A 45,301-nucleotide genomic window follows, 5' to 3' on the forward strand; every position below is an offset into this window, starting at 1 on the left:
TTCGGGGCGCCGGAGAAGAAGCTGGGCATCAAGGGCTCGCCCACCCGCGAGGTCTACCTCGACAACGTCCGCATCCCCGCGGACCGGATGATCGGCGCGGAGGGCACCGGGTTCGCCACCGCGATGAAGACCCTGGACCACACCCGCATCACGATCGCCGCCCAGGCCCTCGGCATCGCCCAGGGCGCCCTGGACTACGCCAAGGGCTACGTCACCGAGCGCAAGCAGTTCGGCAAGCCGATCGCCGACTTCCAGGGCGTGCAGTTCATGCTCGCCGACATGGCCATGAAGCTCGAGGCCGCCCGCCAGCTCACCTACGCCGCCGCCGCCAAGAGCGAGCGCGTCGACGGCGACCTGACCTTCTTCGGCGCCGCCGCCAAGTGCTTCGCCTCCGACGTCGCCATGGAGGTCACCACCGACGCCGTCCAGCTCCTGGGCGGCTACGGCTACACCCGCGACTACCCCGTCGAGCGCATGATGCGCGACGCCAAGATCACCCAGATCTACGAAGGCACCAACCAGATCCAGCGCATCGTCATGGCCCGCAACCTCCCGTAACCACACGACCGTTGAGCTGTTGAAAGGAGACAGGCCGTGACCCTCAAGATCGCTGTCTGTGTGAAGTACGTCCCCGACGCGACCGGCGACCGCGGTTTCGCCGACGACCTGACGACCGACCGCGAGGCCGTCGACGGCCTGCTCTCGGAGCTGGACGAGTACGCCGTCGAGCAGGCCCTGCAGATCGCCGAGGAGGCCGACGGGGCCGAGGTCACCGTCGTCACCGTGGGCCCGGACGACGCCAAGGACGCGCTGCGCAAGGCGCTGTCGATGGGCGCCGACAAGGCCGTCCACGTCAACGACGAGGACATCCACGGCTCGGACGTGTTCGCCACCTCCGCGATCCTCGCCAAGGCCCTGGAGAAGACCGGCTTCGACCTGGTCGTCTGCGGCATGGCCTCGACCGACGGCGCCATGGGCGTGCTGCCCGCGCTGCTCGCCGAGCGCCTGGGCCTGCCGCAGGTCACCCTGCTCTCCGAGGTCTCCGTCGAGGACGGCACCGTGAAGGGACGCCGGGACGGCGACGCCGCCACCGAGCTCCTGGAGGCCCCGCTGCCGGCCGTCGTGTCGGTCACCGACCAGTCCGGCGAGGCCCGTTACCCCTCCTTCAAGGGGATCATGGCCGCCAAGAAGAAGCCGGTCCAGGAGCTGGACCTGGACGACCTGGACGTCGACGCCGACGAGGTCGGCCTCGGCGGGGCCTGGACCCTGGTCGACTCCGCGACCCCGCGTCCGGCCCGTACCCAGGGCACGATCGTCACGGACGAGGGCGACGGCGGCAAGCAGCTCGCCGCCTTCCTCGCCGCCCAGAAGTTCATCTGACCCGCCACCGGCCAGACACCCACACAGGAGCAACGAATCATGGCTGAGATCCTGGTTCTCGTGGACCACGCCGACGGTGCGGTCCGCAAGCCGGCCCTCGAACTGCTCACGATCGCCCGTCGCATCGGCGAGCCCTCGGCCGTCGTCCTCGGCGCCGGCGAGGCCGCCGCGTCGATCGCGGCGACCGCCGGCGAGTACGGCGCGGCCACCGTGTACGTCGCGGACGGCGCCGAGTTCGCCGAGCAGCTCGTCGTCCCGAAGGTCGACGCGCTCGCCCAGCTCGCGCAGGAGAAGGGGGCGGCCGCCGTCCTGGTGACCTCCTCCGGCGAGGGCAAGGAGATCGCGGCCCGCGTCGCGCTCCGCCTCGGCTCCGGTCTGATCACCGACGCCGTGGAGCTGGAGGCCGGCGAGAACGGCCCGGTCGCCACCCAGTCCGTCTTCGCCGCCTCGTACCAGGTGAGGTCGACGGTCTCGAAGGGCGTGCCGGTCGTCACCGTCAAGCCGAACTCCGCCGCCCCGGAGGCCGCCCCGGCCGCCGGCACGGTCGAGAACGTCTCCGTCGCCTTCACGGGCAACGCGGCGAAGGTCGTCTCGCGCACCCCGCGCGTCTCCACCGGCCGCCCCGAGCTGACCGAGTCCGCGATCGTGGTCTCCGGCGGCCGCGGCGTCGGCGCGGCCGAGGGCTTCGGGGTCGTCGAGAAGCTGGCCGACTCGCTCGGCGCGGCCGTCGGCGCCTCCCGCGCCGCCGTGGACGCCGGCTGGTACCCGCACGCCAACCAGGTCGGCCAGACCGGCAAGCAGGTCTCGCCGCAGCTCTACGTCGCGGCGGGCATCTCCGGCGCGATCCAGCACCGGGCCGGCATGCAGACGTCGAAGACGATCGTCGCGGTCAACAAGGACCCGGAGGCCCCGATCTTCGACCTCGTGGACTACGGCGTGGTCGGTGACCTCTTCGAGGTGCTGCCGCAGCTCACGGACGAGATCGGCCCCCGCTGACCTTCCGGCGGCGGAAAGGGGCGATGGGGTGGCACAGAGTGCCACCCCATCGCCCCTTTCCCATGCCGTGGGACCCTCATGACGGAGGACCGGGGCCCGCTCACATCCAGCCGTCGAGCGGGACCTCTTCGCAGAGCCGGACGACCGGCCGGCGGCCGGAGACGCCGACGCCCGAGGAGAGCTTGACCCGGGCTCCGGGACGCACCGCGTGCGGGGGCCCGTCGACCCGGCAGCGGACCACGAAGCCCTCCGTCATGTGCACCGGCCAGAGGTCGGCGTCGGCGGCGGCGACCCCGCGCCGTACGGAGATCACGCCCTCGCCCCCGCTGAGTTCGGGCGCGAGGTCGGTCGACCCGCAGGTCGGACAGAGCAGTCGCTGGAACGTGGTGGTATGGCACCAGCGGCAGCGCTGGAAGTAGAGCTCGGAGTCGGGGGCCGACTCCTCGGCCTGGACGGCGGTCCCGCTCCTCAGTCCCGTGTGGAACACGATGCCTTCTCCTCGCACTCGGCGGCTCGACCGTGCATGGAGCAAAGATATGGCACTGAGTGCCATCAAATAAAGACCTGAGTTCCCTCAATCGGAGATACCGAGATCCCCGGACGCCTCCGGGCCCCGCCCGGACGCCCCTCAGTCCCCGCCGAGGCTCGACTCCACCTCGCGCACCACGCGCCACATCGGGGTGGACCGCTTGGTGATGACCACCACGACGTCCTCCGTCTCCTCCGCCGGGGCGTCCGCGGCCGGGGCGGCGCCCCAGGTGGTGCGCACGAACTCCAGGGCCTCGTCCACCGCGGCCAGCGGGTCGCCCTCGCCGCCCGAGCGCAGCCAGTGGCGCAGGGCGTGGTTGTGGGCGGCGACCACGGCCGCCGCGACCACGTTGGCCCGCAGGGTGCCGTCCCTGCGGTCGGCCCAGCGGGTGCGCAGGTAGTCGCCGAGGGTCTTCTCGTACCGCCAGACCACCGACAGCTCGTACGTGCGGAGTCCGGCCACCTCGCGGGTGAGCCGGTAGCGCTGCACGGAGAAGGTGGGGTTCTCGGCGTACATCCGCATGACGAGCCGGGCGGCGCCGCAGACCCGGGCGACCGGGTCGTCGGAGTCCGCGCTCGCCGCGAGGAAGCGGGTCATGTCGTCGAGGCACTGGTCGTGGTCCGGGAAGACCACGTCCTCCTTCGACGGGAAGTACCGGAAGAAGGACCGCCGGCCGACGCCCGCGAGGGTCACGATGTCGTCGACGGTGGTCTGCTCGTAGCCCCGCTCCAGGAAGAGCTGGAAGGCCGCGGCGATGAGGGAGTCCCGCATCGCGGGCTTCGTGGAGTTCGTCGACGCTGTTCCCATGCGTCGAAACTAGCATTGGGAGTGCGGACGCACGGCACTCGGTACCGGACGGATCCGGCACCGAGTGCTTTATGGAGGGTACGGAGGCTCAGCGCGCGGTCATCCGGAGGGCGCCGTCCATGCGGATCGTCTCGCCGTTGAGGTAGTCGTGCTCGGCGATCATCGTGACGAGCCGGGCGTACTCCTCCGGGCGGGCGAGGCGCTGCGGGAAGGTGACGCTCGCGGCGAGACCGGCCCGGACGTCCTCGGTGAAGCCGGCCATCATCGGGGTGTCGACGATGCCGGGGGCGACGGTGACGACCCGGATGCCGAACTGCGCGAGGTCGCGGGCGGCGGTGACGGTCATGCCGGCGACGCCCGCCTTGGAGGCGGCGTACGCGATCTGGCCGACCTGGCCCTCGAAGGCGGCGATGGAGGCGGTGTTGACGACGAGGCCGCGCTGTCCGTGCGCGTCGGGCTCGTGCCGGGCGATGGCCTCGGCGGCGAGCCGCATCACGTTGAACGTGCCGATCAGGTTGACGTTCACGACGGCGCGGAACAGGTCGAGGTCGTGCGGCCCCTTGCGGCCCAGGATCCGGGCGGAGGGCGCGATGCCGGCGCAGTTCACGGCGAGCCGCAGCTCGGCGCCGTCGGCGTCGATCTCGGCGAGGGCCGCGCGGACCTGCTCCTCGTCGGTGACGTCGGCGGCGAGCAGCCGGACGCCCTCGGGGAGGGCCCCGGCGCCGGCCACGGCCTTGTCCAGGTCCAGGCCGTAGACGGTGGCGCCCCGGGCGGCGAGCGCGGCGGCGGTGGCGGCACCGAGGCCGGAGGCGGCGCCGGTGACGAGAGCGGCGGAGCCTGCGATGTCCATGGAACTCCTCGTTCGTGTCGTGCGGGGGCGACCCTGCCGCCGGGATGGCCGCCGGATCGGGCGCGTGCCCGCGGAGGACCGCGCGGTCCGCGCGATCTGCGCCGCTCACCATAGAACCGCGCGCCGGGCCGCCGGAAGCGGAGGCCGGGCCCCGCCTCGGCTCCGGTCAGTCCGAGGGCACGGCGTGCGGCCGGAGCACCATGAGCCCGTCCTCCACGGCCGCGACCATGGCGAAGGGGAACCGGTCGAGTTCGAGGCAGAGCGCGACGTCGTCGGGGTGGGCGCCTTCGCGCACGCCCTCCGTCAGTTCGGCGGCGGCGCGCGACCGCGCGGCCCGGCGGAGGAACCCGGCCGGGTCCGTCCGGGCCCCGGCGGCCCTCCCCGCGATGTACTGGGCGCACGCCAGGTCCTCCTCGGCGCGCCCGTCCTCGCCGGTGACCACGAACGTGACGCCGTCGCACCCGCGCGACCGCAGGAGCCGGGCCGTCGCCTCCGCCACGACGAAGGCGGCACAGAGCACCAGCGGCGCGTCCTCGACCGCGAGGGCGCCGACCGTCCCCGCCGTGGTCTTCTGCACGACGGTCCGTCCGCCGAGGTCGGCGGAGCGCAGCAGGCCGGGCGAGTTGACGGCGTCGAACCCGGGCGCCGGCGGACCGTCCTTGAGGGCCACCCAGTCCGGGTGACGGTCCTTCAGCGCCAGGGCCTCGTCCAGGGACCCGGCGAGGACGATCCGCTCCGCTCCCCCGCCGAAGGCCCAGGCGGCCACGGTGAAGGCACGCATGACGTCGACCACGACGGCGGCGGAGGGGATGTCGGTCAGCTCGGGGATGCCGAGGAAACGAGCGTCCATCCGACCATGATCGCCCACGCCCGCCCCCCGGGGTCACAGCCTGTCGGACAGGCCCCAACTCCTCGGGCAATGGCGCGCGTCACGCCGACGGACGTCGGGGCCGACCGCCTGACGGGGCCTCCCCAGAGGCCCGACCCGCTACTTCTCCGCGAGCGCCAACCCCCGGCTGATCACCAGCCGCTGGATCTGGTTCGTCCCTTCGAAGATCTGCATGATCTTGGCCTCGCGCATGTAGCGCTCCACCGGGAAGTCCCGGGTGTAGCCGTAGCCGCCGAGGACCTGGACCGCGTCCGTGGTGACCTTCATGGCCGTGTCGGTGGCGATGAGCTTGGCCGCGCTGGCCTGGCGGCCGAAGGGGCGGCCGAGGTCGCGGCGGCGGGCCGCGTCCAGGTAGGTGGCGCGGGCCGCGTCGACGGCGGCGGCCATGTCGGCGAGCAGGAAGCCGAGGCCCTGGTGGTCGACGATCCGGCGGCCGAAGGTGGTGCGCTCGTTGGCGTACGCGACGGCGGTGTCCAGGGCGGCCTGGGCGAGGCCCGTGGCGCAGGCGGCGATGCCGAGGCGGCCGTTGTCGAGGGCGCTGAAGGCGATCTGGAGGCCCTGGCCCTCCTCGCCGACGAGGCGGTCCTCCTCCAGGAGGGCGCCGTCCCAGTAGGCGGCGGCGGTGGGGACGGCCTGGAGGCCCATCTTTCGCTCGGGCGCGCCGAAGGTGAGGCCCTCGGTGGTGCCGGGGGCCAGGAAGCAGGAGACGCCGTGGCTGCCCGGGGCCGTACGGGCGAAGAGGGCGTAGAAGTCGGCCCGGCCGCCGTGGGTGATCCAGGCCTTGGTGCCGGTGATCCGGTACCCGCCGCCGTCCTCCTGCCGCTCCGCCTTGCAGCTCAGGGCGGCCGCGTCGGAGCCGGCCTGCGGCTCGGAGAGGCTGTAGCCGCCGACGGTCCGGCCCTCCAGCATCGCGGGCAGCCAGCGCTCCTTCTGCTCGGGCGTGCCGAAGGCGTGCAGCGGGTGGCAGGCCAGGGTGTGGACGCTGGTGGCGACGGCCACGGCCGCCCAGCGCGCGGCCAGTTCCTCCAGGACCTGGAGGTAGACCTCGTACGGCTGGCCCCCGCCGCCGTACTCCTCGGGGTACGCGAGACCCAGGAGCCCCGCCTCGCCGAGGGTCGCGAAGAGCCCCTCGGGATAGGTCTCGGCGGCCTCGTGCTCGTCCACCCGGGGGGAGAGCTCCTTGTCGGCGATCTCCCGGGTGAGGGCGATGAGGTCCGCGGCTTCGGGGGTGGGAAGCAGGCGGTCGACATCCATGGCGACTCCAGCGGCGCGCAAAGTGGTACTGGGGAGGGTACTCCAGTACCGGTCAGAGTAGCGCAGCAGCGGTCGGCCGCAACCCCTGGAGCCGTGCCGCACGCACCGGCGCCGCGCGCGTGGGGCCCCGGCCCCCTCCGGGCGCGGCCTGGAATACTGGCCGGGTGATCGAGACCTCCGCCGCCGACACCCCGCAACTGACGGGTCGCGGAGCGGCACGCCGCTCCGCCCTCTTCGAGGAGCTCGTCGCCCTCCTCGTCGGCGAGGGCTTCGCCGGTCTGACGCTCGACGACCTCGCCGCCCGGCTGCACTGCTCGAAGCGGACCCTGTACGGCCTGGCCGGCAGCAAGGAGCAGCTCGTCCGGGCGGCGGTCGTGCACTTCTTCCGGCGTGCCACGGCCCGGGTCGAGGCCGTCCTCGCCGCCGCCACCGGGCCCGCCGAGCGACTCGCCGCCTACCTGCGGGCGGTCTCGGCCGAACTGGCTCCGGTCTCGCCGCAGTTCTTCGACGACGTGGCGGCCTTCGAACCGGCGGCCGAGGTGTACGAGCGCAACACGCGCGCGGCCGCCGGGCGGGTCCAGCAGCTCATCGAGGAGGGCGTGCGGGCGGGGGTCTTCCGCGAGGTGCACGTGACCTTCGCCGCCGACGTCATCTCCTCGGTCATGGTCCGCATCCAGCGGCGCCAGGTCGCCGCCGCGACCGGCCTCGCCGACGCGGAGGCGTACGACCAGCTCGCCGAACTGCTCCTCAGCGGCCTCCGGAAGGCCTGAACCCGCACCCCGCGGAGCCTCCGGAAGCTCCGGCGCGATTGGCCGGTTTCCACCCCCGCTCCTCCCTCACCCCTCGCACCCGCTCGACTACTCTGTGCCGCGCCATCCACCACCCCACCCCCAGGGAGGCCTCCGCGTGGAGCACAGCCGTACCGCCCTCAGGATCCGTGCCGTCCTCGCCGCCATGGGCGTCACCGCCGCCCTCACCGCCGCCCCGGCGGCGCAGGCCGCGCCCGTCGAGAGCGCCGGGAAGCACCGGCCCGCGCCGCACGCGCCCTGCACCGGGGAGTTCCTGGGCGACGCCCGGCTCGGTCCCGAGCACCTGCCGAACAAGCGACAGGAGCCGGTCGGGCCGCTGCTCAAGGGCTACCACCGGACCGGGAAGCTCTCCCCCGCCGCCTTCCTCAAGAAGTACTGGGAGGGCCCGGCCGACACCGGTGGCTGGAAGTACCCGCCGAACGACGGCTTCGGCGAGGTGAACGGCCAGGTCGACAAGGCGCCCGAGCTCTTGCTGGAGGGCGAGCGCCTGGACCGCTTCGGCTCGGAGTTCGGCGGCTACCTGGCCCCGGCGGGCGACGCCTACGCCGAGCGGGCGCTGCCCCCGCAGAACCTCGACACCCGTGACGCCGCCTTTCCCTGCGACTACCACGCGTACGAGGTGACGCGGACGTTCGTGGTCTGGGAGGGCTCCATCGCGCCCTGGTTCGAGCAGCCGGGCGGCGGCCGCCAGATCAAGCTGGACCCGGCCTTCCTGGACCCGGGCGAGGGGCAGCGGCTCAACGTGAAGTGGCTGCTCGACAACGGCTACCTCGTGCGCGTCCCCGCATGACCGACCACCGCCGCACGCTGGAGCGGGCGCTCCAGGAGGCCGGGGTGCCCGCCGGCTACTACTGGATCGAGGGCGTCCACGAACCCTCCCCCGTCCCGACCGACTTCGCCTATCTGCGGGCGGCGCCGGGAGGGGGCGGCTGGGAGACCGGAGTGTACGAGCGGGGCGCGTACGAGCCGGTCGCCACGCACCCGGCCGAGGAAGAGGCCTGCGCGCACCTCCGGACGCTCCTGGGCGCCTAGCGCCCCACCGCCCCGCCCTCCGTGTTCGGGAAGTGAAGGGGGCCGGGTCCCGACCGACTTATCTCACGTCATGACTTAAAGCTAAAGATAAAGTCGCCCCCAGGGCCCCCGCGGCGGTATGTTGCGGTCAGGACTATTCCACCAGGGGGCCCAGTGACCATGCGGAACGGACGCACCGTCCGTGACCTGCGGCGCGAGAACCGCACCGCCGTCCTCCAGCGCCTGTACTTCGACGGGCCGATGAGCCGCTTCTCGCTGGGCCCGGCGACCGGGCTGAGCTCCGGCTCGGTCAGCAACGTGGTCGCCGAACTCGTCGCGGAGGGCCTGGTCGAGGAGGCGGGCAGCGTCGACTCGGCCGGCGGGCGCCCCCGCACCCTGCTCCGGGTCTCCCCCGGCAGCGGCTTCATGATCGGCGTCGACGTCGGCGAGACCCGGATCAGGATCGAGCTGTTCGACCTCTCCCTCACCGAACTCGCCCGCACCGAGCGCCCGTTGGCCGTGGACAGCCCGCACCCGCACGACCGGTACGAGGTCGGGGTCGTCGTCGGCCACCTCCGGGACGGCATCGCGGAGGTGCTGCGGACCGCCGGCGTACCCGCCGAACAGCTCCTCGGCGTCGGCGTCGGCGTGCCCGGCATCGTGGCCCGCACCGCCGAGGACGGCGCGGTCGTGCACGGCCAGACCATCGACTGGGACGCCGTGCCCCTGGAGCGGCTGCTGCGCGAGAGCGTGGAGCTCCCGGCCTCGGTGCCGTACTGGATCGACAACGGCGCCAAGACCCTCGGCCAGGCCGAGATGTGGTTCGGCGCCGGGCGCGGGGCTCGCAGCGCCGTCGTCGTGCTCTTCGGCTCCGGCGTCGGCGCCTGCGTCGTCACCGACCCGACGGGGCCGGGGCGGGCGGTCGAATGGGGCCATCTGAAGGTACGGGTACGGGGTCGCCGCTGCCGTTGCGGCGCCCTGGGCTGCCTGGAGGCGTACGCGGGCGCGGAGGCCCTGCTCGAACGCTGGCGCGAGGCGGGCGGGCGGCCGCCGGAGGGCGCGGACGAGGAGACGGCCCTCACCGCCATGCTCGCCGCCGCGTATCCGGCCGGAGCCGGCACTCCCCCGGACGCCACCGCGCTCGCCGTCCTGGAGGAGACCGCCGAGTTCCTCGGCGCCGGATTCGCCGACCTGATCAACCTCTTCCAGCCCGAACGCATCCTCGTCGGCGGCTGGGCCGGCCTCCAGCTCGGCACTCCCTTCCTGGAAGCGGTCGAGGGGTACGCCCGGGAGTACGCCCTGACGTACCCGGCGGCCCGCGTGGAGATCGGCCTGGGCACGCTGGGCCCGGACGCGGTCACGGTCGGCGCGGCGATCCTGCCGCTCGCGGACTTCTTCACCCGGGGCGGCCGGCGGGTCGAGACCGGGGCCGAGACCGCCGGGGAGCAGCCGGCGTGGGCGACGACCGTGCGGGAGCGGACGGCGCACTGAGACGGGCGGCCTCCCGGAAGGTCCCGCCCCGAGCCGATCGGCTCCGGCAGCCGGGAAGCCGGGGGTGCGCGCCGCGTCGGCCTGTTCGCCGCCCATCGCGGACAGCAGTCCGGAGGGCAGGGTCTCGGTGAGGCTCGTGACGCACACGGCGGCCGCCGGAGCGAGCAGCGCCGACAGGGGCGACTTGCTTGAAGGAGAAGGGCTTTCGGTCCGCCGGGGAGCGAGGGCGGGGCCGCGCGAGGGCCCCCTGGTCAGATCGGTGCGCGACATGACAGCATGCTCGAACCCTTCCACCGATGTGAAGGTCGAGCGGGATCCGGAAAGGCGCGGGAGCGTCACGGAGAGGAGGGGAGGACAGGGCCGTGCGGATCGGGGAACTGTCGGAACGCACCGGTGTTTCCCGCCGGATGCTGCGGTACTACGAGGCGCAGGAGCTGATCGCCTCCCGGCGGTGCGCCAACGGCTACCGCGACTACCCCGAGCCCTGTGTGGACCGCGTCCAGCAGGTGCGCCGGCTGCTCGACGCGGGCCTGTCGACGCAGACGATCCGCAGGATCCTGCCCTGTCTCGGGCCGCCCGGCCGCATCGACATCCCGAACCCGACGCCGGAGACGATCGCGCTCCTGGAGCTGGAGTGCGCGCGCATGTCGGAGCGGATCGGCCGACTGACCCGCAACCGGGACGCCGTGACCGCGTACCTCGCGGAGGTCCGGAGGGCGCCCCCGGCCGAAACCGCCGAACCGGCCGCCTGACGCCCCGCGCGTCTCCTTCGGTTTCGGTGAGGACCCGGCCCGCGGGCGGGGTGTCGCCCGGTCAGTACGGCGACCACACCGCTGACCGGCCCCCCGTCAGGCGGGGGCGAAGAGGTCCCCGGGGGCGTCGTCCAGGACGAAGCCGTTGTCGAAGCGGACGCGGACCGTCGTGCGGAGCTTCCGTTCCCGATGGGCGGTCCAGGCGGGTTCCAGGGCGGCGACCTGTTCTTCGAGCCGTCCCCTGCTGGCCGGGGGCATCTGGTGGCCGAAGTCGTCCAGGAGGGACGTGAGCCGTTCGTACTCGCGCACCTCCGGGCCCTGGGGACGGTCCTCGTCCACCACCCGCTCGACGGTGCCCTCGGCGCCCGCCGCCAGGGCCAGGAACCCGGCCCCGGTGCCCGTCTCCGCCGCGGGTCCGCCGGCCGGGACGACCTCGCCGGCCAGTCGGAGGTCCACCGCAAGCCGTACCCGCCGGCCCTCTTTCAGCATCGTCGGTCCTTCGTCCTCGGGATGGTCGGGCCGCATCTACGCGCGCGCGTGGCCCGGGCCGATTATCGCGGGCCGGGGCCCGGCACCGTTTCGGGGGCCGGTTCGCGGTTATGCGGCATGTCAGCAAGGCAATGGTTTTCCAGGTTCTCGGAGAGGAGCCACGATGTCCGGCAACGAGAAGATGAAGGCCAAGGGCGAGCAGGCCAAGGGCGCGATCAAGGAGACGACGGGCCGCGCGCTCGGCGACGAGCGGATGGCCGGCGAGGGTCGCGCCGAGCGGGCCAAGGGCGACGCCCGGGAGGCCAAGGAGAAGACGAAGGACGCCTTCAAGCGCTGACCCCCGGGTCGGCACCGCCGCGGCCCCCGGCCCCCTCTGGGGCCGGGGGCGCGGCGCGTGCGGAGCCGGGCGGGTCGTGACGAGGGGTCGGACACGAGGGAGGGAGGGGCCCGGATGGGATCCATCGGGGAGGACAGGGGGCCGGTCCGGCGCGGTCCCGTGGCGAGCGGGCGCGATCTGGTGCTCGCGATAGGGCTCGCGGGGACGTGCGTGGGCGGTCTGGCCCTCTTCTTCAAGACGGCCGAGGCGGCCGGGGACCGCGGTTCGGGGGTGCCGGCCGCCCTCCTGGTGGCGTTCGCCGCCCTCGGGGCGCTGGCCGTCGGCCTCGCGCTGGTCAGGAGGGGCGCGGCGCCCGCCAGGGGCCGCCGGGCCCTCCGTACGGCCGTCGCCGCGCCGGTCCCGGAGGTGCCCGACGTCGGGCCGGGGGCGCTGGACCACACGGCGGTGGACCCCGACGGCTTCGAGCACACGGTCGCCGCGCTGTGCGCGCGGGACGGCTGCTCGCCGGTGGAGGTGGTCGGCGGCGCGGGCGACCTGGGCGCCGACGTGATCGCGACGACCGTGGACGGGCGGCGCGTGGTGCTCCAGTGCAAGCAGTACGCGGAGGACCACCGGGTGGGGTCCCAGGACCTCCAGCGGTTCGGCGGCACCTGCTTCACCGTGCACGAGGCCGACGTGGCCGTGCTCGTGACCACCAGCTCGATCACCGCGCCGGCCGCCGAGTACGCCGCCACCTGCGGGATCGTGTGTGTGGACGGCGAGGGCCTGGCCGCCTGGACGGACCAGCTCGCGCCTCCCCCGTGGGAGGCGCTCCCGGTGGACCCGGCCTGAGCGGCGGGGTCGCCCCTTCGCTCCCGGCCCGTCCGGACAGGCCCTGGGCCGTGTCCGGGCGGGCCGCTCGTGCGATCGGCCCGGACACGGATCCGGCAGGGGCGGCCGAGCCGGTCCCTTGCAGGACACGGGGCGGACGACCCACCTCTTTCAGGACACGGGGCCGCCGAGCCGGTCCCTTGCAGGACGCGGGTCGGACGACCGTTCCTTTCGGGCGAGTTCGGCCCGCCGTCACGTCGGCCGCCGTCGCCCTCGTGGGCGCCGGGCGGCCGGACGGTCTCCGGTGATCAGACGGTGAAGCGGTCGGGATCGGCGGACTTCCAGTCGGCCGCCCAGAAGGCGGGCGGCTCGGCGAGCAGTTGTCCCGGGTGGAGCCACTCGTAGAGTTCTTCGTAGGAGCGTTCGGTGACGGGGTCGACGCGTCGGCGGAGCATGTGCGGGCGCAGTTCCGAGGGGTCGGTGACGCCCATGGAGGCCATGATCTGCAGGGCGCTGGCCACGGTCGCCTCCTGGAAGCGCTGGACGCGCAGCGTCTTGTCGGGGACGTCGATCGCGCGCGCCCGGCGGGGGTCCTGGGTCGTGACGCCGGTGGGGCAGGTGTTCGTGTGGCAGCGCTGGGCCTGGATGCAGCCGACGGCGAACATCATCGCCCGGGCGGCGTTGCCGTAGTCGGCGCCCTGCACCATGCGCTTGACCAGATCGGCGCCGGTGGCGATCTTCCCGCTCGCCCCGATCCTGACGCGGTCGCGCAGGCCCGCGCCGACGAGGGCGTTGTGCACGGTGAGCAGGCCCTCGGTGAGCGGAGTGCCGACGTGGTCGGCGAATTCGAGCGGCGCCGCGCCCGTTCCGCCCTCGGCTCCGTCCACCACGATGAAGTCGGGGGTGGTGTCCTCCTCCAGCATGGCCTTGCACACGGCGAGGAACTGCCGGCGCGAGCCGACGCAGAGCTTGAACCCGGCGGGCTTGCCTCCGGACAGCTCCCGCATCCGGGCGACGAAGCGGACGAGTTCCCGCGGGGTCGAGAAGACCCGGTGGTACGGAGGGGAGACGACCGTGCGCCCCTCGGGCACCCCCCGGACCCGGGCGATCTCCGCGTTGACCTTGGCTCCCGGCAGCACACCGCCGATGCCGGGCTTCGCTCCTTGCGAGAGCTTCAGGGACACGCACTTGACGTGGTCGTGGGCGGCCTTGTCCGCGAACTGGGACGGGTCGAAGTCGCCCTCGTCGGTCCGGCAGCCGAAGTACCCGGTCCCCACCTCCCAGACGAGGTCGCCGCCCGGGCGCAGGTGGTGGTCGGAGAGACCGCCCTCGCCGGTGTCCTGGGCGAAGCCGCCGGCCGCCGCACCCCCGTTGAGCGCGAGGACCGCGTTGGCCGACAGGGAGCCGAAGCTCATCGCCGAGACGTTGAGCAGCGCCATGTCGTAGGGGCGGTCGCAGCCGGGCCCCCCGATCCGTACGCGGGGAGGCGCCTCGGGGACCGCACGCGGTGCCATGGAGGGCACGAGGAACTCGTACCCGGCCTCATAGACGTCCCGTTCGGTGCCGTAGGGCTCCTCCGCCTCCGTGCCCTTGGCGCGCTCGTAGACGATGTTGCGCACGTCCCGGTCGAAGGGGCGGCCGTCGTAGTTCCGCTCGACGAAGTACTGCTGGAGCTCCGGACGTATCCGCTCCAGGAGGAAGCGGGCGTGTCCGAGGACGGGGTAGGCGCGCAGCACCGAGTGCCGGCGTTGCAGCAGGTCCCACGCTCCCAGCAGGCCCAGGAGGGCGAGCGGGACAGCGGCGAGCCACCACAGGGGCGAAGTCTCCGCGCCGGCCGCGGCGGCCGTGCCCGCGGCACAGAGGATCAGGACGACGATCATCACACGTATCACGCGGTCCGCCTTGCCCGGGGGCGGGCCGTCACGCCCTTCACCTGCTCAAAGGTCTCTCAAGTCTTCGCCCGGGATCCGTAATGGGGGGCCTAGGCCACGGACCCTATCCGTCCCAGCGGGCCCCGGGGCCCGTCGTGGTGGATCGGGGTGTGGGCGCCGGTGAGCGAGGCGCCCGTGCCGCCGCGCCGGTGGGCGACGATCTCGGCGCCGATCGAGAGGGCGGTCTCCTCCGGCGTGCGGGCGCCGAGGTCGAGGCCGATCGGGGAGCGCAGGCGGGCGAGTTCGATCTCGGTGACGCCGACCTCGCGCAGGCGCTCGTTGCGGTCCAGGTGGGTGCGGCGGGAGCCCATCGCGCCGACGTAGGCGACGGGGAGCCGGAGGGCGACCCGGAGCAGGGGCACGTCGAACTTGGCGTCGTGGGTGAGGACGCACAGGACGGTCCGGGCGTCCACGTCGGTGGACTCCAGGTAGCGGTGGGGCCATTCCACGACGATCTCGTCGGCCTCGGGGAAGCGGGCCGGGGTCGCGAAGACGGGCCGCGCGTCGCAGACGGTGACGTGGTAGCCGAGGAACTTGCCGACCCGCACGAGCGCGGCGGCGAAGTCGATGGCCCCGAAGACGATCATGCGGGGGGCGGGGACGGAGGACTCGACCAGGAGGGTCAGGGGCTGTCCGCAGCGGCTGCCGTCCTCGCCGATCTCCACGGTGCCGGTGCGGCCCGCGTCGAGCATCGCGCGGGCCTCGCCGGCGGCGGTGCGGTCCAGCTCGGGGTGGCCGCCGAGCTTCCCCTCGTACGAGCCGTCGGGGCGGACCAGGAGGGCCTCGCCGAGCAGGTCGTCGGGGCCGGCGACGATCCGGGCGAGGGCCGCCGCCTCGCCCTCGACGGCGGCGGCGAGCGCGGCGGGGAAGACCCCGCCGCGGACCGGGGTGACGAGGATGTCGATGATCCCGCCGCAGGTCAGGCCGACGGCGAAGGCGTCCTCGTCGCTGTAGCCGAAGCGCTCGACGACGGTCCGTCCGTCTTCGAGGGCCTGGACGCACAGGTCGTAGACCGCGCCCTCCACGCACCCCCCGGAGACCGATCCGATCGCCGTGCCCTCGCCGTCGACGGCGAGTGCGGCGCCCGGCTGCCGGGGCGCGCTGCCGCCGACCGCCACCACGGTGGCGACGGCGAAGTCGCGTCCCTGCTCGACCCACCGGTGCAGCTCTTCGGCGATGTCCAGCATCTCGGTTCTCCTTGGGGTGCGGGGAGGGCGGTGGGGGCGTCAGCCGACGCCGAGCCAGCTCTCGATCGGATGGATGGCGAAGTACACGACGAAGATCGCGGTCAGGCCCCACATGAAGGCCCCGACCTCCCGCGCCTTCCCCTGGGCGGTCTTGATCACCGCGTAGGAGATGACACCGGCGGCGACGCCCGTGGTGATGGTGTACGTGAACGGCATCAGGACCACGGTGAGGAAGACCGGGATCGCCACGGAGCGGTCGCTCCAGTCCACGTGCTTGGCGTTCTGCATCATCATCGAGCCGATGACGACCAGGGCCGCGGCGGCGACCTCCTGCGGCACGATCGCGGTGAGCGGGGTGAAGAACAGGCAGAGGGCGAAGAAGCCGCCGGTGACCACGGAGGCCAGGCCGGTGCGGGCGCCCTCGCCGACGCCGGTGGCGGACTCGACGAAGACCGTCTGGCCCGAGGCGCCGACGCCGCCGCCGACGATGCCGCCGGCCCCGTCGATGAAGAGGGCCTTGGAGAGGCCGGGCATGCGGCCCTTGTCGTCGGCGAGCTTGGCCTCGGTGCCGACGCCCAGGATGGTGGCCATGGCGTCGAAGAAGCCGGCCAGCACCAGGGTGAAGACGATCATGGTGATCGTGATGTAGCCGACGTCGCCCCAGCCGCTGAAGGACACCTCTCCGATGAGGGAGAAGTCAGGAGCGGAGACAGCGCTGCCGTCCAGCTCCGGCGGGCCGGAGAACCAGGCCTTGGCAGGTATGTCGGCGACCGCGTTGAGGACGACCGCGACGACCGTGCCGGCGACGATGCCGATGAGGATGGCGCCGGGGATGTTGCGGGCCTGGAGGGCGAAGATCAGGAGCAGGGTGAAGGCGAAGATCAGGACGGGCCAGCCCTGGAGCTCGCCGGCCGGGCCGAGGGAGACGGGGCCGCCGCCCGGGGCGGGGTTCTCGTGGACGAAGCCGGCCTTGACGAAGCCGATGATCGCGATGAAGAGGCCGATGCCGATGGTGATGGCGTGCTTCAGGGCGAGCGGGATGGCGTTCATGATCATCTCGCGGAGGCCGGTGACCACCAGGAGACAGATCACCGCGCCGTACGCCACGGACATGCCCATGGCCTGCGGCCAGGTCATGACGGGGACGACCTGCGAGGCCATGACGCCGGAGACGCTCAGACCGGCGGCGAGGGCGAGCGGGACCTTGCCCCAGAAGCCCATGAGGAGGGTCGTCGCGGCCGCGGCGAGGGCGGTGGCGGTGATGAGCGCCGGCTGGCTGAGCAGGTGCCCGTCGACGTCCTTGCCGCTGAGGATCAGGGGGTTGAGCAGGAGGATGTACGCCATCGCCATGAAGGTGGTGACGCCGCCGCGGACCTCCGTCGCGACGGTGGATCCTCTCTCCGAGATGTGAAAGTACCGGTCGAGCCAAGACCTGCCGGCGGGGGTGCGCGAGCCGGAGCCCGCGTCCTCGGCGGTGGTCTTGGGCTCCACTGACGACTGGGTCATGGGGCCTACTCCCAAGGTTCAAAGGGGCACCCGCGTCGGACTTCGAAGGGTTCTGGTCCGGCTGAAGCCGCGGGATTTGGGATGCTGCGTGGCTGCACGACCCGGGGGACGGCCCGAGACGAACGGGGTGGTGCGGGGGTGGTGCGCGAGGACTCCGGGCGGTACGGACGGGGAAGGGTGACGTTCCCGGGACGGGCCGTACCGCCCGGAGGGTCCTACAGGGTGCCGGTGAGCGCCTCGGGGCGGACCGGCGTCTTGTTGAGCTCCAGGCCCGTCGCGTTCCGGATCGCCGCGAGGACGGCCGGGGTGGACGACAGGGTCGGGGCCTCGCCGAGTCCCCGCAGGCCGTACGGCGCGCTGGGGTCGGCCAGTTCGAGCACGTCGACCGGGATGGTCGGCGTGTCGAGGATCGTCGGGATCAGGTAGTCCGTGAAGGAGGGGTTGCGCACCTTCGCGGTCTTCGGGTCCACGATGATCTCTTCCATCACCGCGACGCCCAGGCCCTGGGTGGTGCCACCCTGGATCTGGCCGACGACGGAGAGCATGTTGAGCGCCTTGCCCACGTCCTGGGCGGTGGCGAGCTCGACGACCTTGACGAGGCCGAGCTCGGTGTCCACCTCGACGACCGCGCGGTGCGCGGCGAAGGTGTACTGGACGTGGCCGTCGCCCTGGCCGGTGACCAGGTCGAAGGGGACGGTCGGGCGGTGCCGGAACTCCAGCTCCAGGTCGATCGGGTCCTCGCCCTCCAGGACGTCGGCGAGGGTCGCGAGGACCTCGCCGCCGTCGGTGACGACCTTGCCGCCCTCCAGGAGGAGCTCGGCGGTCGCCCAGGCGGGGTGGTAGGAGCCGTTCTTGCGGCGGCCGATCTCCAGGACCTTCTCGCGGACGGCCTCGCAGGTGTTCTTCACCGCGCCGCCGGTCATGTACGTCTGCCGGGAGGCGGAGGTGGAGCCGGCGGAGCCGACCTGGGTGTCGGCCGGGTGGATGGTGACCTGGGTGACGCCGAGCTCGGTGCGGGCGATCTGGGCGTGCACGGTGACGCCGCCCTGGCCGACCTCCGCCATGGCCGTGTGGACCATGGCGACGGGCTCGCCGTTGATGACCTGGAGGACCACGCGGGCGGTCGAGTAGTCGTCGAAGCCCTCGGAGAAGCCGACGTTCTTGATGCCGACGGCGTAGCCGACGCCGCGGACGACGCCCTCGCCGTGCGTGGTGTTGGAGAGGCCGCCGGGCAGCGCGCGGACGTCCGCGCCCTCGCCGGCCGACTCCCACTGGCGCTCGGGCGGCAGCGGGCGGGCCTTGACCCGGCGGAGCAGCTCGGCGACCGGGGCGGGCGAGTCGACGACCTGGCCGGTGGGCATGAGCGTGCCCTGTTCCATGGCGTTGATCTGCCGGAACTCGACCGGGTCCATGCCCAGCTTCGCCGCGAGCTTGTCCATCTGCGCCTCGTACGCGAAGCACGCCTGGACCGCGCCGAAGCCGCGCATCGCGCCGCAGGGCGGGTTGTTGGTGTAGAGGGCGACGGCCTCGATCTCGACGTCGTCGACCACGTACGGGCCGGCGCCGAGCGAGGAGGCGTTGCCGACGACGGCCGGGGAGGCCGAGGCGTAGGCGCCGCCGTCGAGGACGATCCGGGCCTTGAGGTGGGTGAGCTTGCCGTCCTTGGTGGCGCCGTGCTCGTAGTGGAGCTTCGCCGGGTGGCGGTGCACGTGGCCGAAGAAGGACTCGAAGCGGTTGTAGACGATCTTGACCGGCTTGCCGGTGCGGAGCGCCAGGAGGCAGGCGTGGATCTGCATCGACAGGTCCTCGCGGCCGCCGAAGGCGCCGCCGACGCCGGAGAGCGTCATGCGGACCTTCTCCTCGGGCAGGCCGAGGACGGGCGCGATCTGGCGCAGGTCGGAGTGGAGCCACTGGGTGGCGACGTACAGGTCGACGCCGCCGTCCTCGGCGGGTACGGCGAGGCCGGACTCGGGGCCGAGGAAGGCCTGGTCCTGCATGCCGAAGACGTACTCGCCCTCGACGATCACGTCGGCCCGCTTGCGGGCCTCCGCCACGTCGCCGCGGACGATCGGCTGGCGGTGCACGATGTTGGGGTGCGGGACGTGGCCGGCGTGGTGGTCGTCGCGGCCCTCGTGGATGAGGGGTGCGTCGGGGGCGAGCGCGGAGGCCTCGTCGGTGACGAGCGGCAGCTCCTTGTACTCGATCCTGATCTTGGCGGCGGCGCGGCGGGCCGTCTCCGGGTGGTCGGCGGCGACCAGGGCGACCGGCTCGCCGTGGTGGCGCACCCGGCCGTGGGCGAGGACGGGGGTGTCCTGGATCTCCAGGCCGTAGTTCTTCATCTCGGCGGGCAGGTCGTCGTAGGTGAGGACGGCGTACACGCCGGACGTCGCCAGGGCCTCGGAGACGTCGATGGAGACGATCTCGGCGTGGGCGACGGTGGAGCGGAGGGTCTGGCCCCACAGCATGTCCTCGTGCCACATGTCCGAGGAGTACGCGAACTCGCCGGTGACCTTGAGGGTGCCGTCGGGGCGGAGCGTGGACTCGCCGATGCCGCCCTTGGTGTGGTTCTGGGTGACGTTGGTGGGCGTACCGGCGGGTGCGGTACGGGTGTTCTGCGCCATGGTCAGACCGCCTCTCCCTGACGGGCGGCCGCGAGGCGGACCGCGTCGAGGATCTTCTCGTAGCCCGTGCAGCGGCACAGGTTGCCGGAGAGGGCCTCACGGATGTCCTGGTCGGACGGGTCGCTGTGCCGCTCCAGGAGCTCGTCGGCGGCGATCAGCAGACCGGGGGTGCAGAAGCCGCACTGGACGGCGCCGGCGTCGATGAACGCCTGCTGGATCGGGGAGAGTTCGACGCCCTCGCCGGTCTGGGAGTCCTGACCGGGCCTGGCCTGCCACTTCTTGGCGGCGTCGAGCGAGGTGCCGCCGCAGGCGCCCGTGCCGCAGGAGCCGTGCTCCGTGCGCTCCTTGGCGAACTCGGCGAGGCCCTCGACGGTGACGACCTCGCGGCCCTCGACCTGGCCGGCGGCGACGAGGCAGGAACAGACGGGGACGCCGTCGAGGCGGACCGTGCAGGAACCGCACTCGCCCTGCTCGCAGGCGTTCTTGGAGCCGGGAAGGCCCATCCGCTCGCGCAGGACGTAGAGGAGGGACTCGCCCTCCCAGACGTCGTCGGCCTCCTGCGGACGTCCGTTGACCGTGAAATTGACGCGCATGTTATGCAGCTCCCTCAAGCGTGCGGCCGGTGCCGCGGTACTGCTCCCAGGTCCAGCCGAGCTGGCGGCGGGCCATGATGCCGACGGCGTGGCGGCGGTACTTCGCGGTGCCCCGGACGTCGTCGATCGGATTCGCGGCGCCCGAGCAGAGGTCGGCGAACTGCTTCGCGATCGACGGGGTGATGATCTTGCCGTTGTCCCAGAAGCCGCCCTCCTCCAGGGCCGCGTTCAGGAAGGCCTCGGCCTCCTTGGCGCGGATCGGGGTCGGCGCGGCGGAGCCGATGCCGGTGCGCACGGTCCGGGTCTCCGGGTGGAGCGCGAGACCGAAGGCGCAGACGGCGATGACCATCGCGTTGCGGGTGCCGACCTTGGAGTACTGCTGGGGGCCGTCCGCCTTCTTGATGTGGACGGTCTTGATGAGTTCGTCGGGCTCCAGCGCGTTGCGCTTCACGCCCGTGTAGAACGCGTCGATCGGGATGAAGCGGCTGCCGCGCACCGACTCGACCTCGACCTCGGCGCCCGCGGCGAGCAGGGCCGGGTGGGCGTCGCCGGCCGGGGAGGCGGTGCCGAGGTTGCCGCCGACGCCGCCGCGGTTGCGGATCTGCGGGGAGGCCACCGTGTGCGAGGCGAGCGCCAGGCCGGGCAGCTCGGCCCGCAGGTTCTCCATGATCCGGGTGTACGGGACGGAGGCGCCGAGCCGGACGTTCTCCTCGCCGACCTCCCACTCGCTCAGGAGCTCGATGCGGTTCAGGTCCAGGAGGTACTCGGGACGCCGGTGGTCGAAGTTGATCTCGACCATGACGTCGGTACCGCCCGCGATGGGCACGGCCGTGGGGTGCTCGGCCTTGGCGGCGAGCGCCTCCTCCCAGCTTGCGGGGCGAAGGAAGTCCATGGTGGCTCTCTTCTAGTGATTCTGGTGATCGGATGATCAGTGCGGTGCGGATGGGCCCGGGAAGACGGCCGGCCCTCGGCTTGTTCATGTGCTGTTCACGCGGTGTGTGGCCTAGTACACAAGGCCACGATCGCCCGGGTGCAGTCACCGAAAACATGAAGGAGTTGGCTGGCGCCCACTGTCGTCTTGTAGATTCGAACGAAAGGCGGAAAACGGAAACCTCACCGTTCCCCCATGGAAACGGTGGCACCACCGACCCGTCGACAATGCGACAACGCGACAACCACGACCACTGACGAGAAGGACGGCGGCGACATCATGCGGCTGCGCGCACTGCTGGAGAACGACGCGCTGGGGCTGCGCCTGCTCGGCGGCGACGACGAGCTGGACCGCACCGTCCGGGGCGTGATGACGACGGACCTCAAGGACCCCAGCCGTTACCTGTCCGGCGGGGAGCTGGTCCTCACCGGTCTCGCCTGGCTGCGGGAGCCGGCCGACGCCGAGCCCTTCGCCCGGATCCTGGCCTCGGCCGGGGTGGCGGCGCTCGCGGCGGGCGAGGCGGAGCTCGGGGACATCCCCGACGATCTCGTACAGGCGTGTTCGCGCCATCGGCTGCCGCTCTTCGCGGTCAACGAGACCGTTGCGTTCGCGACGATCACCGAGCACGTCGTTCGACAGGTGTCCGGCGAGCGGGCCGGGGACCTGGCGGCCGTCGTCGACCGGCACAGGCGCCTGATGACCTCCGGTCCCGCGGGCGGCGGCCCCGAGGTCGTGCTCGACCTGCTCGGCTCCGACCTGGACCTGCGGGCCTGGGTCCTCTCCCCTACCGGCCGCCGGATCGCGGGCGCCGGGGAGCCGCTGGACGGCGGGCTCGCCGCCACCCTGGCCGGTGAGCACCTGGCCGCCGTCCGGACCGGCCGGCGCGGTCCGCACCGGGTGTCCGGCGGCGGCACGACGTACTCGCTCTTCCCGATCCGCAACACCGGCCGGGGCGCCGCCCCCGCCGTCCGGGACGTGCGCGAGACGGTCCTCTCGGACTGGCTGCTCGCCGTCGAGGCGGACGCGGGCGACTGGCCGGCCGCCCGGCTCGACCTGCTCCAGGGCGTGACCCAGTTGATCGCGGTCGAGCGGGACCGGCGCGACGCGTCCCGTACGGTACGGCGCCGGCTCGCCCAGGAGGTCCTGGAGCTGGTGCAGACGGGCGCGACGCCCGCCGAGATCGCGGCCCGGCTGCGGGTGGCCGCCCCGGTGCTGCTGCCCGGACTCGGCACGGCCCCGCACTGGCAGGTCGTCGTGGCCCGGGTGGACTGGGAGCAGGAGGCCGGCCAGGGCTCCCCGGTGGACGGCGGCCCGGTCGCGCAGGCGCTCCTGGAGGAGATCCTCGTGGACCCGGCGGCCGTCGGCGCCGAGTCGGCCGACCGGATCGCCGTCGCGCACAGCGGCGACGAGGCCATCGCCCTGGTGCCGCTGGCCGCCGGGCCGCTGCCGGACAGCGAGGACGAGGGCCGGACGCCCGTCGCCGGTCTGCACGCGGACGCGCTGCTCGCCGCCGTACGGGCTCCGCTCTCCGCGGGCCTCGCCGACGACGGGCGCCTGACCCTGGGCGTCAGCGCGGCCGTGCACTCGGCGGAGGGCCTGCGCGGGGCCCTGGAGGAGGCCCGGCACGCCCGCCGGGTCGCCGCGGCCCGGCCCGGCCGGGTCTGTGCGGCCGGGCACCACGAGCTGGCCTCGCACGTGCTGCTGCTGCCGTTCGTGCCGGACGACGTCCGCCGGGCGTTCACGGCCCGGTTGCTCGACCCGCTGCGGGACTACGACCGGCGCCACCGGGCGGAGCTGATCCCGACCCTGGAGGCGTTCCTGGACTGCGACGGCTCCTGGACGCGCTGCGCGTCCCGGCTCCACCTGCACGTGAACACGCTGCGGTACCGGGTGGGCCGGATCGAACAGCTCACCGGCCGCGACCTGTCCCGCCTGGAGGACAAGCTCGACTTCTTCCTGGCGCTGCGGATGAGCTGAGGCGCCCCGCGGACGCCTCCGGCGGAGGCCCGGAGAACCGTCCGGGAATTCACTCCTTCGGAGGAGTCCGAAGGAGTGGCGTCCGGCCTGGTGGGGCCCTGTCGGCCGGGGCGGCCGACGGGCCGCGCCGGGGCCCGGTCCCGGGCCCGGTGGCGATCTGACGGCTCGTCGGGAGTCCTCGGAAGGGTGGTCACCCCACCGATCGTCCCTTTGTGAAATCTTTCACCCGACCCCTTGGCCGGGTGCGGCCCTTCGTGCTGAGATGCGGGTCTACTCAACAGCTCGATGGCGCGCTCGGGGAGGGCAATGTGGCGGACACCGCCATGTCTGGTTCCGAATCACGGGATGGCGGAGACCCGTCCCTCGCCTACGGCAAGGAGACCCCCCTGGAGACCGCCCTGTGGCGTCTCCGCTCCCGGGGCTGCTGGACGGACGCGGCCGCGCTGCTCGCACCGCGCGCCGCCGAACCGGGCGCCGCGCTCGAACGGGCCGCGCTGCTCGTCGAACGCTGCCTCTACACCGAGAAGGGCTGGGCCGACGCCGAGGAGGCCCTGCGGACGGCCGAGGCGGTCGCCCGCACGGACGAGGAGCGCGGGGCCGCCGCCTGCGAACGCGGCTACCTCGCCTACGCGTCCACCCTGCTCGGGGTCCGTGACCGGGCCGACGAGGCCCGGATGGCCCTGGGCCGGGCGGCGGCCCTGATCGCCCCCACCGCCGGGGGCCGGCCGCTGCTCGACTTCCGGCGCGGGCTCATCGCCCAGAACCTCGGCGACTCCCCGCAGGCGGCCCGCGCCGCGTACCGCAGGGCGCACGCGGGGGCAGCCGCCCAGGGCGACTCCCTGCTGCTCTCCTCGACCTGGCGTCATCTGGCCGGAATCGCCCTGCGCGAGGGCGAGTTGGCGGAGGCGAGACACGGCTTCGCCGAATCGCTGCGGATCCGCGAGGAGTTGGGCTATCTGGTCGGTACGGCTCCGGCCCTCACCGCCCTGGCCACCACGGAGACGGAGCCGGAGGCCGGACGGCTGCGGGCGGAGGCGAGGCGCCTGTTCCGGCTGCTCGGCGGGGTGCCCACCTGGCTGGCGGCCCAGCTCACGCCTCACCCTGCCACGTGAACTCCCCTCACACCAAGGGAACTTGACTCCCCGTCATCCCTTCGCCGCGAGGCAGAGGAGGCTCTCGTCGGTGCCGACGAGGAGGGAGCCCGAGCCGGTGACGGCGACGGCGCGGACCGGGGGGCCCGGGCGGAAGGAGAGCTTCGGTCCGCCCTCCGGCCGGTGGAGTTCGACGAGCCCGTCGGCCCAGGCCGCGGCGACCAGGGGGCCGTGCGGGGTCTCCGCGGCGTGCAGGGAGACCACCGGCGGGCGGCGTTCGGCGAGCGGCTCGGGGACCGGGTCGCGGCCCGGGGTCCACAGCCGTACGGTCCCGTCGGCGCCGCCGGAGCAGACGAAGGGGGTCGCGGACTCCACCGCCGCGACCGCCGTGACCCGGCCGCTGTGGGAGGCCGCCTGGTGGAGGCCGGTGAGGCCGAAGGCGTGCACGGACCCGAGCCGGTCCCCCACCACCACCGAACCGGCGATCGCCGCGAGGGCGGTGCCGGGGTGACGGGCGAGGGTCGCGGAGACCGCATCGGTGAGGCGTTCCAGGTACGGGGGCCGGGGGGCCGTTCCCCGTACGGTGTGCAGCCGGCCCCGGTCGTCCAGGAGCAGCACCGTGCCGTCCGGGGCGGGCGCGAGGGCCGCGATCCGGCCGGGCACGGCGTGCGCCAGGCGTCCGGCGGAGCTCGCGTCGGCCTCGTGCAGCAGGCGTACGGTGCCGGTGCGGTCGCCCACGAGCAGGGTGCCCTCCAGGGGGCCGCCCGCCGAGCCGAGGACGGTGGCGGGTCCCGGCCAGGGCGGGGTCAGGTCGCCGCGGTGGCGGGCCCAGCGGAGCCGCCAGGGCGCGGCGGCCGCGAGGTCGGCGAGGGCGGGGCGCAGCCGGGGGTCGGCCCCGTCGCCGAGCGCGGCGAGCAGCACCAGGGCCCGTTCCGCCGGGGGCTGGGCGCGGCAGAGCGACTGCCCGGCCCGCATCCAGGCGGTGCGCAGGCCGCCGTGGTCGTCGGCGACGGTCTCGCCGGGGCGCCCCGACGGCTCGGGCCCGTCGAGGGTGCCGGGGACCCCGGCCGGGGCGGACCCGGTGACGTACGCCGTGGTGACGAGCAGCGGGTCGGCGGCGCAGACGGCCGCGGGGTCGGAGAGGTCCGGGAGCGGCCGGGCGGGCTCCCCGGCCGGGTCGAGGGGGCCGGGGCCGCCGTCGAGGTCGACGACGGCGACCCGGCGGTCGGCGCGCAGGGCGGCGAGGGCGGGGGTGTCGTCGCGGGCCTCGACCACGAGCCGGACCCGGCCCACCCCCGCGAGGTCCGTGACCAGTCGGGCGAGCGCGTCGGGTTCGGCGGCGGCGTGGAGGTCCGTGAGGAGGAGGACGGCCCGGCCGGCGGGGCGCGCCTCGCCGGTGGCGAGGGCGTCGACGAGGTCGCCCGGGGTGCCGGCCACCACGCCGAGGCGGTCGGCGACGGTCCAGGCCGCGCCGAGGACGCACTGCCCGGCCAGCGGGACGAGGACCCGGGCGGGCCGGCGGCGGGTGCGGCCGGAGCGCGGGCCGTGCGCGGCGAGCCAGCCGAGCAGCGCCGTCTTGCCGCTGCCGGGGGCGCCGGTGACCAGACAGAGCCGGGGCGCGTCGGGGTCGGTGAGCCAGCCGAGCAGGGCCGCGGCCCCCGGCTCCGTACCGGTGGCGGGCCGGCGTCCGTCCCAGGCCGGGGACGGGGTCGCGGACGGCATGGGGACACCTCACGGACGGCACGGTGCGAGCGGCTGACGCCCCCGACCTTAGTCGTCCCGGGCGCTCAGCACTCCGATCCGGTGAAGTGCTCCCGTACGAGGGCCCGGACGACCGTCAGGTCCTGGGCGATCAGGGCGTCGAGCAGGGCGGTGTGCTCGGCGGCGTCGGCGACGAGGACGCCGTGGCGGAGGGCGGGGGCGCTGATCAGGGGCCACTGGGAGCGGCGGTGGAGGTCGTCGGCGACGGCGAGCAGTTGCCGGTTCCCGGCGAGGGAGAGGACGGCCCGGTGGAAGGCGCGGTCGGCCTCGGCGTAGTGGGCGCGGTCGCCCCGGGCCGCGGCCGTCGCGGTGGCCTCGGCCAGCGGGCGCAGCTCGGCCCAGCGGGCGGCCGGGACGGTGCGGGCGAGCCGCAGCATGACGGGGACCTCGACGAGCGCGCGGATCTCGGCCAGCTCGGCCAGCTCGCGGGGGGTGCGCTCGGTGACGCGGAAGCCGCGGTTCGGCACGACCTCGACGGCGCCCTCGACGGCCAGGCGCTGCATGGCCTCGCGGACGGGGGTGGCGGAGACGCCGAAGCGCCCGGCGAGCGCGGGCGCGGAGTACACCTCGCCGGGGACGAGCTCGCCGCCGACGAGGGCGGTGCGGAGCGCTTCGAGGACCTGCCCGCGCACGGAGTGCCGCCGCACGGGCCGGGGCCCGCGTCCGACCGGCTCGTCGTGGGGGTGCTCGTCCCGTGCGTACGGGACTCCGGGGGCCGGGGCCGCGTCCCGGTCGCCGCTCTCCGGCTCCGGAATCCGGGCCTGGCCCGGTACGCGGGCGGCCCGCGGGCCCCCGGAACCGGCCGGATCCGCCGGTTCCCCGTGCGCGGGACCGGCGGAGGGCGGGGGCGCGGACGGGGTGTCCGTCGTCCGCTCGCGCGCTGCGCCCTGCTCCACCCGGGTCCTCCTGCGGCCTCGTGCCGGGCCCGGCTCGCGTCGCGCGGGTCCTCTGTGCACCATAGGCGAACGGACCGGCGTCAGGGGTGTGAGGGACGCCTCGCAGGTCGGAGCGGTGCGCTGGTGGTGAGACACCCGATCGAATCGGGTAAGGTAAGCCTTACCTGCCAACGATCGCGATTCGGTGGTCCGCATGACCGTCCCCGCCCTGTTGCCCGCCTCGCCCGTCGCGGCCTCCTACGCCCGCCTCGCCGAGGTCTTCTCGTACCTGCGCATAGAGGAACACGCCCCCGGCGAGCTCCTGCCGCGAGGCGAGGGGTGGGTCGGCGGGGACGCGCTCGCGGCCGGCGGCCCCGAGCTCGACGCCTTCCTGGTCTGGGACGACGAGCAGGTGCTGCGCGACTACGGCACCCGGGCCCGCCCCGACGTCGTCGCGAGCATGGGACTGCACCGCTACGCCTGGCCCGCCTGCCTCCTGGTCACCGTCCCCTGGTTCCTGCACCGCCGGGTCCCCCGCCTGCCCGCCCGGAACGTGTCCTTCCAGCGCACCCTCGGCCGCATGGCGGTCCGGATCGAGGAGTTCGCCTGCCTGCCGGGCGACCCCGCCGCGGCCCTGCCCGGCGCCCGGGTCGTCGCCGACGAGGAGGCGCTGCGGGCCGAGGTGCGCTCCTCGCTCGCCGAGCACTTCGAGGCGATCCTCGACGGCTTCGGCTCCCGGATGCGGCGCGGCCGCCGGGCCCTGTGGGGGATGGCGACGGACGAGATCGTCGAGGGCCTCTGGTACGTCGGCACCCTCCTCGGCGAGGAGCGGCGGGCGAGGGAGGAGCTGGAGCTCCTGATGCCGGGCACCGCCAAGCCGTACAAGCCGTACGCGGGCTCCGCGGGCTTCCGGGAGCTGCCCGGCGCCGAGGGGCCGGACAGCGCCCCGCTCACCACCCGGGACCGGGCCACCTGCTGCTTCTTCTACACGGTGCGCCCCGAGGACACCTGCGTCACCTGCCCCCGCACCTGTGACGCCGACCGGGTCCGCAAGCTGACCGCGGCCGCCTGAGGCGCCGACGGCCGCACGACGATTACGCCACCCGGAAGGGTGGCGTCAATCGAACGCAACCCTCCTCCCCTGCAAGGGCGTTCGACCAGATCGCCCCCATTCGCATGGCCCGGCACCCCGATGGCGTGCTCTTGCTCCGAAACGCCGTGGGCTCCGCGCGGGGTCGGTCAGTATGGGCGACCGAACGCCCTACCGCGATGCAAGGGACACCGCATGAGACTGACCGACATATCGCTGGACTGGCTGCTCCCGGGCGGCGTGATGGTCGCCGGAGTCCTGACGGCGGTGGCGGTGCTCGCGCGCGGGAAGCGCGCCGGTGACCAGGCCGCGGCCGACGACTCCTGGGAACGCAGCGAGGAGCGCCGCCGGCGCAAGGAGGCCGTCTACGGGTTCGCCTCGTACGGCCTGCTCTTCTGCTGCGCGGCCGTCGCGGCCGCGCTCTCCTTCCACGGCCTGGTGGGCTTCGGCCGCCAGAACCTCAGCCTCTCCGGGGGCTGGGAGTACCTCGTGCCCTTCGGCCTCGACGGCGCCGCCATGTTCTGCTCGGTCCTCGCCGTCCGCGAGGCCAGCCACGGCGACGCGGCCCTCGGCTCGCGCCTGCTCGTCTGGCTGTTCGCGGGCGCGGCGGCCTGGTTCAACTGGGTGCACGCGCCCCGGGGCTTCGGCCACGACGGGGCCCCGCACTTCTTCGCGGGCATGTCCCTCTCGGCGGCGGTCCTCTTCGACCGGGCGCTGAAGCAGACCCGCCGGGCCGCGCTGCGCGAGCAGGGCCTCGTGCCCCGCCCGCTGCCGCAGATCCGGATCGTCCGCTGGCTGAGGGCGCCCCGGGAGACCTTCGCGGCCTGGTCCCTGATGCTCCTGGAGGGCGTGCGGACCCTGGACGAGGCGGTCGACGAGGTGCGGGAGGACCGCAGGGAGAAGGAGCAGAACCGGATCCGCAGGCGGGACCAGGTGAAGCTGGACCGGGCCCGGCTCAAGGCGATCAACCGTCAGCACCGCGCCTTCGGGCTCGGCCGCGGCGGCGGCCGCCAGGTCGAGATGGCGGCGCTGAACGCCACGGCCGCCCCGGGCTCGGCGCCCGCCCAGGTCTCCGGGTCGGGCTCCACGACGGGCGCCGTCCAGGCACCCGTCGTGGAGCCCGCCATAGCGGATCCCGGACAACTGCCGCTCCGCCCCCGGCCGTCCCTGCAAGCCGTGAAGGGCGATGAGCCCCGGACGGGAGACTCCGGGACGGGAGACTCCCGGACCGTGGACCTCACCGCCGAGGACGACACCCAGGCGCTGCCCCGTCTCGACTCCCTGGAGCGCAAGCTCAAGGACCTGGAGCAGCAGTTCGGCTGAGCGGTGCCGCATCACGCGGCACGGAAGCGCATCGTACGGAAGCACGGAGAACGGCGGGGTCGCCCCTCAGGCGGCCCCGCCGTTCAGTTCGAACCACACCACCTTGCCCACTCCCTGGTCCTCGACCCCCCAGGAGTCGGCCAGGGCCTGGACGAGGACGAGTCCCCGGCCGTTCGTGCCCTCGTCGGGGGGCGGCGCGTCCGGCGCCTTCAGGCCGGGGACGAAGTCGCGGACCTCGACCCGTAACTGCTCGGGGACGACCGTCGCGGTCACGACGGCCCCGTGGCCGGTATGGACCAGGGCGTTGGTCACCAGCTCGCTGGTGAGGAGTTCGGCCACGTCGGAGGCGCCAGGACCGCCCCACTTCCGCAGCAGTTCCCGCAGGGCGTGCCGCACCTCCGGCACCGCGGTGAGATCCGCGCCCCCCACCTTCCTGAGCAGCAGAGTCGGCTGTCGTGCCTCCCCGGTCATGTCCCCCCACCCGTGGTCGCGTCGAACAGGCTCACGGGGATGAATGCCCCACAGGACCGTCGGCACACATGGGTCGTGGCGGAGGGTCAGGGCCTGGGCACGTTCCGCAGGTTGGAGCGGGCCATCTGGAGCATCCTGCCCACGCCCCCGTCCAGGACCATCTTGCTCGCCGAGAGCGCGAAGCCGGTCACCATGTCCGCCTTGATCTTCGGCGGGATGGAGAGCGCGTTGGGGTCGGTGACGACGTCCACCAGGGCCGGGCCCTTGTGCCTGAAGGCGTCCTTGAGGGCGCCCGCGAGCTGCTTGGGCTTCTCGACCCGGACGCCGTGGGCCCCGGCGGCGCGGGCGATGGCGGCGAAGTCCGGGTTCTTGTTCGTCGTCCCGTAGGAGGGCAGGCCGGCGACCATCATCTCCAGCTCGACCATGCCGAGCGAGGAGTTGTTGAACACCACGACCTTCACGGGCAGGTCGTACTGGACCAGGGTGAGGAAGTCGCCCATGAGCATGGAGAACCCGCCGTCGCCGGAGAGCGTGACGACCTGGCGGTTCGGGTCGGTGAACTGGGCGCCGATCGCCTGCGGGAGCGCGTTCGCCATCGAGCCGTGGCTGAACGAGCCGATGATCCTGCGCCGTCCGTTGGGCGTGAGGTAGCGGGCCGCCCAGACGTTGCACATGCCGGTGTCGACGGTGAAGACGGCGTCGTCGTCCGCGAGTTCGTCGAGGACGGAGGCCACGTACTCGGGGTGGATGGGGACGTGCTTCTCGACCTTGCGGGTGTAGGCCTTGACGACCCCTTCGAGGGCGTCGGCGTGCTTCTTGAGCATCTTGTCGAGGAAGCGGCGGTCCTTCTTGGCCCGGACCCGGGGGGTCACGCAGCGCAGGGTCTCCCGGACGTCGCCCCAGACGGCCAGGTCGAGCCGGGAGCGGCGCCCGAGGTGCTCGGCCCGGACGTCCACCTGGACGATCTTCACGTCGTCGGGCAGGAAGGCGTTGTACGGGAAGTCGGTGCCGAGCAGGATCAGGAGGTCGCACTCGTGGGTGGCCTCGTAGGCGGCGCCGTACCCGAGCAGACCGCTCATGCCGACGTCGTACGGGTTGTCGTACTGGATCCACTCCTTGCCCCGCAGGGCGTGGCCGACCGGCGCCTTGATCCGCTCGGCGAACCGCATCACCTCGGCGTGGGCCCCGGCGGTGCCGCTGCCGCAGAAGAGCGTCACCCGGTCGGCGTCGTCGATCATCCGGACCAGGGCGTCGACCTCGGCGTCCCCGGGGCGGACGGTGGGCCGGGTGGTGACGAGCGCGGACTCCACCGCCTTCTCGGGGGCCGGCTCGTCGGCGATGTCGCCGGGCAGCGAGACGACGCTGACGCCGCCGCGGCCGACGGCGTGCTGGATCGCCGTGTGGAGCAGCCGGGGCATCTGCTTCGGGCTGGAGATGAGCTCGCTGTAGTGGCTGCACTCGCGGAACAACTGGTCGGGGTGGGTCTCCTGGAAGTAGGAGAGGCCGATCTCGCTGGACGGGATCTGCGAGGCGAGGGCGAGGACCGGGGCCATGGAGCGGTGGGCGTCGTACAGGCCGTTGATGAGGTGCAGGTTGCCCGGTCCGCAGGAGCCGGCGCAGGCGGCGAGGCCGCCGGTGATCTGGGCCTCGGCGCCCGCGGCGAAGGCGGCGGTCTCCTCGTGCCGGACGTGGATCCAGTCGATCCCCTTGGTGCGGCGGATCGCGTCGACGACCGGGTTCAGACTGTCGCCGACCACGCCGTAGAGGCGTTTCACGCCCGCGCGTACGAGGATGTCGACGAACTGTTCAGCGACGTTCTGTTTGGCCATGGCTCCATCAACACACGGCCCGGCGGATCACGCCTCCCAGACGGCCACCCCCGTACGGTCATCGGCGTAACCGGTCACCCTCACCTGGGTGTCGGCGAGGAAGGCGGCGAGGCCGGGCGGCTCCGCGCCGGCCCAGCGGTCGGCGAGCTCGCGGGCGAGGCCCGGTTCTCCGCGCATCGGCTCGGCGAGGCCGGGCGAGGCGAGCAGCAGGGTGTCACCGGGACGGGCGACGGAGGCCCGGAAGCGGAACGGCTCGGCGGGCGGCGGGACGGGCTCCTCGATCAGCGGTCCGGGCGCGGTGGTGATGCCGAGGTCCATGGTGAGCCGGTCCTCCTCCTCGGTCGCCTCCGGGACGGACGGGGCGGGCGGCGGGGAGCCGAAGCCGACGACGGGGGCGCCGACGGCGGCCCGCTCGGGAAGCAGGGGTTCGATGTCCTGCCAGGCGCCGTCGCGGAGCCGGAAGAGACCGCCGCCGCCGACGCCGAAGAAGACCCGGGTGCGGCACTCGGGGTCGGCGGGCAGGAGGAGGCAGCGGAGGGAGGCGGTGTACTCGTCGGGGGCGAGGCCCCGCTCGGCGGCGCGGGCGCGCAGCTTGCCGTACGTGCGGTCGGTGAGCCGGTGCAGTCCGGACTTGAGGTCGCCGCGGCGGCCGGACCTGATGTCCTCGGAGAGCCGGGTGTGGCTGCGGCAGACGGCCTCCGCGATCCACCGGCAGGCGTCGGCGGCGGCGAGGTGGGCGTCCTCGGCGGCGCGTGATCCGGCGGCGACGGCGACGAGGACGAGCGCGGCCTCGTCGTGGCCGAAGCGGGCGGTCAGGAGGGCGTCGCGGCGGGGCTCGCCCCGGAAGCGGGCCGAGTCGCCGCGCACGGAGGCGGCGCGCAGCGTGCAGGTGCCGTAGCGGGCGCCGTCCAGGACGGTGTCCGCGACCACGTCGGCGAGTTCGCCGGGGCGGGCGACGGGCAGGGCGGTGGGCTCGGGCTCGTAGGTGGGCGGCCTGCTGCCGACGAATCCGGTACGGGGCCGGGGCACGGGGAGGGCGACCTGGACGGTCGGGGCGTGGCCGGTACGGGCCGGGGGCTGCTCCCGCTCCTCTTCCTCCTCCGGCTCCCGCTTCTTCTCCGGCTCCTGGTCCCTCTCCGGTCCCTGTCCCTTCTCCGGCTCCTGTTCCGGATCCGGCGGGCCCGGAGGCGCCGGCACCTGGACGGTGGGGGCCTCGGCCGGCGGGGCGGGGAAGGTGCGCGGCCCCGCCTCGGCGGCCTCCCAGGGGGCCCGCCCGGGAACGGGTGGCACGGGAGCGGGCGGCACGGGGGCCGCGACCGGTGCGGGTGGTGCGGTCGGTACCGGTGGTGCGGGTGGTGCGGGCGGTGCGGGCGGCGGGCCTGGGGTCGTGTCGGGAGCGGTGCTCCTCGAAGCCGGTGCCGGTGCCTCGGCCCGGGGGTCCGGGCCCGTCGGGCGGGTCGGGCTCTTCGTGTCGGGCGGCGGGTCCGTCGTGGCGCGGGCCGCCGTGTCGAAGCGGTCGTCGAGCGTGTCACCCGAGGCCGTCGGGCCCGTGTCCGGCGCCGACTCGTCGTAGAGCTTGTCCCACCAGCTTTCCCCCTGCTGCGTCATGCCCTTATTGTCCACCGCGCGAGGGGCCCGAAAACGGCACATCGGGAAAAGCGTTGCGGCGAATGGGTGGTCCGCCGGGCGACCCCACCCCCCACGGGAAGGACGCCCGGCGGACCGGCGTGGTCAGCGCACGTCGTAAGCGCGGACCACGGTCTGGGTGACGGAGTCGCCCCTGGCGTCCGTCAGTTCGGTCTTCAGGGTGACCTGCTCGCCGGTCGCGCCCGTGTGGTTCACGGTCGCGGTCCAGCGGCCGCCCTGCTGGGAGACCCGCGCTTCGGTCCAGGTCGTACCGCCGTCGTAGGAGTACGAGAGCCTGGCCGAGGTGAGCGCCGCGGGGGTGTGGCCCGCGTGTCCCGTCACGGTGAGGCCGATGTGCCGGCCGTCGGTCGCGGCGGGGGTCTTGAGGCCGTCCTCCGGAAGGTCGTACCGGGGGAAGGAATCGGGATGCCCTGAGAATAGACGTTCTCGTCAAGCTTGGAGGTGAATTCCCCCACCGAGTTGACGGAAGTGGAGCGGGCCCACACCTTGCCGCCGATCTTCATGGTGTTCTGTTCGAGCCTGTACGTCCCGGCTTCGACCGGTACCTCGAAGACGCCGGACGGCCGACCGGTCTCGCCGAGGAGTTCGGCGTTCCGGCGGAGGCCGAGAGCGCCGATGCCGCCGAAGGAGGCGGGCTCGGCGTGGTGGGTGTCGTCCCCCCCACGCGGTCGCCGCCCCCGGGGCCGTACGCGACATCGGACGGATCGCCCTCCCTCTCTGATTCCGGGCAGGGCGGTGCGAGTCGCCCGTTCCCGGAGGCTGTCGGTGCTGCGGTGGCGCCACATTGGCAGAGGTGAGGGCGGTACGGGGATGATGAGCCCGGCGGGAATACGCCGTGGCCGTTTCCCGCCAGGTCACCAACGGAACGAAGGCCTCCGGTGAGCGCCCCCGGCAGACGCGGGACGCCCGGTGGAGGTGGGGCGAGGGGTGGGGCATCCATGCTGGGAGCGATAGGACTCGACGAGCGCCAGGAATCGGCGTACCGCGCTCTGGTCTCGCTGGGCGCGGCCGAGGTCGCGGACCTCGCCCACCGGCTCGCCCTGCCCGAGCGGGAGACCGAGCGGGCCCTGCGCCGCCTGGAGTCGCAGGGGCTGGCCGCCCAGTCCTCGGCCCGCACCGGGCGGTGGGTGGCGGCCCCGCCCGGGGTGGCGCTCGGCGCGCTGCTCACCCAGCAGCGCCACGAGCTGGAGCAGGCCGAGCTGGCGGCGGCGCTGCTCGCCGAGGAGTACCGGGCGGAGGCGGCGGAGGCGGCCGTGCACGACCTGGTGGAGGTGGTGACCGGGGCGAGCGCGGTGACCCACCGCTTCCTCCAGCTCCAACTGGGCGCGACGGAGGAGGTCTGCGCGCTGGTGACGGGCAAGCCGATCGCGGTCTCCGGTCTGGAGAACGACGCGGAGGAGCAGGCGGCCGGGCGCGGGGTGCGCTACCGGGTGGTGATCGAGCGCGAGGTGCTCTCCCTGCCGTCGGGGCTCCTGGAGCTGTCGGCGGCGCTCGGCCGCGAGGAGCGCATCCGGGTCGCGGACCGGGTCCCCACGAAGCTGGTCGTCGCCGACCGGACGCTGGCGATGGTGCCGCTGACCGGGCGGGGCGCGGAGCCGGCGGCGATCGTGGTGCACGCGAGCGGGCTCCTCGAATCGCTGATGGGGCTCTTCGAGTCGGTGTGGCGGGACGCGCTGCCGCTGCGGCTCGGGGCGGGCGCGCAGATCACCGAGGACGAGGCGGCGGGCCCGGACGCGGTGGACCTGGAGATCCTCTCCCTGCTGCTCGCCGGGATGACGGACGCGAGCGTGGCGAAGCAGTTGGACCTGGGGCTGCGGACGGTGCAGCGGCGGGTGAAGGGGCTGATGGAGCTGTCGGGGGTCTCGACCCGGCTGCAGTTGGGCTGGCACGCGTACGAGAAGGGGTGGGTCGCGCGCGGCTGAGGACGGGGCCGTGAAAGACGGCGCGCGGCTGGGGACGGGGGCGGTGAAGGACGGGTCGCGCGCGGTCGGGGACGGGGGCTGTGAAAGGGTGGGCGGCCGGTTCCGGACGTGTCCTCGTCCGCGCATCCCCGTCCGCGTCCAGCTCCAGGAGTACCCCCATGAACGGAAGGCGCCGTCGCGCCCTGCTCGCCGCCGTCCACCCCCTGCTCGAACCCGGGGAGCGGGTCGAGGTGACGGCCGTCGTGAACCTGAGCAGCGTCTCCGTGAAGCGGACGGCGGTGTTCGCCGTGGCGTCCGCGATCGCGTCCGGCGGAGCGATGGCGGTGGTGCCGACGCCGACGCCGATGTACCTGACGATGACCGACCGGCGGATCCTCGTGCACCGGGCGGACCCGGTCTTCGCCAAGCCGGTGGAGCACACCCTGACGCTTCCGCGCACGGGCCTGGTCCGCACGGAGGTCGTCGAGCGGTTCGTCAACTCGTCCTTCGTCGTCTCCCCGGCGGAGGGCGGGGCGGGCCTGAAGATCGTCTTCCCGCTGCTCGGCCGCAAGGAGCGCGACCTGGTGGCCGCCGCGCTGCCCGTCGCGGGCTGAGGCGGCCGGACGCGAGGCGGGCGCCCTTTCCGGGTCCCGCCCGCTCCTTACCCCGTCCGCTTCCCACGCCACCCGCTCCTTCCCCGTCCGCCCGCCGCGACCTGCGGGAATCCCCGGGGTCGTGCACGCTGGGCAGCGTGGGTGTGTGGCAGCTCCTGATGGTCGCGACGGTGATGCTGCTCGGTCTGTTCGGGGTCCTGACGCCCGGCGTGCCGGGAACGTGGCTGGTGTGGGCCGCGATGCTCTGGTGGTCGCTGCACGAGCGGACGGAGCTCGCCTGGATCCTGCTCGCCTCCTCGACCGGCCTGCTGCTCCTCACCCAGGTGGTCGTGTGGCAGTTGCCCGCCCGCCGGTTCCGGGGGGTCGGCATCACCCGCCGGATGGTGACGTACGCCGGGGCGGGCGCGCTCCTGGGCTTCGTCCTGGTCCCGGTGGTGGGCTCGGTCCCCGGCTTCGTCGGCGGGATCTACCTCGCGGAGCGGCTCCGCCTCGGCGGCCACGGGCAGGCGCGGGCGGCGACCCGGGCGGTGATGCGGGCGGCCGGCACGAGCGTGCTCGTCGAGCTGTTCGCCTGTCTGCTGATCGTGGGGGCGTGGGCGGGGGCGGTGTTCGGCGGCTGAGGCCGCGGGTCCTGGTCCCGGAGACGGAGGCGGCGTCCGCCCCGACGCCGATCCGCCGGGCGGAGATCGGCGCGATCCTGGACGCATGAGGGATTTCGAGGGTTTCAGCGAGACGGAATGGGCCTATCTCACGGAGGACCGGGCCCGGCTCGGCCGGATGGCGACCGTCGACCCGTCCGGGCAGCCGCAGGCCAACCCGGTGGGGTTCTTCCCGAGGGAGGACGGCACCGTCCTGGTCGGCGGGTTCGCGATGGGCCGTACGAAGAAGTGGCGCAACCTGCGGGAGAACCCGAAGGTGGCCCTGGTCGTGGACGACGTGGTGAGCGTCCGTCCGTGGCGGGTGCGGGGCGTGGAGATCCGCGGCGAGGCGGAACTCCTGGTGGGCCCGCACGACCTGGGGCCGCACTTCAGCGAGGAGGTCGTCCGGATCCGTCCGCGCCGGATCCACAGTTGGGGTCTCGACGGCTCCCGGGGAGCGGGCTCCTGAGGCCCACCCGGAAGGGTCACCCGGAGCGGGGCCCCGGGGCGGCCGGGGCCGTGAGGTAGCGGACGGCGTACGAGCGCCAGGGCCGCCACTCCTCCCCCGGCGGGTCATCCGGCAGGGCCACGTCGGGGTCCCCGAGGGCCCGCATCCGGATGAGGGCGGCGGCCCCGGGGGTCACGCCGGGGACGGCGAGCAGCGCGCGCTCGGCCTCGTCGCGGTCGGCGCCGGGGTCGAGGCGTACGGCTCCGTCGGCGAGCGCGCGGGCCAGCGGACCGGCGACGGGGTGACCGGTCAGGTCCCGGGGCGCGGGGAAGAGGCGGTCGAGGCCGCCGCAGGCGGTGGCCAGGGGGGTGCCGTGCTCCTCGACGGCGCGGGCGGACCCCTCGGCGCCGAGGAGGGTCCGCAGCGCGAACTCCTCGGGGTCGGCCGTGCCCGGGGAGCGCACGCCCGGCCGGGCGGCCACCTCGGCGGCGAGCGCGGGGGCGGCTCCGAGGCGTTCGGCGACGGCGTACGGGTCGGCGTCCAGGTCGAAGAGGCGGCGGAGACGGTGCACGGCGGTGGTCAGGTCGCGCAGCTCGGTGAGGTGGATGCGGGCGTCCAGCCAGCGTCCGGCGGAGCGCTCGTCGACGGAGACGATCCCGGTGCCGTACGGGAGGCGGAGGGTGCGCCGGTAGGTGCGGGCGCCGGGGGCACCGGCGACCTCCTCGACGCGGGGCACGGCCTCGGCGGCGAGCAGGTCGAAGACCTCGCCGGCCGCGTACGGCCCCCGGTGGGCGAGCCGCAGCGGCACTCCGGCGGCGAGGGCGGTACGGGCCCCCGCGCCGGTGCCGGCCTCGGCACGCAGGGCGGTGGGGGTGCGGGCGTAGACGGCGCGGATCGTGTCGTTGAACTGGCGGACGCTGGCGAAGCCGGCCGCGAAGGCGATCTCGGTGACGGGGAGCCCGGTGGTCTGGAGGAGCAGCCGGGCGGTGTGGGCGCGCTGGGCGCGGGCGAGGGCGACGGGTCCGGCGCCGAGCTCGGCGGTGAGCTGGCGCTGGACCTGCCGGGTGCTGTAGCCGAGGCGTCCGGCGAGGCCGGGGACGCCCTCGCGGTCGACGACGCCGTCCCCGATCATGCGCACGGCGCGCCCGACGACGTCGGCCCGCGCGTTCCACTCGGCGGAGCCGGGCACGGCGTCCGGGCGGCAGCGGCGGCAGGCCCGGAAGCCGTGGCCCTGGGCGGCGGCGGCCGTCGGGAAGAAGGCGACGTTCCGCCGCTTGGGGGTGACGGCGGGGCAGCTCGGGCGGCAGTAGATGCCGGTGGTCCGGACGGCGAAGAAGAACTCTCCGTCGAACCGCGCGTCCCTGCTGCTGACCGCCTCGTAGCGGGTGTCGTCGTCCTTCACGGTCTCCAGTGTGCGGCGGCGGACGGCCCGGGGCTCGCGGTTTTCGGACACCGCGCTCCCCGGGGCCGTACGCCCCCGCCCGTACGGGCTACCGCAGACGTCCGTTGCGCTTGAACTCGACGGCGGCGCGGCCGGCGGCCATCGTGCGCTTCCAGTCCCTGCGGATCTCGCCGCGCAGACGGGCGTCGGTCTTGGCCACGAGCCGCTGGTTCTCGCGCATGAGCTTGCGGAAGCTCTCCAGGCGGCGCACGGACAGGGTGCCGTCCTCGATGGCGGCGGCCACCGCGCAGCCCGGCTCCGCCTCGTGGGCGCAGTCGTGGAAGCGGCAGTCCCGGGCCAGCTCCTCGATCTCCGAGAAGACCTGGCCGACGCCGGCCTCGGCGTCCCAGAGCCCGACGCCGCGCAGGCCGGGGGTGTCGATGAGGACGCCCCCGCCCGGCAGGACGAAGAGGTTGCGGGTGGTGGTGGTGTGGCGGCCCTTGCCGTCGACGTCACGGGCGGCCTGGACGGACATGACGTCGTGGCCGACGAGCGCGTTGGCGAGGGTGGACTTGCCGGCGCCGGAGACGCCGAGCAGCACGGTCGTGCCGCCCGCGATCACCGCGGAGAGCACGTCGAGCCCCTCGCCGGTGGTCGAGCTGAGGGGCAGCACCTGCACGCCGGGGGCGACGGTCTCGACGTCCTCGACGAGGTAGGAGAGCCCGACGGGGTCGGGGACGAGGTCGGCCTTGCTGAGGACGACGGTCGGCTGGGCGCCGGACTCCCAGGCCAGGGCGAGGAAGCGTTCGATCCGGCCAAGGTCGAGCTCGACGGCGAGCGAGACGGCGATGACGGCGTGGTCGACGTTGGCGGCGAGGATCTGCCCCTCGGACCGCTTGGAGGAGGTGGAGCGCGCGAAGGCGGTACGGCGCGGCAGGCACGCCCGCACGTACCGGGGGTCACTGGCGCCCTCGGGGTCGACGGCGGCCCAGTCACCGGTGCAGACGACCCGGAGCGGGTCGTGCGGGGTCACGAACGCCGTGTCGGCACGGACGGTCCCGTCGGCGGTGGCGACGTCGCACTGCCCCCGGTCGACCCGGACGACCCGCCCGGGAACGAGTCCTTGGGCGGCGTACGGCGCGAAGGCGGCGGCCCAGCCGGAGTCCCAGCCGTGGGCGTCGAGCGGGGAGGGGGAACCGGGGGAAAGCGAGGAAGACAAGGGGAACCCTTCGAAGGGCGGCCCCGGCAGCGCGCTCCGAGCGCGCGGATCGAGTGGGTGTCAGCCGGAGGCCACGGAGGTGGGAACGATGAACTCCTGAATGCGGGCAGAGCCCGTCACCGTGACAGTCATCAATGTCCTCACCTCCTGCTTCCTATCAACGAACCAACACCATGTCCTCGGCAACGACACAGCCGCGCCTTGGAACGAGCAGAACCATAGCCCCATCCCAAGACACGGCACCACCGATTAAATTCGGGGCTTCACCTGGACGACCCCAACAGCCGGCGGACCAGCATCGTGCCGCGAGTCGTGGAGCGTCCTGAGCGAGGAGTTACGGAGCCTTTTCCAACCTCACGCTGACGCGTGGTGAAGGACGAGGACGGCCTGGACGATCGCTGTGATGCGGTTGGTGCTGCAGCGGAGCTTCCGTAGGAGACGTCAGCCCTTCAGGGTGGCCATGGCCTGTTCACCGAGGCAGCGGATCTTGGCGTGTGTGCTGTTGTGGCGGCGCTGCCACCGCTTGAGGCGACGGCCACGAAAGGGCACCCGGATGGGTCCGTCGGCGCCCTGATATGCCTTGTCTGCCCAGCACTTGAGGTCGGCCTTGGCGAGCACGTCGACGATGCCGTGGGTGCGGGCGGCGGTCAGGTCGTGGGTGGAGCCGGGCAGCGCGGGCGAGACCCACAACAGTCGACCGAAGGGGTCGGTGAGGACCTGTACGTTCATGCCGTGGCGCTTGTGTTTGCCCGAGTAATACGGGGTATCAGCAGCGATCCGGTCGATCGGCAGCAGAGTGCCGTCGAGGATCACGAACGCCTTGGTCCGAACGACGTGCATCACCTCGGCCAGGGTGGGCGCGAGGCCGGCCAGCACCTCGACGGCCTCGCGTATGTAGCGGTATGCGGTCGCGATGCCGATACCGAACCCGGAGGCGAGTTGGGTGTAGGTGTCACCACAGCGCAGATGGGCCAGGGCGAGCAGAGCCTGACGGCCGGCGGTCAGACTCCGCCACCGGGTCCCGATCTCCCTTCGCCGGGCGGCGAGTCGCCAGGTCAGGTACCGCAGGGTGTGACGGGACAGATCGATCGACGACGGGTAGACAAGCACACGAAGCTCCTGGTGGCTGCGGGCGACCTTGGTCGATAACCCGTCTATGAGGAGTTTCGTCGTTCCGCAGTTTCCTTCAGCACGTGTGACTGAGCGCTTCAGTTGGCCGGTTGAGCGTTGACCGGGCAGGTGCGCCGTCTCCCGTGCGGGCGTCGTCCCCGTTCTACTCCGCCGGCTCGCACCAGGCGGCGACGAGATCCTGGAAGCGCGAGAAACGGGTGCCAGGAACGGTCTCACCACTGAACGTCTCGCCGTTGAGCCAGCAGATGTCGAAGATGTCGGTCTCGGTGTCGAGGAGGCAGCACACACCACCGGTGGTGGCGGTGAGGTCGGTGAACACCTTCCTGACGCTCGCGGATTGCACGAACATCCGGCTCATGCTTGAGGTAGCGGCTGTGAACTGCAGTGACGCAAAGTTCGGGTGCCATGCGGGGGAGAACCTGACCGTCAGGTAGATGTACCCGACCGGCACTCGTCCCTGCTCGTCGACCCTATCGGAATCGCGGAGGAACTCGTGCACCGCGTCGTCGGCGCCGACGACGATCGAGGTGTCCAGTTCGAGCGAGCCGCCTGCCGAACAGTCGACCGGTTCGCTCTTGAACTTCGAGGTGAACGGCACGATCAACTGCTCTCCGCCCGGCAGGGTCACCGGAAGCGGTGGCGTCTCGCGGCCTTGGGGGGCGAGTTCGGCCAGCCGGGTCAGTGCCCTCGCAACGTTCCAAGGGGGCATGAAGATCTCATAGCTGTAGTCCAGCCCCATACCGCCTCCCCAGTCCTGAACCGTCATCCTGTCATGATCGGGATCGATCGCCCAGTCGATTCCAACGTGGCTGGCTTCGTCCGGACGCAGTCGGCAACGAAGCGCTCGGTTACAACGCGCGGCCACCGCCGTCAGGTTGGAAATGGCTCAGTGAGACCGTTACGATCCCTCACACCCACGACAGTGCGCTCCACTCAAGAAAACCAGGTCGACCCGCGACAACACGCCGCCCCACCACAGTCTCTCACTGCGCCGTCACGAAACCGAGAGATCGCAGCCTGGCGCTACCTGCCGCCGTCGTTCGACATCTCCCGGAAATTGCAAACCGACCCGGACATGAATCCGGGCCGGTTGCCTTATTAAGGCTGACGCACAAGAAGACAGTCGCACGAGAGGCTGCTACAGGCTATACAACCGACTGCCAGTTGACACAGCCAGGCAGCTCGCCATCTGAGAAGACGAATTCCTTGACTGCATCCCGAATGGAAGTTACGGGAATCTCCGCGTCTTCGGGAAAGAATGCTTCATGCCCAGCTACATGATAGAATAGCTCGTCGCCGCTCCCTCTATCACCTACGGTCGCAAAATCGCGGTCGCCGTAGCTGAAGGTGATGGCTCCCATTTGTTTATCGGGATTAACGCCAACGATGAATTGATGATCTGGGTCTCCAGACGGGAGCATCTGGCGCTTCAGAGACCGAAACATTGCCGCCGAATGGTATTCCTTCTCGGACGAAAGAAGGAAGTCGATCACTCGGTCCACGTCTTCGGGCCCTGCGATTTCCTGCCAAGCGGACGCGTGTTCCGAATTGTAGTAAGCCTCGACTTTCACTTCCATCTCAGCCCGCCTTTGGGTATTGCTCTGAGTGCCAGATACCATCATTGCCCTTCCAGTGCTCCCTTAGAGTGCCTACTCCTTGCAGAAGCCTGCTGAGGATATCATCACATCCAAGCTTTTCCGCGCACGACCCTTCTGGTTTGTTGATGACCAGATCTGCGTCAGTGACTCGAGGCTTCGCCTTGGCCATGATGGCGACAAACTTAGCTCCAGTGTGATATCGAGCGTAAACTTTATAACTGAGACCAGTTTTTTACCCAGTCGATCAATTCTGCGTCGCGCTTCTGCATTCCGCTTATGAGTTCATCCTGATCCCATTTTCGCCCATCACCGGACCGTGCCCGCCCCAAGGTTTTACCGGTGAAGGGACCCAGAGCTTCAAGCTCCGCGTCACGATCACAGAAAATCGGCGGGAATTTGTCGGAGGCCGGTTGCACCGCCTGCGCGGCATAGCTGACTTGACTGGCAACTGACCGGCGAGGGAGGGTTGGGCAGTTCGGAGGGTCTAGTTTTCCGTCCCTGCTCTTCCTGTACTTATTTGCGATCTCCTCAATTTTATCGCCAGCTTTTTTGAGGAGTTTGAGCTCACCTACAGGAAGAAGCCCGACAAGCGCCATGGCGCAGTCACTGGTTGCAGGGTCCTGGGCACACTTGAGTGCGTCCGGCCCTCCGCTTGCTTCTCAGAGGAGCGGGCCTAGAATTTCATAGAACTTTCCTATCTCTCGGTTCTGCGCGTCGACCTTGTCGCAGTCTTCCCACTTATATGTGCGCGGAACGAGCATTACGCACTTGTCATTGTCTCGTTTCCCTTGGCCCTTGCTCTCCTGCTCTCGCTTCTTTCTTTCTTCCTCAGCCTTCTCGAGTTCTTCGGCTATCTCCTTTTCCAGCTTGGATGCGACTTGCTCCCAAGCGGTGGAGGCCATCTCTTTTGCGTCTTCGGCGTTCTGGCCGGCTTGAACGGCGGAGGCTTTAGCGGCATCGCCTGCGGCAGCAGCCGAGTTGCGTGCGTAGGCTGCGGAAACCTCGGCCTGGTTGGCAGAGGCTTTTGCGGCGTCTGCGTCCTGGTCGGCGCGGTTGGCGGCGTCGCGTGCAGTGGCGGCTGACTGCTTGGCCTGGGTGGCACTGTTTTCCGCTGAGTCGGCCGCCTTATCGGCTTCGGCTGCATGGACTGCTGCTTGGTCTGCCGAAGCTTTTGCGTTGTTCGAGGCGTTCGTCGCCTCGGTGGAGGCGTTATTGGCGCGAGCGGCTGCTTCAGCGGCGAGCCAGCGGTTCTTGTTCGCGTTTGCCGCGATCAGTGAGCCTCTTTCATCCTGTGCTGGAGGGTGAAATGGGCAGGTCAGCGGGGGTGGTGACGAGGCAGGGCCCCTGGTCGTTGGCGTGGTGATTCCACTCATCACACCGGCAACCGAAGGGGCCCTGTTGGTTTCGTATCCTGCCATGCTCGACGTTCCTCATGAGCTCGTCGAGCATGTCACCTGGCTGCTGCGCGAACACCGCCAAGCCCGCAACACACACTGGCGCAAACTCGGCTGCTTCAAGCAGGCGTTGCTCACGCTGGTGCACCTGCGTAAGAACGAGACGTTCTCGCAGCTCGGGGCCGGTTTCGGGATATCCCAGGCCACCGCCTGGCGGTACGTCGGCGAGACCTTGGACGTGCTGGCGGGCTGGGCGCCGGGCCTCCACGAAGCGCTCACCGGTCTCGGTGAGGGCGATCACGTCATCGTTGACGGCACGCTGATCCCGATCGACCGGATCGGCGCGGACGAGCCGTACTACTCGATGAAGCATCGCAAGCACGGGATGAACGTGCAGGTCATTGCCCACCCCGACGGCACACCGCTCTGGTTCTCCCGCGCGACACCCGGCCGGACCCACGACCTGACCGCGGCCCGGGCCCACGGCATCGTCCAGGCCTGCCTTACCCGGCAGATCCTCGTCCTCGCCGACCGCGCCGACCAGGGCGCCGGCGCCACTTTCCGCACCCCGTACTACCACCACCGCGAACAGCCAGAGCACTACCAACAGTTCAACCGAGACCACGCTCGGCTCCGAGCCCCGGCGAACGCGCTTTCGCCCAGCTGAGGTCCTGGCGACTGCTCCGCCGGGCCAGATGCTCCACCCGACGCACCAGCACCATCGTCCAAGCCGCCCACACGTTGCTGACCTGCAACTATTCAGGATAAAAGAGGCTCACGGAGAGACGTACCTCAGTCGAGATTGGTGGGATTGATTACCCATGGAAGCGGATGCTTTGAGTCCGGCGGAAATCGAGATGGATTCGTTCCTATCGTCGTGGTTCAGACCGGCCAAATCGAGCACGAAGGGAATCGACCTTGAGTTTGACTGGATCCCGGCCGGGCTGAAAAAGTGGTATGAAATCACTTCCCGGTGGGAAATTCCGGTCGAGGGAGTGAAGCGGCTAATCCCTCCTTCCGAGATTTTGGAAGAAGAAGGAAAGTTCATCTTCCTAATGGATCAGGGCGGATGGGCATGGTCTTTCGACTTGACCGAGCCATCCTTCATCTTTGAAGCGAAGGATGACGAGCCGTGGCGGCGACTTGACGCGGATTGGGATGAGATGCTTCTTTGGCACTCATTCAGTGAAGCGGTCGAGTATGCTCCATTCGTACAGTGGTCGTCAAACGCTTCCGCCGAAGCCGTAAATGAGACCCTCTCGAATTTTCGAAAGGTTTCATTCACGGGTTCGATGTGGCCTTCTCCCGGATGGTCCTTCTACATCGCAGACGGAATGGTCGCGGATGCGGGTCCTAGCAAGTGGACTCCGGATTCGTTTTCGATTACCGTGGGTGCTAGTTCGAGGGAATCAATCACTTCCCTCAACTCGCTGACTGGTATCGAATGGCTAGTTCGACAGAAGTAGGAATTAGTCTCCATTGCAGTCATCCTTGACGGTCGCCTGATGATTCTTCCTCAGGCGACCGACAAGGAACCTTTCCGTCTCGCCCCTGAAAGGCTATAAGGCCTAGCCATCTGGGACGGTGACGTGGCAGAGCCCCCGGTCGTGGGGGGGGGGGGGGGGAGACGCCCCCCCCCCCCCCCCCCCGGGGGGGGTGTTGTGGTTCGCGGGCGCCTCGCGCGGCAGGAACACCAAGGTCTCTCACGGTGTATGGTCATGAAACACCCAGACCACCCGC

43 protein-coding genes and 2 pseudogenes are annotated in these 45,301 nt (G+C 72.3%); 20 read left to right on the top strand and 25 right to left on the bottom strand.

Annotated elements, in window-relative coordinates; translation table 11 throughout:
- From ACFYNX_RS32975 to ACFYNX_RS32985, 3 genes are all read left to right on the top strand, one after another.
- Positions 1 to 558 (top strand): acyl-CoA dehydrogenase family protein (locus ACFYNX_RS32975; RefSeq protein ID WP_388667128.1); only part of this gene is annotated, 558 nt, incomplete at its 5' end.
- 36 nt (positions 559 to 594) lie between these two features.
- Positions 595 to 1,380 (top strand): electron transfer flavoprotein subunit beta/FixA family protein, encoded by a 786-nt coding sequence (locus tag ACFYNX_RS32980; RefSeq protein WP_365541530.1) that lies wholly within the window; start codon positions 595 to 597, stop codon positions 1,378 to 1,380.
- Between the two features lie 39 nt (positions 1,381 to 1,419).
- On the top strand, positions 1,420 to 2,376 hold the full coding sequence (locus tag ACFYNX_RS32985; RefSeq protein ID WP_365541532.1) for an electron transfer flavoprotein subunit alpha/FixB family protein: 957 nt from the start codon (positions 1,420 to 1,422) through the stop codon (positions 2,374 to 2,376).
- 100 nt (positions 2,377 to 2,476) lie between these two features.
- On the opposite strand, the gene ACFYNX_RS32990 is transcribed toward ACFYNX_RS32985, so the two are convergent.
- The 5 genes from ACFYNX_RS32990 to ACFYNX_RS33010 all read right to left on the bottom strand — a co-directional run bounded on the left by ACFYNX_RS32990 (position 2,477) and on the right by ACFYNX_RS33010 (position 6,705).
- Entirely contained in the window at positions 2,477 to 2,863 is a 387-nt protein-coding gene (locus ACFYNX_RS32990; protein ID WP_388667132.1) for a zinc ribbon domain-containing protein, read from the bottom strand.
- Positions 2,864 to 3,004: 141 nt separating this feature from the next.
- The gene (locus ACFYNX_RS32995; RefSeq protein WP_365541536.1) at positions 3,005 to 3,712 is read right to left on the bottom strand and encodes a TetR family transcriptional regulator; all 708 of its coding nucleotides are present in this window, start codon (positions 3,710 to 3,712) and stop codon (positions 3,005 to 3,007) included.
- 88 nt (positions 3,713 to 3,800) lie between these two features.
- Entirely contained in the window at positions 3,801 to 4,562 is a 762-nt protein-coding gene (locus tag ACFYNX_RS33000; protein ID WP_388667135.1) for an SDR family NAD(P)-dependent oxidoreductase, read from the bottom strand.
- A gap of 166 nt (positions 4,563 to 4,728) precedes the next feature.
- Positions 4,729 to 5,412: a 2-phosphosulfolactate phosphatase gene (locus ACFYNX_RS33005; protein WP_388667138.1), complete on the bottom strand. Its 684-nt coding sequence runs from the start codon at positions 5,410 to 5,412 to the stop codon at positions 4,729 to 4,731.
- A gap of 138 nt (positions 5,413 to 5,550) precedes the next feature.
- Positions 5,551 to 6,705 (bottom strand): acyl-CoA dehydrogenase family protein, encoded by a 1,155-nt coding sequence (locus tag ACFYNX_RS33010; protein ID WP_388667141.1) that lies wholly within the window; start codon positions 6,703 to 6,705, stop codon positions 5,551 to 5,553.
- Positions 6,706 to 6,869: 164 nt separating this feature from the next.
- Here ACFYNX_RS33010 and ACFYNX_RS33015 point away from each other — a divergent pair, with 164 nt between their 5' ends.
- The 5 genes from ACFYNX_RS33015 to ACFYNX_RS33035 all read left to right on the top strand — a co-directional run bounded on the left by ACFYNX_RS33015 (position 6,870) and on the right by ACFYNX_RS33035 (position 10,768).
- The gene (locus tag ACFYNX_RS33015; RefSeq protein WP_365541544.1) at positions 6,870 to 7,475 is read left to right on the top strand and encodes a TetR/AcrR family transcriptional regulator; all 606 of its coding nucleotides are present in this window, start codon (positions 6,870 to 6,872) and stop codon (positions 7,473 to 7,475) included.
- Positions 7,476 to 7,659: 184 nt separating this feature from the next.
- Complete coding sequence (locus ACFYNX_RS33020) at positions 7,660 to 8,304, top strand: TNT domain-containing protein (protein ID WP_388667198.1); 645 nt, start codon at positions 7,660 to 7,662, stop codon at positions 8,302 to 8,304.
- The gene (locus ACFYNX_RS33025) at positions 8,301 to 8,546 is read left to right on the top strand and encodes a hypothetical protein (protein ID WP_388667144.1); all 246 of its coding nucleotides are present in this window, start codon (positions 8,301 to 8,303) and stop codon (positions 8,544 to 8,546) included. Before ACFYNX_RS33020 ends, ACFYNX_RS33025 begins: the two co-directional genes overlap by 4 nt.
- A 153-nt stretch (positions 8,547 to 8,699) precedes the next feature.
- The gene (locus tag ACFYNX_RS33030; RefSeq protein WP_388667147.1) at positions 8,700 to 10,016 is read left to right on the top strand and encodes an ROK family protein; all 1,317 of its coding nucleotides are present in this window, start codon (positions 8,700 to 8,702) and stop codon (positions 10,014 to 10,016) included.
- 362 nt (positions 10,017 to 10,378) lie between these two features.
- Positions 10,379 to 10,768, top strand: a complete 390-nt coding sequence (locus tag ACFYNX_RS33035) for a MerR family transcriptional regulator (RefSeq protein WP_388667150.1) — start codon at positions 10,379 to 10,381, stop codon at positions 10,766 to 10,768.
- Positions 10,769 to 10,864: 96 nt separating this feature from the next.
- Here the strand turns inward: ACFYNX_RS33035 and ACFYNX_RS33040 are convergent, their stop codons facing one another.
- Positions 10,865 to 11,257 carry a hypothetical protein gene (locus ACFYNX_RS33040; protein WP_388667153.1) on the bottom strand — a complete coding sequence of 131 codons (393 nt, stop codon included), beginning with the start codon at positions 11,255 to 11,257 and terminating at the stop codon, positions 10,865 to 10,867.
- A gap of 163 nt (positions 11,258 to 11,420) precedes the next feature.
- Between ACFYNX_RS33040 and ACFYNX_RS33045 the strand changes: the two genes are divergently transcribed.
- Together ACFYNX_RS33045 and ACFYNX_RS33050 are read left to right on the top strand one after the other, a co-directional pair.
- Positions 11,421 to 11,594 (top strand): CsbD family protein, encoded by a 174-nt coding sequence (locus ACFYNX_RS33045; protein ID WP_365541551.1) that lies wholly within the window; start codon positions 11,421 to 11,423, stop codon positions 11,592 to 11,594.
- 114 nt (positions 11,595 to 11,708) lie between these two features.
- On the top strand, positions 11,709 to 12,425 hold the full coding sequence (locus ACFYNX_RS33050; RefSeq protein ID WP_365541553.1) for a restriction endonuclease: 717 nt from the start codon (positions 11,709 to 11,711) through the stop codon (positions 12,423 to 12,425).
- Between the two features lie 287 nt (positions 12,426 to 12,712).
- On the opposite strand, the gene ACFYNX_RS33055 is transcribed toward ACFYNX_RS33050, so the two are convergent.
- The 6 genes from ACFYNX_RS33055 to ACFYNX_RS33080 form a co-directional block, all read right to left on the bottom strand.
- The gene (locus ACFYNX_RS33055; protein WP_388667201.1) at positions 12,713 to 14,284 is read right to left on the bottom strand and encodes an FMN-binding glutamate synthase family protein; all 1,572 of its coding nucleotides are present in this window, start codon (positions 14,282 to 14,284) and stop codon (positions 12,713 to 12,715) included.
- Between the two features lie 101 nt (positions 14,285 to 14,385).
- Positions 14,386 to 15,522 (bottom strand): XdhC family protein, encoded by a 1,137-nt coding sequence (locus ACFYNX_RS33060; protein ID WP_388667157.1) that lies wholly within the window; start codon positions 15,520 to 15,522, stop codon positions 14,386 to 14,388.
- 39 nt (positions 15,523 to 15,561) lie between these two features.
- Positions 15,562 to 17,028, bottom strand: a complete 1,467-nt coding sequence (locus ACFYNX_RS33065) for an NCS2 family permease (RefSeq protein ID WP_365541555.1) — start codon at positions 17,026 to 17,028, stop codon at positions 15,562 to 15,564.
- A gap of 215 nt (positions 17,029 to 17,243) precedes the next feature.
- Entirely contained in the window at positions 17,244 to 19,649 is a 2,406-nt protein-coding gene (pucD, locus tag ACFYNX_RS33070; RefSeq protein WP_365541556.1) for a xanthine dehydrogenase subunit D, read from the bottom strand.
- Between the two features lie 2 nt (positions 19,650 to 19,651).
- On the bottom strand, positions 19,652 to 20,242 hold the full coding sequence (locus ACFYNX_RS33075) for a (2Fe-2S)-binding protein (RefSeq protein ID WP_365541557.1): 591 nt from the start codon (positions 20,240 to 20,242) through the stop codon (positions 19,652 to 19,654).
- A gap of 1 nt (position 20,243) precedes the next feature.
- The gene (locus tag ACFYNX_RS33080; protein WP_121832305.1) at positions 20,244 to 21,134 is read right to left on the bottom strand and encodes a xanthine dehydrogenase family protein subunit M; all 891 of its coding nucleotides are present in this window, start codon (positions 21,132 to 21,134) and stop codon (positions 20,244 to 20,246) included.
- A gap of 318 nt (positions 21,135 to 21,452) precedes the next feature.
- Between ACFYNX_RS33080 and ACFYNX_RS33085 the strand changes: the two genes are divergently transcribed.
- Together ACFYNX_RS33085 and ACFYNX_RS33090 are read left to right on the top strand one after the other, a co-directional pair.
- Complete coding sequence (locus ACFYNX_RS33085; protein ID WP_388667204.1) at positions 21,453 to 23,150, top strand: PucR family transcriptional regulator; 1,698 nt, start codon at positions 21,453 to 21,455, stop codon at positions 23,148 to 23,150.
- 323 nt (positions 23,151 to 23,473) lie between these two features.
- Positions 23,474 to 24,262: a hypothetical protein gene (locus ACFYNX_RS33090; protein WP_365541559.1), complete on the top strand. Its 789-nt coding sequence runs from the start codon at positions 23,474 to 23,476 to the stop codon at positions 24,260 to 24,262.
- 33 nt (positions 24,263 to 24,295) lie between these two features.
- Here the strand turns inward: ACFYNX_RS33090 and ACFYNX_RS33095 are convergent, their stop codons facing one another.
- Positions 24,296 to 25,963: a WD40 repeat domain-containing protein gene (locus tag ACFYNX_RS33095; RefSeq protein WP_388667162.1), complete on the bottom strand. Its 1,668-nt coding sequence runs from the start codon at positions 25,961 to 25,963 to the stop codon at positions 24,296 to 24,298.
- Positions 25,964 to 26,028: 65 nt separating this feature from the next.
- Positions 26,029 to 26,898 (bottom strand): GntR family transcriptional regulator, encoded by an 870-nt coding sequence (locus tag ACFYNX_RS33100; RefSeq protein ID WP_388667165.1) that lies wholly within the window; start codon positions 26,896 to 26,898, stop codon positions 26,029 to 26,031.
- A 193-nt stretch (positions 26,899 to 27,091) separates the two neighbouring features.
- Here ACFYNX_RS33100 and ACFYNX_RS33105 point away from each other — a divergent pair, with 193 nt between their 5' ends.
- Together ACFYNX_RS33105 and ACFYNX_RS33110 are read left to right on the top strand one after the other, a co-directional pair.
- The gene (locus tag ACFYNX_RS33105) at positions 27,092 to 27,949 is read left to right on the top strand and encodes a (2Fe-2S)-binding protein (protein ID WP_388667167.1); all 858 of its coding nucleotides are present in this window, start codon (positions 27,092 to 27,094) and stop codon (positions 27,947 to 27,949) included.
- Between the two features lie 213 nt (positions 27,950 to 28,162).
- The gene (locus ACFYNX_RS33110; protein WP_365541566.1) at positions 28,163 to 29,290 is read left to right on the top strand and encodes a DUF2637 domain-containing protein; all 1,128 of its coding nucleotides are present in this window, start codon (positions 28,163 to 28,165) and stop codon (positions 29,288 to 29,290) included.
- A 66-nt stretch (positions 29,291 to 29,356) separates the two neighbouring features.
- Here the strand turns inward: ACFYNX_RS33110 and ACFYNX_RS33115 are convergent, their stop codons facing one another.
- The 4 genes from ACFYNX_RS33115 to ACFYNX_RS33130 all read right to left on the bottom strand — a co-directional run bounded on the left by ACFYNX_RS33115 (position 29,357) and on the right by ACFYNX_RS33130 (position 33,558).
- The gene (locus ACFYNX_RS33115; RefSeq protein WP_365541568.1) at positions 29,357 to 29,761 is read right to left on the bottom strand and encodes an ATP-binding protein; all 405 of its coding nucleotides are present in this window, start codon (positions 29,759 to 29,761) and stop codon (positions 29,357 to 29,359) included.
- A gap of 86 nt (positions 29,762 to 29,847) precedes the next feature.
- Entirely contained in the window at positions 29,848 to 31,590 is a 1,743-nt protein-coding gene (locus ACFYNX_RS33120; RefSeq protein ID WP_365541569.1) for a pyruvate dehydrogenase, read from the bottom strand.
- A gap of 27 nt (positions 31,591 to 31,617) precedes the next feature.
- A complete protein-coding gene (locus ACFYNX_RS33125; RefSeq protein WP_388667172.1) occupies positions 31,618 to 33,198 on the bottom strand; it encodes a protein phosphatase 2C domain-containing protein in 1,581 nt (526 codons plus the stop codon).
- 123 nt (positions 33,199 to 33,321) lie between these two features.
- A complete protein-coding gene (locus tag ACFYNX_RS33130; protein ID WP_365541571.1) occupies positions 33,322 to 33,558 on the bottom strand; it encodes a hypothetical protein in 237 nt (78 codons plus the stop codon).
- A 617-nt stretch (positions 33,559 to 34,175) separates the two neighbouring features.
- On the opposite strand from ACFYNX_RS33130, the gene ACFYNX_RS33135 reads away from it, so the two are divergent.
- From ACFYNX_RS33135 to ACFYNX_RS33150, 4 genes are all read left to right on the top strand, one after another.
- Positions 34,176 to 35,159, top strand: a complete 984-nt coding sequence (locus tag ACFYNX_RS33135) for a helix-turn-helix domain-containing protein (protein WP_388667175.1) — start codon at positions 34,176 to 34,178, stop codon at positions 35,157 to 35,159.
- Positions 35,160 to 35,317: 158 nt separating this feature from the next.
- Positions 35,318 to 35,752, top strand: coding sequence for a hypothetical protein (locus ACFYNX_RS33140; RefSeq protein ID WP_365541575.1), 435 nt, complete (start codon positions 35,318 to 35,320; stop codon positions 35,750 to 35,752).
- 137 nt (positions 35,753 to 35,889) lie between these two features.
- Entirely contained in the window at positions 35,890 to 36,372 is a 483-nt protein-coding gene (locus tag ACFYNX_RS33145) for a DUF456 domain-containing protein (RefSeq protein WP_388667178.1), read from the top strand.
- 85 nt (positions 36,373 to 36,457) lie between these two features.
- On the top strand, positions 36,458 to 36,859 hold the full coding sequence (locus tag ACFYNX_RS33150; protein ID WP_365541578.1) for a PPOX class F420-dependent oxidoreductase: 402 nt from the start codon (positions 36,458 to 36,460) through the stop codon (positions 36,857 to 36,859).
- Between the two features lie 16 nt (positions 36,860 to 36,875).
- On the opposite strand, the gene ACFYNX_RS33155 is transcribed toward ACFYNX_RS33150, so the two are convergent.
- From ACFYNX_RS33155 to ACFYNX_RS33185, 7 genes and pseudogenes are all read right to left on the bottom strand, one after another.
- The gene (locus ACFYNX_RS33155) at positions 36,876 to 38,291 is read right to left on the bottom strand and encodes an AlkA N-terminal domain-containing protein (RefSeq protein ID WP_388667182.1); all 1,416 of its coding nucleotides are present in this window, start codon (positions 38,289 to 38,291) and stop codon (positions 36,876 to 36,878) included.
- A 37-nt stretch (positions 38,292 to 38,328) separates the two neighbouring features.
- Positions 38,329 to 39,438 (bottom strand): ribosome small subunit-dependent GTPase A, encoded by a 1,110-nt coding sequence (gene rsgA / locus ACFYNX_RS33160; protein ID WP_388667185.1) that lies wholly within the window; start codon positions 39,436 to 39,438, stop codon positions 38,329 to 38,331.
- A gap of 354 nt (positions 39,439 to 39,792) precedes the next feature.
- Positions 39,793 to 40,548 (bottom strand): annotated as a pseudogene (locus ACFYNX_RS33165) (transposase family protein).
- Positions 40,549 to 40,711: 163 nt separating this feature from the next.
- Positions 40,712 to 41,335 carry a hypothetical protein gene (locus tag ACFYNX_RS33170; protein ID WP_388667188.1) on the bottom strand — a complete coding sequence of 208 codons (624 nt, stop codon included), beginning with the start codon at positions 41,333 to 41,335 and terminating at the stop codon, positions 40,712 to 40,714.
- 379 nt (positions 41,336 to 41,714) lie between these two features.
- Positions 41,715 to 42,146 (bottom strand): Imm1 family immunity protein, encoded by a 432-nt coding sequence (locus ACFYNX_RS33175; RefSeq protein WP_388667191.1) that lies wholly within the window; start codon positions 42,144 to 42,146, stop codon positions 41,715 to 41,717.
- 233 nt (positions 42,147 to 42,379) lie between these two features.
- The gene (locus ACFYNX_RS33180; protein WP_388667194.1) at positions 42,380 to 42,763 is read right to left on the bottom strand and encodes a hypothetical protein; all 384 of its coding nucleotides are present in this window, start codon (positions 42,761 to 42,763) and stop codon (positions 42,380 to 42,382) included.
- A gap of 63 nt (positions 42,764 to 42,826) precedes the next feature.
- Positions 42,827 to 43,585 (bottom strand): hypothetical protein, encoded by a 759-nt coding sequence (locus ACFYNX_RS33185; RefSeq protein WP_388667207.1) that lies wholly within the window; start codon positions 43,583 to 43,585, stop codon positions 42,827 to 42,829.
- On the opposite strand from ACFYNX_RS33185, the pseudogene ACFYNX_RS33190 reads away from it, so the two are divergent.
- Positions 43,524 to 44,329: pseudogene (locus ACFYNX_RS33190) on the top strand (transposase family protein). The gene ACFYNX_RS33185 and the pseudogene ACFYNX_RS33190 overlap by 62 nt on opposite strands.
- Before the next feature lie 53 nt (positions 44,330 to 44,382).
- The gene (locus ACFYNX_RS33195; protein WP_388667196.1) at positions 44,383 to 45,027 is read left to right on the top strand and encodes a hypothetical protein; all 645 of its coding nucleotides are present in this window, start codon (positions 44,383 to 44,385) and stop codon (positions 45,025 to 45,027) included.
- The last annotated feature ends 274 nt before the right edge of the window (positions 45,028 to 45,301 follow it).

It is taken from the genome of Streptomyces sp. NPDC007872, assembly GCF_042868165.1.
Taxonomy (GTDB): domain Bacteria; phylum Actinomycetota; class Actinomycetes; order Streptomycetales; family Streptomycetaceae; genus Streptomyces.

Excerpts from the sequence above, each read along its gene's own strand:
- ACFYNX_RS32985 (WP_365541532.1), top strand. The coding sequence starts at position 1,420 with ATGGCTGAGATCCTGGTTCTCGTGGACCACGCCGACGGTGCGGTCCGC.
- ACFYNX_RS32995 (WP_365541536.1), bottom strand. The coding sequence starts at position 3,712 with ATGGGAACAGCGTCGACGAACTCCACGAAGCCCGCGATGCGGGACTCC.
- ACFYNX_RS33000 (WP_388667135.1), bottom strand. The coding sequence starts at position 4,562 with ATGGACATCGCAGGCTCCGCCGCTCTCGTCACCGGCGCCGCCTCCGGC.
- ACFYNX_RS33005 (WP_388667138.1), bottom strand. The coding sequence starts at position 5,412 with ATGGACGCTCGTTTCCTCGGCATCCCCGAGCTGACCGACATCCCCTCC.
- ACFYNX_RS33010 (WP_388667141.1), bottom strand. The coding sequence starts at position 6,705 with ATGGATGTCGACCGCCTGCTTCCCACCCCCGAAGCCGCGGACCTCATC.
- ACFYNX_RS33020 (WP_388667198.1), top strand. The coding sequence starts at position 7,660 with ATGGGCGTCACCGCCGCCCTCACCGCCGCCCCGGCGGCGCAGGCCGCG.
- ACFYNX_RS33025 (WP_388667144.1), top strand. The coding sequence starts at position 8,301 with ATGACCGACCACCGCCGCACGCTGGAGCGGGCGCTCCAGGAGGCCGGG.
- ACFYNX_RS33040 (WP_388667153.1), bottom strand. The coding sequence starts at position 11,257 with ATGCTGAAAGAGGGCCGGCGGGTACGGCTTGCGGTGGACCTCCGACTG.
- ACFYNX_RS33045 (WP_365541551.1), top strand. The coding sequence starts at position 11,421 with ATGTCCGGCAACGAGAAGATGAAGGCCAAGGGCGAGCAGGCCAAGGGC.
- ACFYNX_RS33050 (WP_365541553.1), top strand. The coding sequence starts at position 11,709 with ATGGGATCCATCGGGGAGGACAGGGGGCCGGTCCGGCGCGGTCCCGTG.
- ACFYNX_RS33055 (WP_388667201.1), bottom strand. The coding sequence starts at position 14,284 with ATGATCGTCGTCCTGATCCTCTGTGCCGCGGGCACGGCCGCCGCGGCC.
- ACFYNX_RS33060 (WP_388667157.1), bottom strand. The coding sequence starts at position 15,522 with ATGCTGGACATCGCCGAAGAGCTGCACCGGTGGGTCGAGCAGGGACGC.
- ACFYNX_RS33065 (WP_365541555.1), bottom strand. The coding sequence starts at position 17,028 with ATGACCCAGTCGTCAGTGGAGCCCAAGACCACCGCCGAGGACGCGGGC.
- pucD (WP_365541556.1), bottom strand. The coding sequence starts at position 19,649 with ATGGCGCAGAACACCCGTACCGCACCCGCCGGTACGCCCACCAACGTC.
- ACFYNX_RS33075 (WP_365541557.1), bottom strand. The coding sequence starts at position 20,242 with ATGCGCGTCAATTTCACGGTCAACGGACGTCCGCAGGAGGCCGACGAC.
- ACFYNX_RS33080 (WP_121832305.1), bottom strand. The coding sequence starts at position 21,134 with ATGGACTTCCTTCGCCCCGCAAGCTGGGAGGAGGCGCTCGCCGCCAAG.
- ACFYNX_RS33085 (WP_388667204.1), top strand. The coding sequence starts at position 21,453 with ATGCGGCTGCGCGCACTGCTGGAGAACGACGCGCTGGGGCTGCGCCTG.
- ACFYNX_RS33090 (WP_365541559.1), top strand. The coding sequence starts at position 23,474 with ATGTCTGGTTCCGAATCACGGGATGGCGGAGACCCGTCCCTCGCCTAC.
- ACFYNX_RS33095 (WP_388667162.1), bottom strand. The coding sequence starts at position 25,963 with ATGCCGTCCGCGACCCCGTCCCCGGCCTGGGACGGACGCCGGCCCGCC.
- ACFYNX_RS33105 (WP_388667167.1), top strand. The coding sequence starts at position 27,092 with ATGACCGTCCCCGCCCTGTTGCCCGCCTCGCCCGTCGCGGCCTCCTAC.
- ACFYNX_RS33110 (WP_365541566.1), top strand. The coding sequence starts at position 28,163 with ATGAGACTGACCGACATATCGCTGGACTGGCTGCTCCCGGGCGGCGTG.
- ACFYNX_RS33115 (WP_365541568.1), bottom strand. The coding sequence starts at position 29,761 with ATGACCGGGGAGGCACGACAGCCGACTCTGCTGCTCAGGAAGGTGGGG.
- ACFYNX_RS33120 (WP_365541569.1), bottom strand. The coding sequence starts at position 31,590 with ATGGCCAAACAGAACGTCGCTGAACAGTTCGTCGACATCCTCGTACGC.
- ACFYNX_RS33125 (WP_388667172.1), bottom strand. The coding sequence starts at position 33,198 with ATGACGCAGCAGGGGGAAAGCTGGTGGGACAAGCTCTACGACGAGTCG.
- ACFYNX_RS33135 (WP_388667175.1), top strand. The coding sequence starts at position 34,176 with ATGCTGGGAGCGATAGGACTCGACGAGCGCCAGGAATCGGCGTACCGC.
- ACFYNX_RS33140 (WP_365541575.1), top strand. The coding sequence starts at position 35,318 with ATGAACGGAAGGCGCCGTCGCGCCCTGCTCGCCGCCGTCCACCCCCTG.
- ACFYNX_RS33150 (WP_365541578.1), top strand. The coding sequence starts at position 36,458 with ATGAGGGATTTCGAGGGTTTCAGCGAGACGGAATGGGCCTATCTCACG.
- ACFYNX_RS33170 (WP_388667188.1), bottom strand. The coding sequence starts at position 41,335 with ATGACGGTTCAGGACTGGGGAGGCGGTATGGGGCTGGACTACAGCTAT.
- ACFYNX_RS33175 (WP_388667191.1), bottom strand. The coding sequence starts at position 42,146 with ATGGAAGTGAAAGTCGAGGCTTACTACAATTCGGAACACGCGTCCGCT.
- ACFYNX_RS33180 (WP_388667194.1), bottom strand. The coding sequence starts at position 42,763 with ATGGCGCTTGTCGGGCTTCTTCCTGTAGGTGAGCTCAAACTCCTCAAA.
- ACFYNX_RS33185 (WP_388667207.1), bottom strand. The coding sequence starts at position 43,585 with ATGGCAGGATACGAAACCAACAGGGCCCCTTCGGTTGCCGGTGTGATG.
- ACFYNX_RS33195 (WP_388667196.1), top strand. The coding sequence starts at position 44,383 with ATGGAAGCGGATGCTTTGAGTCCGGCGGAAATCGAGATGGATTCGTTC.